The following is a 54,678-nucleotide window of genomic DNA, read 5'->3' as shown; positions in this document are numbered from 1 at the left end:
TCGCGCCTTCTTTCAAGTTGAACAGACAGATGATGCGCATGGCGTGTCTCCCTTCAATATCCGAAGCTCGCGGGGCGGCGGTACGCCCTGAGTTGATCGTCGATGGTGCGCGCGAGGGCGATCAGCCGCAATTCGCTGTGCGCCGGGCCGACCAGCTGGACGCTGACTGGCAGGCCGTCCTCGCTCCACCCCGCCGGAATGGCGATGGCAGGGAGGCCAGCAATATTGGCGATGCCGGTGAAGTCGGCCTGACTGGCTGGGGCGTTGCCGTCGTGGGTGAAAGCCGTCTGCGGCGTGGTGGGGAGCAGCAGCACGCCCGCCGTGCCGAGCGCGGCCGTAAGTTCGGTGCGCACGCGCGTCAAAATATCCGGCCGTTCCGGCGTCTTGGCGCAAATGCCCAGCAAATAGAGCAGATCTTTCGAGAGGCCCGGATTGTCGGGACGATATTCGCTGCCAAGATCGTTGATCAGCCACCGCCCCGCACTCGCCAGCCCCGCCCAGCGGATTTCGGTGGTGTTGAACGGCAGGCTGAAGCCGACGCCGGTGAGCGGCACCGCGTGCAAGGCACGGTCATAGGCTGCGCGAACAGCCGGCTGCACCTCGACGCCGCCCAGATCGTCGAGCAGGAGCATATAGTGGAAATTGCCGCTAGCGCCCGGCCAGTCGGTCATCGCGCGCCATGCCGCCTCCAGCTTGTCGAGCGAGGCTGCGAGCGGGCCAATGCTGTCCAGCGAAGGATCGAGAAAAGCGAGTCCATCGGCGCTGACTGCGCCCGCCGTGGGTTTGAGGCCATAGACGCCGCAGTAAGCCGCCGGAATGCGCACGCTGCCCAATGTATCGGTGCCCAGCGCAATGTCGCACAACCCCGCCGCGACGGCAGCGCCGCTGCCCCCCGACGATCCGCCGGGGGTGAAGCCAAAGCGGTGCGGATTGTGCGTGCGGCCATAGAAGGCGTTGTCGGTGGTCGCGCCCAATGCGGCTTCGTGCATGTTGAGGCTGCCGATAATTGCTGCGCCATTGCCGCGCAGCAATTCGACGACGCGCGCATCGCGGGTCGCAACGCGGCTGCGATAAAGGCCCATGCCGCCGGTCCATGGCAGACCTTTGACCATGATGTTCGATTTGGCCCCGACGGTCAGCCCCGCGAGCGGGCCGTGCTGCGGGAATGCTGCACCCTCGTCGAAATCGACAAAGGCGTTCAGCGGCGCATTGGCCGCGCGTAGGGCGTCGAAATCCTTCACAGTCCCCGCTCGTCGATCAGCCGGATCGGCTTTTGCCGCACATCAATCTGCGTCAGCGCTGACGTACCGCCAGGCGGACAAAGTTCCACCACTACCTCGACATTCAGCCCCTGCCGCAGCAGTGCCGCCAGCTGGCTCGCATCGGTGCCGCCGCGGCTTTCGATCAGCACGGTCATATCATCGCGCTGCGTCACCGGGTCGCGGACCAGCCGGCACACATATTCGCCGGTCAGGTCCGCGCGGTTCTCGATGATCGCGCCGATCGCGTGGGGGAACAGGTTGATGCCACGCAGCTTGACCATGTTGTCGCTGCGCCCCTTGAACCCCGCGATGCGTTTGAACGCCAACTCGCCGCGCCCACCAATTTCGTGCGTGATGTCATGGGTGTTGAAGCGGATGCACGGCGCGATATCGTCCTTGAACAGACAGGTGACGACCATGTCGCCGGTGTCGCCATGCGCGACCGCCCTTCCCGTGTCGACGTCGAGCAGTTCGAGATATTGGGCATCTTCCCACACGTAGAGGCCGTCGCGATCGGGCCCTTCGCCCGCGATTGAGCCGGTGTCGCCGACGCCGTACCAGTCATAAGCCTTCGCGCCATGCCATGCCGCCTCGGTAGCGGCGCGGTCTTCGGTGCCCAGATGGCCGATGATCATTTTCAGCTTGATACGATCAAACATCCCCTCGGCCTCGGCGACCTCCGCCAGTTTGCGGATATAGTCGACGAAGCCGACCATCACGGTAACACCGAAATCGGCGAGGAGATTGACCTGATTAATGCTGCGCGTCTCAATCCCCGTACCCGCACTGAGGAACAGCGCGTTGGTGAAATGCGTCACTGCCTCGCGGATATAATGGCCGCCGTTGATCATGCCGTGGCCATAGACCGACTGGACGACATCGTCGCCGGTCAAGCCCATCCAGCGATACATGCGCCCGACGAGCAGATTGGTGATCTCGCGCCCCTTGGGCCCGAACATCAGCGGTTGAGGACGGCCCGTGGTGCCGCTGGTGGTGTGGAAAACGACCGGGTCGCTGCCCCGCCCGTCAAAATCGCCATAGGGTGGGTGGGCATTTACCGACGCCATCAGGTCGCTTTTGTCATAAACCGGCAGTTTGCTGATGTCGGCGAGCGAGCGAATATCGCCAGGCTCGATGCCCTTCGCACCCCACAGCCGCTGGTAGAAGGGGATTTCCCACCCGCGCGCCATTAGCTTGCGGAAGCGGGCGTCCTGCAACGCGGTCAGCTCGTCACGGCTGATGCTGCGGTAGCGCGCGGTGAAGGCATCGCCGACGGGATAGTCGGCCAGCATCTGCTTTATGTCGAGGCATTCAAAATAGGTGGGGTGGGTCATTTGGGGTCCGTGGCATAGGCAAGGGGGTCGTCGAAGATGCGCGGGTCGGCGTGCGGCGCAAGTTCGCGGCATAAGGCGTATTTGGCGGCATATTGTTCGGGCGCCATGGGGGCGTCGGGGCTGCCCAGGTTGGCACCAATCTGGCGTTCGATGACTGCGCCGTCCTTGAGCCTCACCACGAGTCGCTGCGGCGACAGCGCGTTGGCATCGGGATTGTCGTCGAGCGTCACCGTCACCTTTTCGGCAAGTTTGGCAATCGTATCGGATGTGTGCGGGTTGATATGCCCGTCACGCAGCATCAACGGCGCAAGAAAGGCAAGGCAGAGCCGGTTGTAGCTCATTGGCGCATCGGGCTGGTATGGCCGCCCGACAAGCCGCTGGATTAATGGCGGGGCGAAAAGCTCGATGCTGTCGACTTCGTCAAGCGGCAAGGCCATTTCTTGCAGCGCCCCCAGCGCACCGTGACTCGCCCTACCACTGGGAAAGGGTTTGATGCTGACCTCGCTGATGCGCCAGATTTGGCCCAGCGTCGCGGTGTAGCGCGACAGATCGAGCGGTTCGATCAAGGCAGAGTAGCCGAACGGACCCTCAAGCGCGTCGTGCGGGCCGTTTAGCCCCGCGCTAGCCAGGCCGATTGCCTGCACCGCCGCCTGTGCCGCGCGGCCGATTTGTAGGGGGAGCGCGATGCTCGCCTCCAGATGCGCCTGCATCGTCCCGCCCGCGAAGCTGTAAGCGAGGCCGAGGACGTCGGCCATTTGGTCGCGGGTCAGCCCTTCGAGCCGCGCGACCGCGAGCGCCGCGCCGATCACCCCGGCGGTGGCGGGGCGGAAGAAGCGCATTGGGCCGGTCGCGGCGATACCAAGTCCGCTGGCAACATCGACACCGACGGCCAGCGCGGTGAGAAATTCTTCCGGATCGCATCCGCCGGCGCGGTGCGACGATTCCAGCAACGCGGCGGTGACGACCGACAGCGCATGCACCACCGCGCCCTCGTGCACCGCGTCCCATTCGAGGCAGTGGATCGCGAAGCCGGTGAGGAAGGCCTTGTCCCCGTATCCCAAGCCATTTCCCAACCCCGTCCGCCCTGAGCTTGTCGAAGGGCTGTTCTTTTCTTCAGCAGTGGAAGAAGAAAAGGACGGTCCTTCGACAAGCTCAGGACAGACGGGTTGGGGGGATAGGGCAGCGCGCACCTTTGCCGCCTGATCCGACGCTGCGCCCGCTGCCCCCACCGCCAGCGTATCGGCCAGCACCCGCAACGCATCGGCGCGCACCGCTGGCGGCAGCACATGCGGCGCGGCGGCGAAATCGAGGATGGTGCCAGTAGCTTTTGGGGTGTGGGTCAAGCCAACCACTCCCCCAGCATTGCATGGATCGCGCCCGCATCATCGCCGCGCAGCGCCAACTCAACCGCACGATCGGCTTCTTCGGCTGGCAACCCGCCCCAGCCTGCGAGCATGTGCATTTTGGCAATGATGTCACCCTCGGCCACCGGGCGTTCGGGGTCGCCGCGGCAGGCGGTGAGTTCGAGGCCGTTCACGCGCGCACCGAAATGCGCGGGGTAGCGGGCGGTGATGGCGGGGTCTTCGGCGACGGTCACTTGGGCGCGCAAGGGGGCGAGCGCGGCGATGGCTTCGGGGGTAAAGTCCGCCGGGGTCGCGTTGCGCCCGTCGGCGATGACCGCGATTGCGTGCTGGAGCGAGAATTTGGCGTCAACCTCGGTCACCGGATTTGGCCGGTCGCAAAAGGTGATGGCGTCGGCGTAGGTTTCGACATGGAAAGGCGCATTGAGTTTGCCCGCCGCGCGCAGTTCGAGCGCGCAGTCGATCGCGGGATGCGCATGGCGGCACGCGGCCCAGGGTTTGAAGCTGACCTCAAAAATGCGCCACTGGTCAGTGAAGGTCATCGGCTTGGGGGAGCGGCACGTGGCGGCGTAGAGGCCTTGGGGGCCTTCGAGGACGTCGAGCGGGCCGGTCACCCCATCGCCCGAAAAAATGCAGGCGCGCTGTCCCAAATCGACGGCGTTAGCGACATGCCACTGCTTTCCGTGATTGGAACTGTGCCGCGTTTGCCACAAGCCACCGGCTACCGAAGCGCCCAAAGCCAGCGCGTTCGCCATTTGCCCATTGACCATCCATGAGCGACCAAAGGCAGCGACCACGCCAAAAACTCCGGCTGTGGAAGTCGGGTGGTAGAAAGAATAGTGGTGCTGGTCGAATGTGGTGCCGACTGCAATCATCGCCTCATAGCCGACCACTGCATCGCACAAAGCTTCGTGAAGCGGATTGCCGTCGTAGAAGCTGGAAGCGGCTACTGTCGCCCAAATGACCGGGCCAGGATGAAGCAGCGCAGCGCGATGCACGTCATCCATTTCAAGCACATTCCCCAACATGGCATAGCCGTCATGCTTGATCGGCATCTTTCGAATTGCTTGCGACTTTCCCCATCCCCGCGCCCCCGCCACGCACGCGAGCCAGTCGAGCAAATGCAGCCGCGCTCTTGTCCGGACATCTTCGTTGACGGGACGCTGCAAATGCTGTGCAAGCTGTTCGAGCAACGTCATGGGGAGGGGACCAGTTGGCCGCGACGCCGCGATATAAGGAATTGGCCGACGCGCTGCGCCGCGAGGTGCTGGATGGCGTTTATATCGAAAGCGGCTTTCCGACCGAAAGCGCGCTGTGCCAGCGCTTCAACGTCAGCCGCTTTACCGTGCGCGAGGCGCTGCGCGCGCTGACCGCCGATGGGCTGATCACCCGCAAGCGCGGGTCGGGCACCGTCATCCAGCCTGCGACCGCGCGCGGCGGTGCGCTGCACCAGCCGCTGTCGAATGTCGCCGAAATCATGCAATATGCGCGCAACACGCGCACGACGTTCGAACTGGTCGGCGATGCGCCGTTGCCGCGCGGTATTGCCCAGCACCTCGATCTGCTCGCTGGCGGCCGCTGGACGATGTTCAAGGGGCTGCGCACCGCGCCCGGATCGAGCGAGCCGATCGCCGCAACCGACGCCTATGTCCACGAAAGCCTGCGCGACTATGCGATGCAGATTGCGCCCAATGAGGACACGATTTTCAAACAGCTCGAGCGGCTGGCGGGCATCAAAATCGCCAGCGTGACGCAGGATATCCAGGCGGTCGCCGCAACGAACGAGGTTGCCGCCGCGCTGGGCGTGCCGCGCCGGTCGCCGTGCCTGCTGATCCTGCGCTGCTATCGCAACGCGGCGGGGGAGATTTTGGAGATTTCGGCGAACCACCACCCTGGCGACCGCTTTGCCTATGCGATGCATATCGAGGTCGAGGGGTAATTCAGCCGAGCATGGGTCCACCAGTTCCCCGGCGAAAGCCGGGGTCCGTTTAGGACAGCGAGAGATGAAGTGGGCCCCGGCTTTCGCCGGGGAGCAAGCTGGCGCGGCCTCTGCCACAATCAAATCACCCCCGCCGAGCGGAAGCCCGCGATAGCGTCGGCATCAAAGCCGTGCTCGGCCAAGATCGCCTCGCTGTCAGCGCCCAGCCGGGGGCCGGCGCGCACCGGGGCGCGCTGACCATCGACCTTGATCGGGCTTGCCAGCACGCGCATGCCGGGGCGCGCCGGGTGATCGACCGTTTCAATCATGCCGATGGTGTCGAGCCACGGGTTGTCCATCGCGCCGTCCAGCGTGTGCACCGGTGCAACCGGAACATGGCCCGCGAGCAGCGCCTGCCAATGCGCCATCGGTGCGGTGCCGAAATGGGCATCGAGCACCTCGGTCAGTGCCGCGCGGTTTGCCAGCCGGTCGGGGTTGGTGGCAAACCGCGGGTCGGCGGAAAGATCGGGCCGGCCGATCCGTTCGCACAAGATGGTCCAGAATTTGGGCAGCTGGCACATCACGAACATCCAGCCATCGGCGGCGCGCACCATCTGGCTGGGGGTCGCGGTGGGGTGCGCGCTGCGCGGGGTGCGCTGCGTTACATCGCCTTCGTTCAGATACCAGAGCGCAGGATAGCTGGTCTGGTGCACCGCGCTGGAGAGCAGGTCGACGTCCATGTCGCGCCCCTGCCCCGAGCGTTGCGCGTCGAGCAGCGCGGCGAGGAGCGCGATGGTCATATGGGTGCCGGTCATGAAATCGACCATCGACAGCCCCATCCGCTGCGGCTCGCCATCGGGGTCGCCGGTGAGCGCGCAGAATCCCGCCTCGGCCTGCATCAGATAATCATAGCCCGGCCATTTGGCGCGTTCATTGTCGCGGCCATAGGCGCTGAGGTGAACGCATACGATGGCGGGGTTGAGATGCTGCAAATCGGCATAGGTCAGCCCCAGCTTGGCGGGCAAGTCGCCGCGCAGATTGTTGGCAACAGCGTGGCTGGAGGCGACCAGCCTGTGCAGGATTGCCTGACCTTCGGCGCTGTTCAGATCGAGCGTGAGCGAGCGCTTGTTGAGGTTGAAGGCGTGGAAATACACGCTCTCACCGGCTTCAAGAAAATGCGGCCCGACCGCCCGCGCAGTATCGCCGCCGCCTTTTCCGTCTTTATGCGGCGGTTCGATCTTGATGACCTCTGCCCCCAGCTGCGCCAGAAACTGCGTGCCATAGGGCCCCGCGCCATATTGTTCGGCGCTGAGGATGCGAAAGCCGGATAGAGGGAGCCCTCTTTGGCTCACGCCGGGTTGGCCTTCACCCACTGTTTCGCGATGATGATGCGCTGCATTTCGTTGGTACCCTCACCAATGCACATCAGCATGGAATCGCGGTAGTAGCGTTCGATGTCATATTCCTTCGAATAGCTGTACCCGCCATAGATGCGCATCGCTTCCTGGCTGTTCGCGACGGCGGCTTCAGAAGCGAAATATTTGGCCATGCCCGCTTCCATGTCGCAGCGTTCGCCGCGATCATAGGCTTCGGCGGCGTCGAAAGTGAGCAAGCGCGCGGCGCGGGCGCGGGTGACCATTTCGCCGAGTTTCAGCTGGATCGCTTGATGCTCGGCAATCGGCTTGCCCATGGTTTCCCTGAGCTGCGCATATTCGGTGGCGAGGCGCAGCGAGCCTTCGGCGAGGCCAACCCCGCGCGCGGCGACGTTGATGCGGCCCAGTTCCAGCCCGCCGGTCGCCTGGAAGAACCCTTGCCCTTCGACCCCGCCAATCAGATTGGCGGCAGGGATACGGTAATTGTCGAAAATCAGCTCGGCGCTGTCGATGCATTTATAGCCCAGCTTTTCAAACTTCTTGCCGGTGGTGAAGCCATCCTGCTTGGGCGCGATGAACAGGCTCATCCCCTTGTAGCGCGGCTGTGCCTTCGGGTCGGTTTTGACCAGCAACGCAAAGCAGCTGCCATTCACCCCGTTCGAGATCCACGTCTTGGTACCATTGATGACATAATCATCGCCGTCGCGCACTGCCGTCGTTCGGATGGCTTGCAGATCGGTCCCGGCATTGGGTTCGGTCAGCGCGAGGCCGCCGCGAATTTCGCCGCTGGCGAATTTGGGTAACCACTGCATTTTCTGTTCAAGCGTACCGAAGCGTTCGACCGCGCAGGCCATGATCAGGTGCGAATTGAAAATCCCGGTAATCGCCATCCAGTAGGAGGAAATGAGCGCGACGATTTTGGCATAGGTGGTCGCAGGCAGGCCAAGCCCGCCATATTCCTGGCCGATCGTCGCGCCGAACAGGCCCATTTCGACCATCTGGTCGACCAGCTCCTTGGGCCAGATGTCGTTGTGGTCGTGGTGCAGCACGACGGGCCGCACTTCCTTGTCCACCCATTTCTGGATGGCATCGAGCAGCGCAGCTTCCTCATCGGGATCCATCGCGGGGCGGGCAGTATCCAATACCGGTGCAGTAGCCATGTTGTTTGTCCTCAATCGTCGGCGGGGCCGTGGCCGCGTTTCCACACCAAAACGGTGCGCTTGTAGGTGCTCACCACCGTGCCATCCTGTTTCTTGCCGATGGTCTTGAACGTCACAATGCCCTGGTCGGGGCGTGATTTGCTCTCGCGCTTTTCCAGCACTTCGCTTTCGGCATAGAGGGTGTCGCCGACGAATAGCGGTGCGGTCATCCGCACCTCGTCCCAGCCCAAATTGGCGATGGCCTTGCCGCTGGTATCCGACACACTCATCCCCGTCATCAGCGCGATGGTCAGCGGGCTGACCACCAGCGGCTTGCCGAATTCGGTCTTTTCGGAAAAAGCATAATCGAAATGCGCGGGGTGGGTGTTCATCGTCAGCAGTGTGAACCAGACATTGTCGGCGTCGGTGATGGTGCGACCCGGACGATGTTCATAGATGTGGCCGACGACGAAATCCTCAAAATAGCGGCCCTGCACCTCACGGAAACGCCCGGGGGCGACTTCCTTCACACTGTCACGCATCGATCCGATCCTTCAAAGCCAATATCTGTTCAAAGCGGCGCACCACGGGGGCCTCTAGCATTTTGCCATTGTGGCGAATGGGGCGGTATCCGCCCGCCGCAAAGGCAGCAAGCGCGCTCTCGGCCTCGGCAATGTCGGCGGCCTTGGGGCGGAAGATATCGTGGATGACCGCAATCTGCGCCGGGTGGATTGCCGCTTTGGCAGCAAAGCCCAGTTCCTTGGCGCGGCGACATTCAGCGGCAAGGCCAGCCGGGTCGTCCATATGGATGAAAGGGACGTCGAGTGCGGGTTTGCCGACCCCCGCCGCTGCCATGACGAGCTGCGCACGGGCGAGCGCCAGCGGTTCCCATGCCAAAGGCACACCCAGTTGCGCCGAAAAATCGCCGCCGCCGAACATCAGCATCGCCGTGGAAGGATCGGCGGCAATGGCGTCTGCGGCGCGCAGCCCGGCAACGGTTTCAATCAGCGGCACGAAGCGCACCGCGCCATCGGCCAGCACGCTGCGCAACTGCGCCAGCTCGACCGGCGATTCGACCATCGGGACAAACACCAGCGCCGGACGCATGGCCGCCGCTGCCAGCGCCAGCGCATCAGCCAGCCCCGCGCGGGTCATCATGCCATTGATACGGATGGCAAGGCGCGCATCATCCAGCGCCCTGATTGCGTCGAGCGCCGCCGCCCGTGCAGCATCCTTTTCTCCGGGCGGGACGGCATCCTCCAGATCAATGCACACGCAGTCCGCGCCGCTCGCCAGCGCCTTGGCAAAGCGGTCGGGCTTGGTCCCCGGCACGAACAGCATTGATTGGATCGCCAAAGTCATCGCCGCCTTTAATTTGTCCGGACAAATTTTTAGTCAAGCAGTTTCGCCGCAACCGCGCGCAATTACCAAGCCGGTTTGACCACCCCGAGCCAGCCTGTGACCAGTAGCAACGCGTAAACGCACCAAACCCAGCGGCGCGTGCGGTTCATGGTAGCGAGAAGCGGTCCTTCGGTCGCATCGCTTGACCCTTCGCTGAGCAATTTGCCGAGCTGCGCACCGACCGGCTTGAAGGTCACGTCAATCATGATCGCGGCGACGAAGATCAGCCCAAACAGCAAGGCCTTCGCCGCGAGCCAAGGCTGGTCGATGGGATGTCCGCTGACCAGCGATTCGACGCCGAGCAACAGATAACCAGCCGCCAGTAGCCAACGCAGCCACCCTTCCCATTTGCGGTTGCGCGCGGCGCGCGGCGTCATGTCGTGGGCATGTGCGTCGAGCACCAGCCACAGCCAGAAAAGGCCGATGACCCAGCTGACCGCCACCATGGCAGGCCACACCGGCCACCACCCGCCGAGCAAGGATAGGGTCAGCGATACCGGCACCATCAGCGCCCAAGCGGCGCGAGGCGCGAGGTCGGTAATCACGAGCAGCTTCAGCAGCGCAATGCGCTGGTCGAGGGTATATTGGGTGCGTTTGCGGAAATGTTGGCCCAGCACGAACACGCCGATATCGCCGCCCAGCCAGGCCACGAACAGCAGCACATGGACATAGAGCATTGTCGGATATGCCAGCGCCGCCCAGTCCATACCTGCCCCTCTTTTGTAATCTTGCTGCGCCCGTAGCGCCGATTCTGCAACAGATAGCGCTCGCAAACAGGCCAATACGCAATCCTGCTTGACAAGCCGCATAGTGCATGAAAGTTGTCCGGACAAATAAAAATGTCCGGACAACCGGATGCCGGTACGCTGGGGAAGCAATAGTGGCGGATTACGCCGGTCCAGAGGAGTCAAAGCCCATGTTCAAGCCCATATTGCTCGCCAGTGCGGCGCTGTCTGCCCTCACCGCAATGCCTGCGCTCGCGCAGGATTCAGCGCCCGCCGAAGAGACCAGCGGCATCGCCGACATCGTCGTCACCGCGCAGCGGCGCGCCGAAAATGTTCAGGACGTGCCCATCGCCATTTCGGCATTTTCAGCCGAGCAGCTGGAGGCGCAGGGGGTCAGCAACACGCTGCAGCTGGGCCAATATGTCCCCAATCTGGTGGCCCAGAACAACACCGGCATCGGGTCGGCCAACGCCTATTTCCTGCGCGGGTTGGGTTCGACCGAAACCATTGCCACCTTTGACCCGCCGGTCGGCACCTATGTCGACGATGTCTATCTGTCGCGCCAGAACGCCAACAATCTCGCCTTGTTCGATGTTGAACGGATCGAGGTGCTGCGCGGGCCGCAGGGCACCTTGTTCGGCCGCAACACCACCGGCGGCGCGATCAACGTGATCATGGCGCAGCCGGGAGACAGTTTCGGCGGCTTTGCCGAAATTGGCTACGGCCGGTTCAACAAGACGCTGGCGCGCGGCTCGGTTGACCTGCCGCTCGCCGATACGCTGGCGATCAAGGTCAGCGGCTATTGGCAAAATGACCGCGGCTATGCGCGCAATGTCACCACCGGCGAGCGGCTGAATGACGATGATGGCTGGGGCGCGCGGCTGGGGATTGCCGGCGAGTTGGCCCCTTGGGCGCGCTGGAGCGCGGGCTATATGCACATCGTATCGAAGGGCGACAATATATTGAATTTCAATTGTAATCCGGCCAATCCGGCCGATTGCAACGGGCGCTTCATCACAACCGGGCTCAGCAAGGCTGATGGCCCGCCTTCGCCCTATGCCCCGGTCGTCGTGACGGGACGCAAAGCCAATTACGGCTTGGGCCAGGAAGCGGTCAGCGACATCATTACATCAAACCTGGCGTTCGACTTGAATGACGACACGACGCTCAGCTTCATCACGGGCTATGTCAGCCTGAAGCAGCAATTCGCCTATGATTTCTTTGACGGACGCGGCGGGCCATCGATCACCACGCCCTTCCCGGCGGTGCGCGGGTTTGCGCGCGGCGGTTTTACCATCCTCAATGACGGCACCCACACGCAGTTCACGCAGGAAATCAAACTTAACGGACGGCTCGCGAACGGCTTCATCGATTATGTCGCCGGTGCCTATTACATCAACGAGCGCAACCGCACCGATCTCGCCGACCTGTTCACCCTGTCGCCGACAACAACGCTGGTGCTGGGTGACCGCGTGCTGCGCAACGCCACCACCGCCTATGCCGGGTATGTCCAGGCCGATTTCAACCTGTCCGACCAGTTCAAGCTGACCGCCGGGGTGCGCTATACCGACGAGGAAAAGCGGCTGCGCTTCAACGACAATCGCGCCTCGTGCAACGATGGCACGGTCGAGGCGACGTGTCTGGTCAACGCCAATCTGGTGGTCCCCGCCAACGGCACTACGGTTACCACGCCGCAGGTGATTCCGACGCGGCAAAAGGCAACCGAATGGACGCCTCGCTTTGCCGCCAATTTCACGCCCAACAATGACCTCCTCTTCTTTGTCAGCGCGACGCGCGGGTTCAAATCGGGCGGTTGGAACGCGCGCGCGACCGCGCCGTCGCAGGCACTGCCCTTCGACCCCGAAAAAGTGTGGAGTTATGAGGCGGGGATGAAGGCCGACCTGTTCGACCGCCGCGTGCGCGCGAACATTACCCTGTTCCAACTCGATGTCAGCGATCTGCAGATTCTCGCCGGGCTGCTCAACACCACCACCGGCGCATTGACCTTTATCACGCGTAACTTCGCCGATTATCGCAACCGCGGGGTGGAAGCCGAATTCACCTTCGCGCCGGTCGACGGCCTCAACCTCTATGCCAATATCGGTTATCAGGACGACAAATACCGTGTGCCGCAGAACGCGCCCGCCACAGATCGGTTCGGCATCCAGTCGGTTGCGGCGCAGCAGGCCTCGTGCCTCGCCGCCATTGCGGCGGGCAAGGTGCCGGGCGGCCCCAATGTCCCAGCAACGCAGCCGTCGATCACCGCCTGCGCGGCGGGCATTGTCACCGCCGACGGCAGCATCGCGACGCCGGTGCGCACACCGCGCTGGTCGCTGGCGCTAGGCGGCAGTTATGCGGCCGAGTTGGGCGGCGGCTGGACACTCGTACCGTCGGTCAATGGCACGTACCGGTCCAAACAAGAGGTCGCGATTGCCAACCTCAGCATCTACAACGCGCCAGTCAGCGGCGTGAACCAGCCCGCGACCGGCCCCTTCCCCGGCAACCCATTCGGCAATGGCGATTTCATCACCGGATCACAAAGCGATGCTGCGTGGATCGTCAGCGCCGGACTGACGCTGAATGCCCCCGACAAGCGCTGGTCGCTGGCGGCGGAATGCACCAACTGCCTCGGCGAATCCATCATCCAATCGGCGCTGTCCAATTACAGCTATCTCAATCGCCCGATGGAATGGACGGTGCGGGCGAAGTACCGGTTCTGACGGATGGGCGGTTTCGAACCCTTGCCGTGCCGACGGGGCCGGATCGAATACCGCCATCGCGATAGTGGCGCGGTCTGGGGGCAAGAGGAGCTTCGGATTACCCGCGGTGTCGATGGCCTCCACGTCTTCGCCGCGCATTGTGAAATGCGGTTTGGCGATGACCATGTGGTGCGCGACAGTGTGCTTTCCGTCCACCCAGATTTCCACCCGCATGATGCTTTTGTCCGGATTATGAACCATGGCCGGGTCACCGGCACCGGCTGGTTCCGCTTCACCGACAGCGTGGCGGAGTGCGAAAGCTGGACCGAGGCGGAAGGCCGCATTTCGCAGCGATTCCCGATCATGCGCCCCATTCGGGGCCTTGGCATTCATGCGGTGCAAGGCGATGGTTGGCTGGGTGCAACCTTTCCCTATGAAAAGGGTCCGGGGCATGTGCAGTTCTTCGGCCGCAATCTGTTGCACTCGACGCACCATTTCGGCGCGACCGGCCCGTTCATTACCACCACCGAAAGCGGGCTTCGCTATGTCGCGCGGGAAACGGTGACGGTGCCTGCGGGCACGTTCGATTGTGACCGTATCGCCTTTGTCGGGCTGACCAACAACCATCCCGACTATGACATGTGGCTGACCACCGACGGCGATTTCATCTATGTGAAGGGCGAGGTCGGTGGCTATATGAACTCTGTGTTCGAACTTGCCGAACTGAAGGGAAACCCGCTTTGAAAGCACCGCCGGACCAGTCCGAATTCAAACTTGGCTGGAAAGTGCTGCTGGCGGGCGTTCTGGGGGTGGCGTGCGGGGCGTCGCCCATCCCCTATAATGTCATCGGTTTTACCGTCGATCCGATCATCGCCGAAATGGGTTGGACCCGCGTCCAGATTTTGACGCCGATTACGATATTCGGGGTCATCGCCTCTTGTCTGGCTCCGGTGTTCGGCTGGATGGCCGACCGGTTCGGGGTGCGTCCGGTGGCGCTGGCTTCGCTTTTTGCGTTCGGGGTGGCTTTCGCCGCCATCTCGCTGACGCCGACTGGGTCTGGGCCGACGACGCTCTACACCTATTATGCGCTGTGGGTACTGGTCGGACTGGTGGGCATAGGTTCGACACCGGTCACATGGAGCCGTGCGGTCAATCTATGGTTTTACAGGCATCGCGGCCTGGCGCTCGGCATTTTGCTGTTGGGCACCAGCTTTGCTGCGATGGTGGTGCCAAAACTGGCAGTCTGGGCGATTGCCGAATTAGGCTGGCGCGCAATGTATTTGGTGGTTGCGGCGCTCCCTTTGCTGGTGGCGCTACCCATCGCCTTTCTGTTGTTTCGCGAACCCAGCGCTGCCGAGCGCCCCGCCGCCATTACTAGCGGCGACGGCCGACTGACCGGCGTGCGGCTGGCCAGTGCGCTCAAGGATTTTCGTTTCTGGCTGATCTGGCTGTCGATAGCGTGCATTGCCATGGCCTTTGGCGGCTTTTTCATCAACCTGCCCGCGATGCTGGGCGACCAGCAGATCGGGGCCGAAGATGCTGCGAGCGTGATGGGCATTTTGGGCATCGGCATATTCGCAGGGCGGCTGATTACCGGGGCGCTGCTCGACCGCTTCTGGCAAGGCTGGGTGGCATTCCCACTGCTGTGCCTGCCTGCGATCAGCTGCCTTATCATGCTGGGCGATGCACCGACGCTGCCGCTGGCAATGCTCGCCGGATTTCTGCTCGGCTTTGCCGCTGGGGCGGAGAGCGACCTTATCGCTTATTTGACCGGTCGGTATTTTGGCATGGCGCATTACGGCAAAGTCTATGGCATGCTCTATATGCCCTTCGGCCTGTTTTCCGCCATTTCGCCGATCGTCTACGCGCGCGTGCGCGATGTTTCGGGCAGCTATGATCCGATCTTGCAAGTGGCGCTGTTCGGCTTTCTGGTCGGCGGCGCGCTGCTCCTGCTGCTCGGCCGCTACCCCGAACTGACGGTTCCGGAGAAAGGGTGATGGCCACGCTCGCGCCCGCTGCCAACGGCCTGATAGACGCGCTCGCCGCGAGCGGGGCAGAGGTGCTGACCGACGCCGCGAGCCTCGATTACTTCGCGCATGACGTGTTCGCACGCGGCGCCGATCTGGCCGCTGTCGTCCGCCCCGCCGACACAGCGCAGCTATCCGCCGCCGTCGCCGCCGCCACGCGCGCAGGGCATGCCGTCGTCGCGCGGGGCGGGGGGATGAGCTATACCGGCGGCTACACGCAAAGGCTGCCGGGCGCGGTGTTGATCGATACCGCCGCGATGGACAAGATCCTCGATATCAACGCGACCGACATGAAGGTGACGGTCGAGGCGGGGTGCACCTGGGCCAAGCTGTATAACACCTTGAAGCCATTGGGGCTGCGCACGCCCTTTTGGGGCACATTGTCGGGGCTGAAGGCCACTGTCGGCGGGGGGATGAGCCAGAATTGCCTGTTCTGGGGATCGGCACGGCACGGTAGCGGGCCGCAAAGCTGTTTGGCGCTAACGATAGTGCTGGCCGACGGGACAGTGCTGGACACGGGGAGCCGGGTGGCCCGGCCCTATGGCCCCGACCTGGCCGGGATGTTCCTGGCCGACACCGGCGCGCTGGGGATCAAGGCGACAATCACACTCAAACTGGTGCGCGAGGCGGCGGCGCATGGCTATGCCAGCTTTACGTTCGAGACGCATCGCGAAGCGCTGGGCGCGCTCGCGGAGATCGAACGCGCCGGGGTGGCGACCGAGATATTCGGCTTCGACCCCAATTTGAACGCCATCCGCATGAAGCGCGACAGCCTGGCGTCCGACGCTAAGGCGTTGGTGGGGATGATGAAGGCGCAGGGGTCGGTGCTGAAGGCGCTGAAGGAAGGCGCGAAGGTGGCGCTGGCGGGACGGGATTTCATCAAAGAGGCGAGCTATTCGCTGCATGTGCTGACCGAGGCGCGGCAGCAGTCGGCGGCCGATGCCGACATTGCCGAGGCGCGGCGGATCGCGCTGGCGCACGGCGGAGCGGAAACCGAGAATACCATCCCCAAAATCATCCGCGCCAACCCGTTCGGGCCGCTTAATTCCATGCTCGGACCAGAGGGCGAGCGCTGGGCGCCGGTGCATGGCATCGTCGCGCACAGCCGTGCCGTGGCCTGTTACGAAGCCATAATGGCGTTGTTCGCCGCGCGGCGGACCGAGATGGAGACGCATGGCATCCACACCGGCACGCTGATCACCGCGCTGGGGGGGCAGGGCACGCTGATCGAGCCGTGCCTGTATTGGCCCGATGCGTCGAACCCGCTGATCGATGCGACTGTCGAGGCCGCGCATCTCGCCAAACTGCCCAAACGCCCGCACAACCCCGCCGCATGGGCGCTGGCCAAAGAATTGAAGGCCGCCATTGTCGATATCTTCTTCGATCACGGCGCGGCGCACTTCCAGATCGGGCGCACCTATCGCTATCGTGACAGTTTGGATCCGGCGGCGGACGGGCTGCTGCAGGCGGTCAAGGCGCACCTTGACCCCTACGGCCGGATGAACCCTGGCGTGCTGGGGCTGTGAGGCCCGGTGCGCGATGGAGTTAAACCGCCGCCACGCGCTCGCCGCCGCACTTGCCAGCGGTGCGATCTTGCCCGAAGGATTGGCGGCGATGGAGACGCGTGAATTGTCCGTGAGCGCCCCTGCGCCTTTTGCCGCCGTGGCGATGCAACTGACCGCGCGCTCGGTAGAGCGGCTGAGAACGCGCGCCGAGGTGACGGCGCAGATCAAAGAGCAGGTCGCCGCCATCACTCCGCAGATCCGTGCGGCCACGATCTTTATCCAGCAGTATGGCGGCGCGCCGGTGAAGCTGGCGGTGCTGCCCGAATATCTCTTCACCAGCTATCCCGGGCGTATCGGCATCAGTGAGTTTGCCGAGCTGGCTGCGTTCGACATCGACGGGCCCGAATATGCCGCGATTGCAGCGATGGCGATGGACCTGAAGCTGTTCATCGCGGGCAACGCCTATGAACGCGACAAGAATTTTCCCGGCATCTATTTTCAGGCGAGTTTCGTCATCGCCCCCGATGGCCAGACGGTGCTGCGCTATCGCCGCCTGAATTCGATGTTCGCGCCGACACCGCACGATGTGTGGAGCAAATATCTGGACATTTACGGTCTCGATGGCGTTTTTCCGGTGGCGCGGACCGAGATTGGCAATCTGGCCGCGATTGCGTCCGAAGAAATCCTCTACCCCGAAATTGCGCGGGCGCACGCGCTGCGCGGGGCGGAGATTTTTGTGCATTCGTCAAGCGAGATTGGCTCGCCCATGGCAACGCCCAAAATGATCGCCAAACGTGCGCGAGCGTTCGAGAATTTGACCTATGTCATATCTGCCAACACTGCCGGAATTGTATCAACGGCTTTGCCCGAGGCTTCGGCAGACGGCAATTCGATGGTCGTCGACTGGAAAGGCAATGTTTTGGCGCAGTCCAATTCGGGAGAAACCTTTACGGCCTTCGCGGACATCGATCTGGCCGCGCTGCGCATGGCACGGCGTAAGCCAGGGATGACCAACACCTTGTCGCGGCAACGCAATGCGCTGTTCGCCGAAACCTATGCTGCCGACACGCACCTTCAGGCTGACAATCTGATTGAGAACGGCGTTGTGAAGACGCCTGGCCGTGACCATTTCAAGCGGGTGAGCGAGGAAACCATCACCCGGCTCGCCAAGGATGGATTGATATGAGCAAGACGGACGTGCCCCCGCCTTATACAGCGGTGACGCAGCATGCGATGTTCCCGAAGCCGAACCATGACGAGGCGGCCCGGTTCAATTTCCTCGCAAACCTGAATCGCTATCTTTCAGGTGAAATCGGCGCGGGCAACAGGCTCGCTTATGAGCGCCGCGTGCTGCCCGCTTTCAAGGCAGAGCATGGCCGCGAGCCAGTGGACCGGCATGAAGTGCGGCACGCCATGAACAAGGATGGGTGGCACCGTTTCTGGTCGTCGCTGAAACGCAATTCGATGGAAATGCGCCAGCAAAATGGCCGCGCCATGGTCCTGCGCCAGCTCGACGAACTCGATGCGATGGCCCGGCAGTATAATGAGGGGCGCGACACGCTGAAGCTCGACGCAAGCGTTGCGGTGCCCCGTTACCAGGCGGCGGTCGATATTCACTGCATGCCCGGCAGCTATCATGGCGAGGAACGCCCGGGCGATGTATCGGCTGGTGCCAATTATGATTGCGGCATCTTTGCCACCACTGGCGGCGCGCTAGGGGCGCTGAACGATGGCGGCGGGCAAGCAGTGGCAGCGTGGATCAAAAAAGAACACCCCGATTGGCAGCCGAAACGCATTCTCGATATCGGCGCAACGGTCGGTCACAATGCCGTGCCGATCGCACAGGCCTTTCCCGATGCCGAAGTGATCGCAATCGATACCGCCGCGCCATCGCTGCGCTATGGCCATGCCCGGGCACAGGCGCTGGGGGTGAAGAATATCCGCTTCATCCAAATGAATGCCGAAGAAATGGACGCGTTTGCCGACGAGAGTTTCGACTGGGTGCAGACCACAATGTTCCTGCACGAACTGTCCAACAAGGCGCTGCCGAAGATCATCGGCGAAGGTGCTCGCGTGCTGAAGCCCGGCGGGCTGATGTTCCATATCGAACAGCCGCAATATTCGCCCGAAATGCCGCTGTTCGAACAGTTCATGCGCGATTGGGATGCGTTCAACAACAATGAGCCCTTCTGGTCAGCGATGCACGCGCTCGATTTGAAGCAGATCATGGAAGACAAGGGCCTGCCAAAGGCCGGTCAATTTGTCGTCGGAGTGAAAGCCGTGGTCGATGAGAGCATTTTCCCGCCATCCCCCGAAGGCGGCGAGGAAGATTATGGCCGCGCCGCGATCTGGAATGCCTATGGCGCGTGGAAGCCAGAGGCGGCGCAATGACCGAAGATCTCGACTGGATTTCGCGCTCTGGCTTGAAGGCCAAGGGCAAGCGCCCGCAATTTCTGAATCCGGAGGACGACCGCATCCTGTCCATCCTGATGGCGCTGGTCGGCGAAGTATCGGTCATTCGGGAACGGATGGATACGATCGAACGGCTGCTTGACGCCAAAGGCACAATCAGCCGGGCCGATATTGAACGCTATGCGCCCGATATGGAGACGGGACGCGAGCGCAACCTGATCATCCGCGAATATATTGCCCGCGTCATGCGCGGTGTGCAGCAGGACATGCAGGCGCTTGCCGAGCTGGAGCCGCCGATCGAGGATGTGGTGAAGGAAATGGAGGCGGGGTGAACACCCGCCGCCCATGCCCCGCCTTTCAAAACGGCTTGGTCGCACCCAAGAAGCAAATTCCTGAAATCGTTATCCAATAGACATATGCCGCGATGCGGGCCTGGGCGATCTCTCGATCCAATTTGGCTTGGATTGCTGCATTGGGTCCGGCAGCCAGTTCGCGGAAATAGACCGTCCACTGGCGCATCACGAAACGCAGGAACAAGCCAATGCACAGTGAGAAGGCATATAAGATCATCTTGGTCGGGTACCAGAGGCTTCCCTGCCCCACCTCGATTGGCCCGCTTCCCAAGAATGCCATCACGGACAACAGGATAATGCCGCCGATCAGCGGGTAGCGCAGCAGCTCCTCGGCCCGCGTAATTCGGATCCCAATATCGGTTTCGCGCTTGATGAACGCGGCCCAGGTCATCCCCAGCCAGGCCAGAAAGAAACACCACATGGCCCATAGGCCCGCACCGCCGAGGAGCGGCACGAACCCATAGATATAGCCCATATGCAGACCGAGCGGAAACAACAGCACAATTCCGGTTCGCGCCAATATGTCAATACGATAGGCGGTTTCCATGTGTCGTTTGCGTTCGTCCAGCGGCAACGCCGAATTGGTGACATGATAGCTGGTCTGGAACACGCCCCATTCACCGCCCAGCCAATAAACCATCGCCAAGATATGCACCCAACGCAGCAGATCGACCTGTTGAAAATCCACCGTCACCCTCCCCCATTGTCAAATAGAATTTGTCCGGACAACTTTCGCTTGGCAAGCAAAAACTGGGGGCTATGAACGAGGGGCAGGAGACTATCCCATGAAACACCGCGTCATCGAGGGGCGTTTGGCCTATAGTTCGAAAAAGCCGGAGCGGTTGAACCAGCCGCGCGGGTTCGAAAGCTTCATGTTCACCCATCATGCCGACGGAAAGGTCGTATTGCGGGCGCATTGCGAGATTGACGAGCCAGAACCAACGGTAATGCGCGACATCATCTATGGCATTGACGAACATGGACAGCCGATGGACCTGCATGTCCGTCTGACCGTTGGTGACGCCTTCATGGGGACGGGCTGGTTGCGGTTCGATGGGCGGACCATCGAGTGCGAAAGCTATGGCCCGTCGATCGGCCGCCTGTCGCAGCGGGTTGAAGCGGAATTGCCTCTGGACGGATTCGGAACCCATCCGATCGTTGCCGACGGCTATATGCTAGGCTCGCACAAGTGGGAGCACGAAGGCGCAAGGCACAAATTCAACTGTTATCTGCCCAGCCCCGACCATCGCGGCGCGACGCCTCCGATGATCGCGCAGGTGAAGATCGATGGCATTTTTGTTGGCAGAGAAGAAGTCACCGTTGCAGCTGGGACCTTTCCGGCGCGGCATTTCCAGTTTGTCGATGACGGCAGCGCGGGCATGGCTGGTGCCCATCCACCCTACGACTTATGGATTACCGATGACGCGGACTCCATCTTTCTAAAGGGCGGCGTGGGCGGTTATATGATGACCTGGTACGAACTGGTCGAGCTACAGCGCTAGCGAAGGTCGCTGCATTTTTCGAAAAACCGGCTGGGGCGTGGCAAGTCATCCGGAAAAGCCCTTTGCACCGGTCCCAAAGCGCGTTAGCTTTCCAACTCTGGGGGCGCAAAAGGAGTAAGTCCATGATCAAAGCCCGCTTTGCCGCCATCACCTTCGCCGCCGTCCTACTGGCGGTTCCGACCATTGCTGCCGCTCCCGACACGATCAAAGCGCGGCAGGATAATTTCAAGGCCATGGGCCGGTCGATGAAGCTGATCAGTGACGAGCTGAAAAAGGATGCGCCCGCCTTTGCTGTCATCCGGCGTGAGGCCGCTGCGCTGGAACGCGCAGGCAAACGCATTCCCGGGTTCTTCCCGCGCGGAACCGGCCCCGAGACAGGGGTGAAGACCGAAGCTTTGCCCGCCATCTGGCAAAAGCCGGTCGAATTCCGTGCCGCCGCCACCAAGCTGGATGGCGCCACCAAAGGGCTGCGCACCGCCGCCGCCGGAACCGACGCAGCGAAGGTGCGCGCCGCGCTGGGTGCGACCGGCGCCACGTGCAAAGGCTGTCACGACCAGTTCCGGCTGGATAAATGATACCGCCCTATCGGGCCGTACATCTGTGGGACTTGCCGGTGCGGCTGGCGCACTGGGGATTTGTCGTGCTGCTCCCGCTGCTGTGGTGGACCGCCGAGGAAGGCGACATTGAAACCCACCGGCGCCTCGGGATAGCGATGCTGTTCCTTGTGGTGCTCCGTTTGATCTGGGGCGTCATGGGCAGCGATCCGGCGCGCTTTGCCCGTTTCATCAAAGGGCCCGGCGCGGTACTCGCCTATTTGCGCGGCAAGCAAGCCGCACCGCTGGGCCACAACCCGCTGGGCGGCTGGAGCGTGGCGGCGCTGCTCGCCGTCCTATCGGTCCAGCTTGGCATGGGCCTCTTCGCGCAGGACGAATATGGGCTCGTCGCGGGGCCGCTCAACCATCTCGTCAGCTATGAAACGGCGGAGATGGTAACCGAATGGCATGAGACCTTTTTCAATGTCATCGTGACACTGGTGGGTCTGCATTTGGCGGCGATAGCGTTTTACTCGGTCGTGCGGCAGGACAATCTGATCGGCCCCATGTTGACCGGGCAAAAAGAGGTTGAGGATGATACCGCACAGCCGCGCATGGCCAATTGGCAAACGGTAATGCTGGTCGTGGTTGCCGCCGCCGCCCTGACGGCATGGATAGGGACGGGCGCGCCGCCTAGCTAATCCTTCGCCACCTGTTCCACACCCTTTGCATCAAATGCCGTGCGGTACGCGGCGTCGCCAACCTTGCCCACCATGTCTGCGCGCACCGGGATTTGGGCATAGACCGTGACCGTATAGTCGCCCGCCGAAGGGTTCAGCCGCAGCGGTTTGATTTTTTCCTGATACTCCTTGGAAAACCAGAAGGCCTGCGCGTTGGCGAGGCAGGGGAAGCGCACGATCAGTGTCGCCTGATTGGGCGGCACATCGCCTTCAAATACCGCGACCGGCACCGGGGCGTTGATGTAATAGCCGCCGAGCTGCTGATACAATCCGCTGTCAAAAATGGCCTTGGCATATGCCTGCATCCGCGCGCGGTCGTGCGTGGGGCCGGCCACCACCATATAAACGGGCGTGTCGCATGGCACCGAAGCCGCGGGTTCGCTGCCCACCATGGCCAGCATCAAAAACAAGCTCATCTGATCCTCCGCTCGTCGCACAGCGTCCGCTTCCACGGTTGCCCGTCCTGATACCAGTGCCAGGTGCGCATCCGGCTGAGCCCATCGCGGGCCATGTCGATGATTTCGACATAATGGCTGTCCGGTACGTCGCGGCGGTCAAGCCGCAGCATGATGAGATCGTCCTCCGTTTGCCAGCCGTGCCCCGTAAAACGGTCGGTGTCCCACATCAGCCGGTGACCAACAAGCGCACCGCCAAAATGAAATTCAGCCACACGTCCGTCGGCCCATCGCATCCGGTTGTGCTGAACATAGGCGTATGGGCCGGTGTCGGGCAGTTCGCATTGCGTCCAGACACGATATTCGTCGATCAGCGCGCCATCGACGCCAATGTGGCGATAGCTGCCCTCCCACACACCTTCATGCCGGAACATGGCCGGCATGACGGCTTGCAAGGCAGCACGCAGCCCGCTCATCCGATCAGCTGGTTCATTTCGATGAGCGTCCCGTCGGGATCAAAGAAATTGCAGCCGCGCACCTTGATTGGCGGCGCGCCATTGCGGCCCGGATAGCTCTGGTCGCGCGCTTGGGCAGTCATTGTCACGCCGGGCACCTTGGCGGCTTCGGCGCAGCGGCGATCAACATCATCCGTCTGGGTAATGATAACATGGCTGCCGATACCCATGCGCGTCGCATAGGGCCCGGGATCAGGCAGCTTTGGGTCAATCCATTCCATCAGGCCGATCCAGCCGATGAAGGGATCATTGCCGTTAAGGAGCACCAGCCGCGCCTTCGCCCCCGGTGGCCCGGCGGGCAGCGCGACGCCCGACATGGTGACCATAGTGTCGTAGTTGATCTTCATGCCCAGCACGTCGCGATACAGCCGCAGGCTGTTTTCCATGTCGCGCACGATCAGCGTCGTGCGGCGGATGTCGGTCGGCAACCGTTCGGCGCTGCGCTCAACGCCCGGCGAGCTGGTAACGGGCGCGCTGGCAGGGGCAGTTTCGGTCACATTGATGCTGCACCCGCCAATCAAAAATGCTGCGCACAATAATCCGGCTCTCATCCCTCCATCCCCTCTTCCGAATAGGCGGCCAATGGCAGCGGTTTGCCGAACTGGCGCAGCAGACTTTGCTTACGGAAGAAGCGCAGCAGACCGGTATCGCCCATCCGCGACGGCCCCAATCCCGACAGGCCAAAGCTGGATTTTTCCGCGTCCCATACCATCGACGTCAGTGCACCGTCATTGACCGACACCGCGCCGACGTTCAGCCAGCGCCCTACCGCCGACGCTTCGCCATCGGTTCCCGCCAGCACCGCACCCGACAAGCCGAAAACCCCGCTGTTGGCCAGCGTCAACGCTTCTTCGACCGTGTCAAACATCGTGACCGGAATAACTGGACCGAAAGTTTCCTCGGTCATCACCGCCATATCTGGCGTAACGTCGGCAAGCACCGTCGGGCGCAAATATAGCCCGCCGCCCAGTTGCTCGATTTGGCCGCCGCACAGCAGCCGCGCACCCTTGGCCAGCGCATCCTTGATTTGCGCATCGACGATCTCGGCCTGCCGCGCAAAGATAAACGGGCCGATATCGCCCTGCTCGATGTCGGGATAGTTGAGCCGCACTGCTTGCGCCGCCGCGACCAATTCCGTCAGAAACGCCTCGCCAATGCTGCGATCGACATAGACGCGTTCGATCGACTGGCACGCCTGTCCCGCGTTGACAACGCTGGCGCGCAATGCGGTTTGCGCGGCAGTGGCCACATGCGCGCTGGCAAGCACAATCATCGGATCCTTGCCGCCCAGTTCCAGGCTGGCGGGAATGAAGGCGCGCGCGGCGGCTTCGGCGACCTTGCGACCGGTCGCGACCGAACCGGTAAAGGCGATATAGTCGGCGCGCTCCACCAACGCTGCGCCCGTCGCACCATCGCCTTCGATAATCGCCAGCACGCTGGCAACTTCAGGCACAGCAGCCACCGCCGCGAGCAGGGGGCGGATGAAGCGCGGCGTGACCTCCGACGGTTTGACAATGACCGCGCTGCCCGCCGCGAGCGCAGGGATGGCGTCAATCAGCGCTAGCGTTAGCGGAAAATTCCACGGACTGATGACGCCGACCAGCGGATAGGCAACCAGCCGCGTGTCGATGGCAATGCCAGGAGTGGCGCTGTCCTGCCCCACCACCGTCGCATTTCGGATGATGGTTGGCGCGATCCCGGCCCAGCGGCGCAGTGATTGCGGAATGCCCGCTACCTCCAGAAAGGAAATCGCCTTGCGCCCAGTGTCCATCACCAAAGCATCGGCAATTGCGCTGGCATGCGCCGCGACGGCGTTGGCGAGCTTGAGCAGCAGGGCGCCGCGCTCTTCGGGTGTGCGCGACGCCCAAGCGGGCTGCGCGCTGCGCAGGCGCAGTTCGAGCGCATCGAGCGCGCTGTCGCGCAGCGGTGCGATGGCATAATCGAACTGGCCGGTGCGCGGATTGCGAACCTTCACTGCTGCCCCTTCTCCACCATATGCTCCCAGGTGGTGACGATATCCCCGCCGATGGCATTCCAGCATTCGGGACGCGTGGCAAGGTCCGTCAGCAAGGCTTCGAGTGCCCCAATCCGGTACGGCAGCGCCATGATATAGGGGGTGAGGTGCAGCGGCAGCATCCGCCCGCCGCCCTGCGCTGCCGCTTCGCGCGCCAGCCAGTCGAACGCATCGCGCATTTGCTGCGCATAGCTGTCGGCCGACTGCTGCTGCACGGTGATGATCTGGCGGTCGCTGAGTTCGTGATTGAGCGGCAGGTTGATGAGGCCGTTGCTGAAGCGATAGGGCAGTTCATCATTTACCCAGTCACAGCAAAATTTGACCCCGGCTTCGCGCAGCAGATCCGGCGTATTCCAGCTTTGCGAGCGCGCGATGGAGAGCCAGCCAGCGGGGCGCGTGCCGGTCGCCTGTTCGAGCGTATCGAGCGATTCGGTGATCAAGCCGCGTTCGTCGGCGATGGGCAGACCGCTTGCAATGGTGCCGTTCATGTCGGTCGAGTGCGCGATAATCTCGTGCCCGCCCTTGACGATATCGGCAATCAGTTCGGGGTATCGCCCGGCAATGGCGCTGTTGGTGGCAAAGCTTGCACGCAGCCCCGCGTTCGCAAAGGCGTCAAGCAGCCGGTAAACGCCCACCCGGTTGCCATAATCACGCGCGGTATAGTGGCGATAATCGGGATAGGCCGTTTGCATATGCCCCGGCGCGCGGAACGGCGCATCGCTGGGGGTGATAGGAAACCATTCGAGGCTGACGCAAAGCCACAGGGCAACCGATTTCCCATCGGGCCAGCGTACTGGCGCGCGTTCGTGCAGAGCAGACCAGGGGTAAAGACCATGGTCATATCCATGGCGGCGACGGGGATAGTGGAGGTAGGCGGGGTCAAGGGTCATGGCTCTCTCCCCTTCAGGGGAGACGGCTTTTGCTGCCCCCGCCACACGTCCACAATCTCCCCTGCGCGCGCAATCCAGGCGCGGCCATCCTCGGCGATGTACCGCAGCGCTTGCTCGAACGGACCAATGCGGTGCGGCTGGCCGATCAGATAGGCATGCAGCGGGATGCACATCACGGTGCCGCTCGCCTCACCCTCCGCTGCCAGCCGTTCATATTGGCGGATCAACGTGTCGGCATAGTCGCGTGGGCTCATATTATAGACGAAGAAGCCATAATGGTCGTTGACCTCTAGGCTGTAGGGGATCGACACGAGCCGCCCCCCCGCCGTCTTCACCGGCTGCACCTGGTCATCGTGATAGAGGTCGCAGGTGTAATCGAGCCCCATATCCTCGATCAGATCGAGCGTGCGCGGCGTATGGGTGAGCGCGGGGGCAAGCCACCCACGGATCGTCTGCCCCGTCGCCTCGCGCACAGTTTTGATGCTGTCGGCGATGATGGCGCGTTCCTGCGCCTCGTCCATGTCATAGGCGTAGCGGGTGTTGTAGATGCCGTGGCTGAAAAACTCCCACCCGCGCGCACCCGCATCGGCGACCACCTCGGGATGATGCTGGCACAGCGCGACCGACAGGCTGACCGAGCCAGGAAAACCATGCTTGGTCATTACCTCGGCCATGCGCCAATGCGAGACGCGGTTGCTGTGGTCGCGGTGGCTGTAGCCGACAACATCGGGGTGCGGGCGCGCCCACGCCTTGCGCTGCGGGTGCGCGGGCGGGTCGATTTCATAATATTCGAGGTTGGGCGCGACCCACACCGCGACGCTCTTGCCGCCGGGCCAGCTGATTTTGGGCCGGGCGCGGTAGGGCAAATAGTCATAAAGATTGGGGTCGGGGTTCATCTCCCCTCCCCTTCAGGGGAGGGGCCGGGGGTGGGGGCTGTCGGCATGGCGCAAGGGAGACAGTCCCCACCCCAACCCCTCCGCTGACGGGGAGGGGCTTTTTGCGGGCGGGGCGCACGCACCGTCACTGCCCCTCCAGCCAATCTACCACCGCCTGCACCGGTTCGACATCGGCATATTTGAGCTGCAGGTCAGTGAGATTGGCGAAGTGATAGCTTTCATGCTTGTCGGCGCAGGTTTCCATGGGAACGATGGTGCGATAGCCGTGGCTGAGCGCATCGACGGCGGTCGCACGCACACAGCCACTGGTTGAACCGCCGGTGACCACCACCGTGTCCACCTTGTGCCACACCAGATAGCTGGCGAGCGGCGTTTCAAAAAAGGCCGACGGCATACGCTTGGTGAACTGCATGTCGCCCGCGTCAATCTGGCATCGCGGGTCGAACGCGTGGCGTTCGCTGGCATATTTGATGTTTTGCAGGCTGTCGGGCGTGTTGGTGCGCGTGCCCCACACCCCTGCGTCGCCGGCATTATCCATATAGGCAACGCGCGACCAGATGACGGGCATGCCGCGCGCGCGGGCAAGGGCGGAAATGCGGTTCACATGCGCAATCTGGTCGGGGTCGGTTTCATAGGCGGTGGCGAACATATCAGTGCGCGTATAGGCCTGCTGAAAATCGACGTTGATGATAGCGAGCTTGCTTCCGAAACCGAACTTCTTGCGCGCGGGATTGGCCATGACCTCTTCAAAAATCTGGCGCGCGGTGCGCCCGTCGCTGACCATCTTGGTGCCGATTAATGTCATAGACCCTCCGCCGACCTTGCGCACTTGTGGACCAGCGACTATGCGCTTGTCGAGAGCAATTTGTCCGGACAACTTTTGATGCGGATTACGCGGCATTATCTGACCATTGGCGGCCGCCGCGTCCATTATCGCCGGGCGGGCAAGGGGCCGCCGCTGCTGATGGTGCACCAAAGCCCGCGCAGCAGCGCCGAATATGAAGATTTGATGCGCCGCTGGGGCTCAGAGTTCACTTGCATCGCCCCAGACACACCGGGATTTGGCCAGTCGGACCCGCTGGGCAAGGCGGATCCCGATATCAATGATTATGCCGATGCTGTGGTCGAATTCGCCCGCGCGCTCGGGCTGGCTCACACGGCCGCCTATGGCTTTCATTCGGGCGGGATCATCCTTGTTACCGCACTGAAGCGCCACCCTGAATTGTTCAGCGGACTGGCGGTCGGCGGCTATGCCATTTGGACGCCGCAGGAAATGGCGATCTTTGGCGAGGCCTATCTGCCGCCGTTCCGCCCGTCGCTCTATGGCGAGCATCTGCCCTGGCTGTGGCACCGCATCATGGAGCAAAGCTGGTTCTTTCCCTGGTTCGCCGTGCGCGATGGTGCGCGGCTGCCCGGCGCGCACGACGATCCCGCGCGGGTGCACGCCATCGTCATGGAGATGCTGGACGCGGGCGATGCCTATCGCGCGGGCTATGGCGCGGTGCTGCGCGCGCCGCGCGACATTCCGTCTGCCGATGCCGCGACGCCGCCGGTCCTGATTTCGGCCTATGACGGTGATCCGTTGCAGGCGCATATCGACCGGCTGGGGGACATGCCCCAAGGGTGGTCGGCGCGGAAGGTGGCGACAGCGGCGGAGCATCAAGCGATCAGTCTGGATTTTCTGCGCGCCAATGCGGGACCGGTCGTCGACCATTATGCCGAGGATGGCGATGCCGGATTTCTTCCAGTCGCGACCGACAGCTTTGATGGACTTATCCATTGGCAAGGTCGCGGCGATTTTGTTGCGGCGCATGCGCCAGGCAGCGAAGGGGCGCTGTTAGACGCCGGTAATGGAATTCGCATCGATCTGCCGGGCCACGGACTATCCTCTGACTGGCCGGACGGAGCGCCCACGACTTTCTCCGCTTGGCAGGGTTTGGGCAGTGCGGTCGCTGGCGCACTGACGGGCAAAGCCGCCTTTTCCTTGCCGGCATCGCCCGTCGGCGATCCCCAGCGCCTGTTTCCCGACCTGACCCCCGACCGGCACGGCAAACACCTTACCACGGCGTGGAGCATTGTCCGCGCGCGACACTTTTTCAGCCCATGGTATGAAGCCAAAGCGGCCAATGCGTCTGCCTTTGATTCCGCCACCATAACGCCCGAGCGGCTCGCGCGCGAACACCGCGCCCTATTGCGCGCAACATCCGCGCAAGCCCTCGCCCAAGCATTGCAACAGCAGGATGACTGACATGAATATTCGCGAAGCCATGCCGCTGCTCGCGCGCCACGAGGGCGTGTGGGACGGCACCTACACCTATTTCAACGCCGCCAATGAAAAGGTGGACGAACACAAAAGCCGGCTGTTCTGCCGCTTTCCCGATAGCGGACCCTTTCCTTATCACCAGACCAACCATTATACATGGGCCGACGGCCGCACCGAGGTGCGCGATTTCCCGGCCGAGTATCGCGATAGCCGCGTGTGGTGGGACAATGAACTGATCAAAGGTTGGGCCGCTGAAGTGGGGCTCGATGAATATAACCGCTCGGTGATGCTTTATTGGCAGCGACAGGGCGATCCTTCGCTCTATCTGTATGAGATGATCCAGATTTCGGACGACGGACTGAATCGCTGCCGCACCTGGCACTGGATTCGGGGTGGCATGCTCGAAACGCGGACGGCGATTCAGGAGACGTTTGTGACCCGGGACTGGCGGAGCTTGGAAGGGCAATAGTGCGGACGCTGTTCGCCAAAATCTGGGACGCACATGTCGTCGCCGATCTCGGCGGCGATGTGGCGCTGATCGCCATCGACCGCATTTTCCTGCACGAACGCACTGGCGCGGCGGCGCTGAAATCGCTTGCCGAAGCGGGGCGCAAGATCATCGACCCGGCGCGAATTTTCGCGGTGATGGACCATATTGTCGACACGCGGCCGGGACGCGGGGATGGGACTTTGATGGCGGGCGGCGCGGGCTTCATCACCGAAACGCGCGCCGCATGCCGCGACGCGGGCATCACGCTCTTTGACGTGAATGACCCCGATCAGGGCATCACCCATGTGATTTCGCCCGAGCTGGGTATCGTCCTGCCCGGCTGCACGCTGATCGCACCCGACAGCCATACGTGCACGCAGGGCGCTTTCGGCGCGCTTGCTTGGGGCATCGGGTCAAGCGAGGCGGAGCATGCCATGGCCACCGGCACGCTGCGCGTCGCGCGGCCAAGGACGATGCGCGTCACTTTTTCAGGGGAGCTTGCACCCGGAGTTACCGCCAAAGATATGATCCTGACTTTGCTGGCGCAGCATGGCGCGGGTGGCGGTGCGGGACATGTGGTCGAATTTGCGGGAGACGCGGTTGCCGCGCTCGACATGGAAGGCCGCATGACCCTCTGCAATATGGCGACCGAATTTGCAGCGTTCAGCGGAATTATCGCACCAGATGATACCACGCGCGCCTATCTGGCCGGGCGGCGCTATGCTCCCGACCCCCTGCCCGACTGGAGTGAATTGCAATCAGACCCGGATGCCATGTTCGACCGTGAAATCCGTATTGACGCTAGCGCCCTTCGCCCAATGGTCAGCTGGGGCACCTCGCCCGGGCAGACCATACCCATCGACGCCGTCATTCCGACGGATGCCGAGCCGCGTGCGCTGGCCTATATCGGGCTAGCGGCGGGGCAGCCGATTGCGGGCACGCCGGTCGACGCCGCCTTTATCGGCAGTTGCACCAATGCGCGGTTGTCCGACCTGCGCCGTGCCGCAGCGATTGTCGCGGGAAAGCGGATAGCGCCCGGTATCGCCAAGGCGCTGGTCGTGCCGGGATCGAGCGCGGTCAAGCGCGCCGCCGAGGCCGAGGGGATCGACCGCATCTTTAGCGATGCCGGGTTCGAGTGGCGCGAGAGCGGCTGCTCGCTGTGTTTCTACGCCGGGGGAGAGAGTTTTCCGGCTGGCAGCCGCGTCATTTCATCCACCAACCGCAATTTTGAAGGTCGCCAGGGCCCCGGCATTCGCACGCACATCGCCAGCCCAGAGGTCGTTGCGGCGAGTGCATTGGCGGGGATGATTGCGGCCCCATGACGCCCTTTCCCCAGCCACTTGTATCGGTCGCAGCGCCGCTGATTGTCGACAATATCGACACGGACACAATCATCCCGTCGCGCGAGATGAAGTCGACCGGCAAGACCGGCCTAGCCGACGGATTGTTCGCGCCCTGGCGCTACGCCGATGCCGATGCGCGGGTCAATGATCCCAAGTTCATACTCAACCAGCGCGACTTTATCGGCACCCGGTTGCTGCTGGCGGGGCGCAATTTCGGCTGCGGCTCAAGCCGCGAACATGCGGTGTGGGCGCTCAAAGAATTCGGCATCGATTGCATCATCGCGGTCAGCTTTGCACCCATCTTTTACAATAACTGCATTCGCAACGGACTGCTTCCCGTGATGCTCGATTTGCCGGCTATCAGAGGCATGATCGGACATATTGTCACCGTCGATCTGGCGGCGCAGACGGTGGGCGAGCATCACTTCGACATCGGTACAGAGGAAAAGGCGATGCTGCTGGAAGGGCTGGATGCGATCGATCTGACGCTGAAGCACCGCGATGCCATCGCCGCCTGGCAGGCGCGGGATAAGGCGAAGCGGCCATGGATTTACCTGGAGAAGCCCTCATGAGCTCAATCCTCATCTCTGAAGTCGGGCCGCGCGACGGGTTGCAGTCGATTGACCGGGTGATGCCGCTCGAAGCCAAAAAGGCATGGATCGCTGCCGAGGCCGCCGCCGGGGTGCGCGAGATTGAAGTGGGCAGCTTCGTACCGCCATCATTGTTACCGCAAATGGCCGATACCGCCGAGGTTGTCGCTTTCGCCAAAACCATCCCCGGTCTGAATGTGGTCGCACTGGTGCCCAACGCCAAGGGCGCCGCGCGCGCGGCCGAGGCCGGGGTGGACGCCATGTCCATCCCGTTCAGCATGTCTGAATCCCACAGCCTGAAAAATGTTCGCAAATCGCATGCCGAGATGATCGCAGAGATTGGCGCGGTGGCAACGATTGCGCGTGCGGCGAACATCCACTTCGCGGTCGGGCTTTCCACCGCCTTTGGCTGCACGATGGAGGGGGCAATCCCTGAGGATCAAGTCGTGCACCTCGCCGAAGCCGCCGCAGAGGCCGGAGCCATGGAATTCAGCCTGTCCGACACGACGGGTTATGCTGATCCGGCGCAGGTCAAACGGCTGGTGCGCAAGGTGCGCGCGGCGGTGGGGGCCGACAAGATGACGACGCTGCACCTCCACAACACGCGCGGGCTGGGCCTCGCCAATGCGCTCGCGGGATTGGAGGAGGGCATCACCACGCTGGATAGCTCGCTCGGCGGGATCGGCGGTTGTCCCTTCGCGCCGGGCGCATCGGGAAATATTGTGACCGAGGATCTGGCGTTCATGCTGGCGGCCATGGGGGTGGAAACGGGGATCGATCTCAACGCGCTGCTGAAAGTTCGCGACATTGTCGCGGCGGCGCTGCCGGGTGAGCCGCTCTATGGCTTTACCCCCGATGCCGGGCTGCCGCTGGGGTGGGAGGCGCGCGCATGAGTGGACCGACGCCGCTGTCCGGCCTGAAGGTCATCGAATTCACGCACATGGTGATGGGCCCCACCGTGGGCCATATCCTCGCCAGCCTGGGCGCGGAGGTCATCCGCGTCGAGCCCGTTGGCGGTGACCAGACGCGGCGTTTGCTCGGGTCGGGCGCGGGCTATTTCCCGATGTACAACCGGCATAAGGCGAGCATCTGTCTTGATCTGAAATCCGCCAACGGCCTGAAAATCGCCCGCGAACTCAGCGAACGCGCCGACATTTTGGTCGAAAATTTCCGCCCCGGGGCGCTCGACCGGCTGGGGCTGGGGTACGACGCACTACGCGAAGCCAACCCCCGCCTTATCTATTGCAGCGAAAAGGGGTTTCTGCCCGGTCCCTATGAGCAGCGCACCGCGCTTGACGAGGTTGCGCAGATGATGGGCGGTCTTGCCTATATGACCGGCCCGCCCGGCAAGCCACTGCGCGCGGGCGCGAGCGTGATCGACGTAACGGGCGGGATGTTCGGCGTGATTGGCATATTGGCCGCGCTGGAGGAACGCCACCGCACCGGCGCGGGCCAAATGGTCATGGCCAGCCTGTTCGAAACCACTGTCTATCTGGTCGGCCAGCACATGGCACAATATGCCGTGACCGGAAAACCGGCCGCCCCGATGCCGGCGCGCGTGTCGGCCTGGGCGATTTATGATGTGTTTGAGACGAAAGACGACCCGGTATTCATCGGCGTCGTCACCGACGCGCTGTGGCAGAAATTTTGTGCCCTGTTCGCGCTCGAAGCGCTGTGGGCGGACGAGAGTTTGCGCCGCAACAATGACCGGGTGTTGGCGCGCGAGCGCATCATGCCGGAAATTCGGGCGCTAATCGCGGGCTTCACCCGCGCCGAAATCATCGCGCGACTGGACGGCAGCGGATTGCCCTTTGCCCCTATCGGCAAGCCCGAAGAGCTGTTTGACGATCCGCATCTTGCAGCATCGGCCGGGCTTGAGCCGGTTAGGCTGAATAATGGCGAGGTTACGCGATTGCCCACTCTGCCGCTCATGATGGGGGGGCAGCGCCCTGCTGCCGCGGTAGAATTGCCAGCGCCAGGGGCCGACAGCGCGGCCGTGCTATCGGCGCTGGGATATGACGAAGCAGCAATAGCCGCGTTAATTGCGTCGGGTGCGGTTAGCGCGGATTAGAGCGGACGGCGACGGCGGTCGGCCAGCGCGCGGCGATCTTCACCCGAGCGGCGATCGGGGCCCTCATAGTCTTGATCTTCGACCGTGCGGCGATCTGTCGTACGGCGGCCGCTGCGATGACGACCTTCGGCTTTGCGATCCATCGTTCGTGCTCCGGTAAGCGGAAAAGGACGATATCGATTATCTGTTAGCTAACCCGGCCAAGGAAATTAGCCGCAAATGGTTTCCGACGGGTAAATTCGGAATCATCCGGTGGGATCGGCGTTGACCGCTGATGACGGCGCACCACCGGGGCGCGAGAGATGCCAATAAGCACCCAGCAACAGCGCGACTGAAATCGCCTCGGCAATCATCGCCTGCGTGATTGATGCTGTAAGCGAATCGCCAAATGCGATCAGCCCCAGCAAGCGGCCCAGCAACGCCGTGCCAAACAGCGCGGCCGGCACCAGCAGCGCATGCGTCCAGCCCGATCGCAGCACCCCCATCACGGCAAAGACCGCCGCAACCAGAAAGAAAGAGGACAGATCGGCGCGAATGGTGTTGCGCCCGGTAGGATCAAGCTGCGGCCCTGCGAGGTCGAAATAGGGGGCTGCCGCGGTCAGGCCCTGGAACCCTGTAAGCAAAAATAGCGCCGCCCACAACAACACGACCCCGCGTACCACCCAGTTGATCATAGCATCCTCCCCTGCCCCCACGCTGGGGCTTTGTTCGGCAAAGTCAAGCGGCAGGCACGGCCCCTTCCGTTGCTGCGATCCAGCCGCCGCCGAGCACGCGGTCGGGGTTGGCGGCATCATAAAGCACCGCCGCCTGCCCCGGCGCGACGCCGAATTCGGGCGTGGCAAAGCGCAGCATATTTCCTTCCAGCCGCGCTGGGACGGGCTTGGCCAGACTGCGCACCTTGGCGAGCACAGCGCGGCCGTCGACCTCGGCGAGCCAATTGGCGTCGTCGATCACCGCCGCCGATACCGCCAGCGCCGCGCGCGGGCCGACGACCACCTGCTTCGTCACGGCATCGAGCCGGATTACATAGAGCGGTTCAGCCTGACCGCCGATTTCGATGCCGCGACGCTGGCCGACCGTATAGTGGATAAGGCCCTTGTGCGGGCCCAGCACGCGGCCATCGAGGTGCACAATGTCGCCCGCGTCGTCGGCGTCGGGGCGAACCTTGCGCACGATCGCGGCATAATCTCCATCAGGCACAAAACAGATATCTTGGCTGTCGGGCTTGGCAGCGACGCCCAGTCCCAGTTCGGCAGCAATGGCGCGCACCGCGCTTTTGGGCATGCCGCCCAGCGGAAAGCGCAAGAAATCCAGTTGCTCACGCGTGGTCGCGAACAGGAAATAGCTCTGGTCGCGGGCAGGGTCGACCGCACGGTGCAGTTCGGGACCATTCTTTCCCATCACGCGCCGCACATAGTGACCGGTCGCGAGGCAGTCGGCGCCCAATTCTTTAGCCAGCGCGAACAGGTCGGTAAACTTCACCCCCATGTTGCAGCGCACGCAGGGGATGGGTGTACGTCCGGCGAGATATTCGTCGGCAAACTGGTCGATCACCGAATCGCGAAACCGGCTTTCATGATCATGGACATAGTGCGCAAAACCCAGCCGGTCGGCGACCGCGCGCGCATCGCGAATATCTTGCCCCGCGCAGCAGGCACCGGGACGACGCGCTTTGGCACCGCTGTCGTACAGCTGGAGGGTAACACCAATCACCTCCGCCCCCGAGCGTGCTGCCAGCGCAGCGACCACGCTGGAATCGACGCCGCCCGACATAGCAACAACAATGCGCTTGCCCGCCAACGGGGCGGCAAGCTGAAAATCGCCGGCAAGGGCGTCAAGGGTGGTGGCAGCGGACATGATTGCCGCGCCCATAGCGCCGCAGCAGCAGCAACGCCAGCTTGCCGCCTGCCGCGCCATCACCAGCGACCGCATTAACCATCGCTAATGAGGGATGAAGACCGCTTTTACCGGCGCTTAGGTGGTTGCCGTTATTGGGGAGGCTATGAAGTTCGACTTTCCCCCCCGTGCGGCAAAGCGCGACGCGGCGATTCGTCCCGGTTTCGACGTGCTTATGGCCGTTACCAGCGCGCGTCAGGCCGCATCGCCGACGGCCCGACTCGTCGCGGCGCGGCGTGGACGCGGCGAAGGCAAAAGCAACGAAACCGGGTGCGCCATGCTGCTGGCGCACGGACGCATCACGGGTGAGGCAGCATCCAAGGCCGTGCGCTTTGCCGATTTGGCGATACGCACTGTCCCGGAACAGGACAGCGATACGGCGGTAAAGGCAGAAATGAAGACCCCGTTTACCAAGGCGTTTCAGCCGATGGTCAAACATGTTGATTTAGAAGGACCTCTCAACGCCGAACGCTCCGTTGGCAACGGTCCGGGAATGGAATGAATATGATCGAGAACCAGAAAATCAGGCCGGCTCAAGTCATTGGCCCTTTGGGTGAGCCGCTGACGCTCGACACGCTGCCGCCGCCCTCGACGACCCGCTGGGTCGTGCGCCGCAAGGCCGAAGTAGTGGCTGCGGTGAACGGCGGGCTGTTGACCGTGGACGAGGCGTGCGAACGCTACGGCCTGACGCTGGAAGAGTTTGCCGGGTGGCAGCGTTCGATCGACCGCAGCGGTATGGCCGGTTTGCGCGTAACCCGCCTGCAACATTATCGTGACCTGTACGAGCGCCAACAGCGCTTCTAATCACGCATTCCCACAAACGGGAACCGCCGCCCCGCCGCTCCTGCCCGAGCGCGCGGGGCGGATGCGTTTAGACACCGTTCCTCTTATGTGGCTGTCGCTCTGGCGGTATCAATCCAGCGGAAACAGAGCTCGATAACACCCGTTAAAAACTGAAGCGTGGCAGTCCGTCAATAGCGGCGCGCAGCGAGTGGCTCCACTGGTCACTAATGGCGCGGAAATAAGGGTCGGTCGCCTCAAACCGCCGCGTCGCGCCGATGGTAAACTGGTCGCGTTCGTGGATGACCAGGTCCAGCGGCGGCGCGACCGCCAGATTGGCGCGGATGGTGCTGTCGAACGACACCATCAGCAGTCGCACCGCATCCTCGAAGGTCATCCCCGGATCAAAAGCGCGGACCAATATGGGGCGTCCATATTTGGTCTCGCCGCTTTGGAAAAACGGCGTGTCATTGCCGGCCTCGATAAAATTGCCCTGCGGATAAATCAGGAACAGGCGCGGCTCGCTGCCCTTGATTTGCCCGCCAACGATTAAGGTGGCCGAAAAGGGTGATTGCGCCGTGGGCGACCCTTCACCGGCGCGCCCGCGCACGACTTCGCGCAAAGTTTCGCCGACGATGGTCGCGATCTGGAACATTGAAGGCGCGGCCATAATCGAAGGGTTGCGGTCTTTGGGCGCTTTTGACCGTTCGTCGAGCAAGCTGACCACTGCCTGCGTCGTTGCCAGATTTCCTGCGCTCATCAACGTGATCACGCGCTCGCCTGTTTTTTCCCAGCTGGTGATTTTCTTGACCATGCTAATGTCATCGACACCCGCGTTGGTGCGGGTGTCGGCCATGAAGGCCAGACCCCGGTTCAGCCGCAATCCAACGCAATAGGTCATGCCGTGACTCGCTCCCCTGCCCGTGTGAAAGCTTATTGCTGCTGCACGTTCACCGTGACAAGCATCTCTTCGCCCATCCCGCCGAAATGCATGCCGGTTACCGGCGCGGCGTCGCGATAGTCCAGACCCGTTGCCACGCGGACATAGCGCGCGTCGGGCGAAATTCCGTTTGAAACATCAAAGCCAATCCAGCCGATGGCGTCGACATAGGCCTCGGCCCAGCCGTGCGTCGCATCCTGATCGACGCGATCATTCATCAGCAAATAGCCCGAGGCATAGCGCGCCGGAAAGCCAAGCAACCGCGCCGCAACGCAAAAAGCGTGGGCATGGTCCTGACACACGCCATAACCCAGCGCCAACGCCTGTTCGGCACTGGTTTCGGAATGGGTGTGTCCGGGTGCATAGGTAATGGCGCCGCGCACCAGCGCCGACAGGGCATGGAGCCGTGCCACCGGGTCGGCATCGGGCGCCACGGCCCTGGCCACCGCCCGCGTGGCTTTGCCCGCGCGGGTCAGCTGGGTTTCGCACGTAAAATACCATAGCGGCAGATGCCCACCATGCGCGCCGACAATGCCGTGCCGATCTTCGGTTTCGACGGTGCCGGTGCAGCTCAATGTAATTTCGCTGCCGCCACGCGCGATGCTGACCAGGTCGACATGGTTGGCGTGCTGGTCGTTGAAGCACAATTGGGTTTGGCCGCCGGTAACTGCCAGCTGCCAGTCGATGACGCGCTGACCCGGACGATCCTTGGGCGTCAGCCGCAACTGTTGCAGCGCGTAGGAGACCGGGCCCGAATAGCGATAGGTGGTGTGGTGCCGGATGGCGAGACGCATTTTGTTCAACTTAACCCCGTTCAGTCCGCCACAAAGCGATAATCAAGCGCGATCTGGTTCGCGAGCAGGTTGTTGGCGACCAGATATTTGATGATGAATTCGTGCAGCCCGCTGTCGAAGATGGCGTCGATCGACTGGCTGAGCAATTTGGCGCCAATGTCGGCGCAGACATGATGCGCCGGGCTGGCTTCGCCATATTCATGTGCCAGATGCGCCAGGTTGTCGCACAGCTTGGCATGACAAAAGGCCAGGCTGCGCGGCATTTGCGGGTTGAGGATCAAAAATTCGGCGATCCCGCGCGCGGTCGAATCGGGGCCGTTCAGCCAGTGATAGGCGCGCTGCGCCGACACCGAGCGCAGGATGGTTTCCCATTGCACCATATCGAGCGTCGAACCGACCGCCGCGACGCTGGGAAGCAGCAGATAATACTTGACGTCCAGGATGCGCGCTGTGTTGTCGGCGCGTTCGATAAAGGTGCCGAGGCGCAGGAAATTATAGGTGTCATGGCGCAGCTGCGTTCCTGCCATAGCGCCGCGCACCAGCGCGTTCTGGCGCCGGATCAGCGCAAGCAAATCGGGCAGGTCGGCGGCGCGGATGCGGCCACGCAGGCGAGCGTCGAGTACGATCCAGGTTTCGTTGATCGCTTCCCACACTTCGCGTGTCAGCGATACACGCACCAGCCGGGCGTTGTCGCGCGCGGCCTTCACCAAATTAATGACACTTGCGGGATTGCCCCGGTCGCTAAGCAAAAAGGCCACCACCCGCGGCGAGTCGAGCTCGCCGTGCACCGCGCGATAGGCGGCGAGCTGGCCCACCGTCGAAAGCAGGCTTTCCCACTCGCCCACCGCCGCCGATGCCCGTGTCAGCGCGATACGGAAGCCCGCCTCTACCAACCGCGCCTGCGCCTCGGCACGCTCGAGATAACGGCTCATCCAGAACAGACCGGAAGCGTTCTTGCCTAGCATCGTGGCACGCCCCTAATCATCCAGCACCCACGTGTCCTTGGTGCCGCCGCCCTGGCTGCTGTTGACCACCAGCGAGCCTTCGGTCATCGCCACCCGCGTCAGCCCGCCCGGCACAATTTCAATGCCCCCTGGCGACACCAAGACGAACGGCCGCAGGTCGACATGGCGCGGCGCGAGGCCTTTCTTCGTGAAAATAGGTACGGTCGACAGCGCCAACGTCGGCTGAGCGATATATTTGGCGGGGTTGGCGATCAATTTGGCCCTGAACGCTGCCACCTCGCGCTTGGAAGCCGCCGGGCCGACCAGCATACCATAACCGCCCGACCCGTGGACCTCCTTCACCACCAGCTGCTCCAGCTGGTCGAGCACTTCGGCGAGCTGGTCGGGCTCGCTGCATCGCCAGGTCGGCACATTGGGCAAGAGCGGTTTCTCGCCGGTATAAAATTCCACGATTTCCGGCATATAACTGTAGAGCGCTTTGTCGTCGGCAATGCCCGTTCCGGGGGCGTTGGCGATCGTAATCCCGCCGGCGCGATAGACATCCAAAATGCCCGGCACGCCCAGCATCGATTCGGGTTTGAAATTGAGCGGGTCGAGATAATCATCGTCGATGCGTCGATAGATGACATCGACGGACTTGTAGCCCTGCGTCGTGCGCATCGCGATCCGCCCGTCGACCACGCGCAAATCATGCCCTTCGACCAATTCGACCCCCATCTGGTCGGCAAGGAAGCTGTGTTCAAAATAGGCCGAATTGAAAATGCCGGGCGTCAATACCGCAATCGTCGGCGTGCCCGAACAGGCGGGCGGCGCGCACGCGGCCAGCGAGCGGCGTAGGCGGGTGGGATAGTCGCTGACCTCGCGTACCGGAATTCGACTGAACAGTTCGGGAAACATCTGCAGCATGGTTTCCCGGTTTTCGAGCATATAGCTGACCCCTGAAGGGGTGCGGGCGTTATCCTCCAGCACGTAAAATTCATCCGGCCCCGTGCGAACAATGTCGGTGCCGATAATATGTGTGTAGATGCCCCCAGGCGGGTCGACCCCGACCATCTTCGGCAGAAAAGCTTCGTTCTGCGCGATCATCGCGGTGGGGATGCGGCCTGCGCGCAATATTTCCTGCCGATGATAAATGTCGTGCAGAAAGGCGTTGATCGCGCGCACGCGCTGTTCGATGCCGCGCGATAGCCGGCGCCATTCGCGCGCCGACACGATGCGCGGCACAATGTCAAAGGGGATCAGCCGTTCGTCGGCATCGTCGCTGCCATAGACGTTGAAGGTGATGCCGGTCTTACGGAAAAAAGCCTCGGCCTCCTGCGCCTTGCTGCGCAGATGGTCCGGCTGGGTCGCAGCAAACCAATCGGCAAAATCGCCATAGGGGCCGCGCGCCGCGCCGTCCGGGCCCAGCATTTCGTCAAAGGCTGCCCTTTGCTCTGCCATGACTTGTTGCCCCTGTCCGATACCGCCCCCTCTCCACTCGGCTTTGAAGCTATCGGAGCGGTGCGAAAAGGCAAGGGGATGAAAAGCAGGGCCGCAGATGATAGCAAGCAAGCCATGATCCGCACTTCGCTCGACGCCCTGCTGGTTGGCACGCCGCAGCCCTTTCACCCCAGCCGCGGGATGAGCAGCATGGCGCGGACGCCGGTCAGCGCGCCGGTCGCGGTGGGCCCAACGGGGTTTGCGGGCGATCAGGTCGCCGACCCGACGGTTCATGGCGGACCCGACAAAGCGGTGCATTTCTACCCCGCCGAACATTATGCGGCTTGGCGCGCCGAATTGGGCGACCATCCGCGCCTCGTCGCACCGGGCGGCTTCGGCGAAAATCTGTCCGCACGCGGGCTGACCGAGGAGCGCGTGCATATCGGCGACCGGTTCCGCATCGGCACCGCGCTGTTCGAAGTCGCACAAGGCCGCCAGCCGTGCTGGAAGCTTGATCATCATTTTGGCCTGAAAAGCATGGCCGCAGATGTTATCCGCAGCGGGCGCGGCGGTTTCTATTTTCGGGTGATCGAGGGGGGCTGCGTCGCGCCGGGCGATGCGATCGAGCAAGTGGCCCGCGGTGCCGCGCATTGGTCTGTCGCGCGCGCTTTTCATGTGCTTATCGGCGGTGGCCACAAGAGCACCGAGGGGCAAGCGGCGCTCGCCGAACTGGCCGGGCTGGACGTGCTGGCGGCGAACTGGCGCGCGCGGGCGGCCAAACTTCGCGTCGCCAATGCTGATTGACGTTTACGTAAACGGACGGTAACTTGAATTCACCCGTTTCGCGCGTCACACTGACGATGAGGAGAGCCGCCATGGACATGCAATTCAGCCCCGAAGATCTGGCCTTCCAGCAGGAAGTGCGCGCCTTCATCGCCGAAAATTATCCCAAGGAACTGCGCGGCAAGCAGGATGAAGGCGACGAGCTGGGCAAAGAGGATTTTCTGTCCTGGCATCGCGTGCTGCACAAAAAGGGTTGGGTCGCCCCCGCCTGGCCGGTCGAATATGGCGGCACTGGCTGGACCCCGACGCAGCGCTTCATCTGGTCCGAAGAAACCGCGCGCGCCGATTGTATCCGCCTGATGCCCTTTGGCCTCGCGATGGTCGGCCCCGTCATCTACACCTTTGGCACGCCGGCGCAGAAGGCGCATTTCCTGCCGCGGATCCTGTCGGGCGAGGATTGGTGGTGCCAGGGCTATTCGGAACCCGGCTCGGGCAGCGACCTTGCCTCGCTGCGCACCACGGCGGTCCGCGATGGCGACCATTATGTTGTCAACGGCCAGAAAACCTGGACCACCATGGCGCAGCACGCCGACTGGGGCTTTTTCCTGGTCCGCACCGACAAGGACGCGAAACAGCAGGAAGGCATCAGTTTCCTCCTGATCGACATGAAATCGCCTGGCGTCACCGTGCGCCCGATCATCACATTGGGCGGCGAGCATGAGGTCAATGAAGTGTGGCTGGAGGATGTGCGCGTCCCTGTCGACCAGCGCGTGTTTGAGGAAAATAAGGGCTGGACCTGCGCGAAGTTCCTCCTCGCGCACGAACGCACCGGCATTGCCGGGGTGGCGGCGTCGAAGCGCGGCGTCGAGAAAATCAAATCGATCGCCACCGCCGAAATGGACGGTGACCGCCCGCTGCTGCAAAACCCCTTCTTCAAGCGCAAGGTCGCCGAGCTGGAGATGGACCTGACCGCACTGGAGTTTACTGAACTGCGCAGCCTCGCCGGCGAAGCCGCAGGGCGCGGACCGGGGCCGGAGTCGAGCCTGCTCAAAATCAAGGGGTCGGAAATCCAGCAGCGCATCACCGAGCTCGCGCTGGAAGCGGCGGGCCATTATGGCGCGCCCTATTTCCGCTCGTTCGGTGAAGGCGACAATGCGCACCCTATCGGCCCCGATTTCGCCCAGCGCGTCGCCCCGCATTACTACAATATGCGCAAGACGACGATCTACGGCGGGTCGAACGAAATTCAGCGCAACATCATCGCGAAGATGGTTTTGGGATTATAGGATAATTCCAAAACCATCCCGGACCTGATCCGGGATCCAGGGCGGCAAGGTACCGTCCATTGCCCAACACTGGACCCCGGCTCTTGCCGGGGAGCCGATCAAGACCGAGGACACCCATGGATTTCACCTACACCGAAACGCAGGACATGATCCGCGACACGCTGGCGCGCTTCCTGGCCGACACCTATGATTTCGACAAACGCCGCGCGATGATCAGCAGCGAGGCAGGCCGCGACCCCGGCATCTGGTCGGCGCTCGCGACCGAACTTGGCATGCTCTCTGCGCCCTTTGCGGAAGACGTCGGCGGGCTGGGCGGCGGTGCGCTGGAAAACGCCATCGTCATGGAGGAAATGGGCAAGGCCATTGCCATCGAGCCCTATCTTCAGACTGTTGTCATCGGTGGCGGAGCGCTGAAAGCCGCGCCCGGCCCGCTCGCCGACGCGCTGATCCCCGCAATCATCGGCGGCGAGGCAATCATCGCCTTTGCCTATGCCGAGCCGCAGGGGCGGTATGACCCCGCCAATATCCGCACCAGCGCGAAAGCTGACGGCGGCGGGTTCGTCCTGAACGGCCACAAGGCGGTGGTTTATGCCGCGCCGTGGGCGACGCACCTGCTCGTCACCGCGCGCACGGGCGGCAGCCAGCGCGAACGCGCGGGCGTCGAGCTGTTTCTGATCGAGGCGGGCCTTTCGGGTATTACCCGGCGTGACTATGCGACGGTCGACGGCTTCCGTGCGTCCGAGGTTTATTTCGAAAATGTCGCCATTCCGGGCGACGCGCATCTCGCCGGCGGGATCGACCTTGTCGAACGCATTATCGACGAAGCAACCATGGCGGTGTGTGCAGAGGGCGTCGGAACTTTGCGCAAACTGCACGACGGCACGCTCGAATATTCGAAGCAACGCAAGCAGTTTGGCCAGCCGATCGGCAAGTTCCAGGTGCTGCAGCACCGCATGGCCGACATGTTCATCGAGGTCGAACAGGCCGCCTCCATGACGCTGATGGGCACGCTGAAAATCGACCTGCCCGCGGGCGAACGCATGGCCGCCGTCAGCCTCGCCAAAGCCAAAGTCGCGCGCAGCGCCAAATTTGTGGGGCAAAACGCCATCCAGACCCACGGCGGCATCGGTATCACCGACGAACTCGCCATCGGCCATTATTTCAAACGCTCAACGATGATCGAGAACCAGTTCGGCACGCCCGACTGGCATCTGGAACGCTATGAGCGGTTGACGATGGGCGGCTAATCCTGCAGCCGCGCCGTCGCGGTCTGCACGCCTTTCAGCCAGCGGTCAGACGCAGCAGCATCGGGCAGCACGCGCGCGATGATCAGCGCGCCGACCAGCGCGCTGACCGCCAGCATGGCATCATCATCGTCGGCAACATGCGGTCGCAGGCCATCTGCAAAGGCGGCAATATGCCGTGCCATTGCTGCCCGACTGTCCGTATCTGCGCGCGCGGTTTCGCCCGCCATCGCCGCGATACCGCATCCCTCACTAGGCGTGTCGCGGTGGCGGCGGCTGAGATAGCTGCGCGCAATGTCGGCAATAGTGTCAGCCGAGCGGGCGTGGGCTTTGGTGGATCCGTCGGCCAAAGCACGCTCGATTGCGGCCGTCACCAGCGCATCGCGCGAGGCGAAATGCCCGTAAAAACCGCCATGGGTCAGCTGCGCTGCCTCCATCAACGGACCGATGGCCAATGCATCTATTCCATCCTCGCGAATTTTTGCGGCTGCCAGCGCCAGGATGCGTTCCCGGTTTTCGGCTTTCTGCGCCTGCGAATATCCCATGGGCCCAATTCCCTTCGACAAGTGACTTGACGTTCTGCATGATCTGCATCATGCAGAAGCATGATAGTCATCATGCTGATGGCAGCTTGCGCGCTACAGCGCAAGCCGACGCTGGGGAGCAAAGATCATGGGGTCCGCCCGCAACTTATTCGATCTCGACGGCAAGACCGCCCTCATCACTGGCGGCTCGCGCGGGCTGGGCATCCAGATTGCCGAGGCGCTGGGTGATTATGGCGCGCGGCTGGTCATTTCCTCGCGCAAGGAGGCCGATCTGGTCGAGGCGCAGGCACACCTCGCAGGCCGCAGCATCGACGTCAGCTATGTTGTCGCCGACAATGGTCGTGACGAGGATATTTTTGCGCTCGCCGAAACCGCCATCGAAAGGCTCGGCAAGGTCGATATTCTGGTCAACAATGCCGGCGCGAGTTGGGGCGCACCGACCGAAGACCATCCGATCGATGCTTTTGACAAAATCATGAACCTCAACATCCGCGCGCTCTTCGTGCTGTCGCAGCGCATCGCGAAACAGTCGATGATCCCCAATCGCTATGGCCGGATCATCAACATGTCGTCGATGGCAGGCATGCGCGGCGCCGATGGGCTGGTCGCGTATAACACCAGCAAAGGCGCGGTCATCAACTTCACCCGCGCGCTCGCCGCTTCCTGGGGCAAATATGGCATCACCGCCAACGCCATTGCGCCCGGCATGTTCCCGTCGAAAATGACCAAGGGAACATTTGAAAAACACGGCGTCGAACGCTTCGCCAACGCCGCGCCGCTGCGCCGCATCGGTGATGATCAGGATTTGAAGGGCACGGTGCTGTTGTTCGCCAGCGAGGCTGGAAAGCACATTACCGGCCAGACTCTGGCGGTGGACGGCGGTGTCACCGCCGTTTGATTGCGCGCCCAACCCGAAAGGATGTCTGCATGACCGAAATATCCGTCAATGAATATCGCGCTTTGGTGGGTCAGGAACTGGGCGTGTCGCGCTGGTTCATGGTGGATCAGGCGCGCATCGATGCCTTTGCCGATGTGACCGAAGATCATCAGTTCATCCATGTCGATCCCGACCGCGCTGCGGCATCACCTTTTGGCGGCACGGTCGCGCATGGGTTCCTCAGCCTGTCGATGCTGGCGGCCATGGCCTTTGACGCCCAGCCGAAAATTGCGGGCCGCGCAATGGCGGTCAACTACGGTTTCGACAAGGTGCGGATGCTCACCCCGGTGCGCGCGGGCAGCCAGATTCGCGGCCGCTTTGTCCTCAAAGAAATTGTCGACCGCGGCCCTAAGGAATTTTTGTCGAAAAGCGAGGTGACAGTCGAAATCGATGGCGCACCAAAGCCCGCGCTGATCGCCGAATGGCTCGGCATTTCCTACTTCGCTTAATCCCTGCCCCTAACCCTGAAGGACCACATCATGACCGAAGCCAGCGAAGGCCGCGTGATTACCGAGCGCCACGATCATGTCCTGAAAATCATCATCGACAACCCCGCGAAGAAGAACGCTTTCATTCCCGAAATGATGCAGCAACTGAGCGCCGCGCTGACCGAGCTCGACGCCGATTCCGATCTGTGGGTTGGCGTGCTCTGCGCGGCGGGTGACCATTTCACCGCCGGCCTCGACATGCCCAAATTTTTCGGTCCCGGCGCGACCGCCAAGCCCGTGCCGCCGGGCAATGTCGATCCCTTTGGGCTGGTCAGCCAGGCCAAGAAGCCCATCGTCACGGCGGTTCAGGGCATCTGCTTCACCATCGGCATCGAATTGGCGCTAGCCGGTGACATCGTGATTGCAGCCGACGATGCGCGGTTCTGCCAGATGGAATCGAAACGCGGCATCGCCCCGCTGGGCGGCGCGCATTTCCGCTACATCACCCGCGCCGGATGGGGCAACGCCATGTATCATCTGTTCCTGTGCGACGAATTCGGGGCCGCCGAGGCGCACCGTATCGGGCTGGTGCAAGAAGTGGTGCCGGCGGGCCAGCAGGTGGAGCGCGCCATGGCGGTGGCGGCGGCCATTGCCGCCAACGCGCCGTTGGGCATCCAGGTGACCAAGGAAGCCGGCCGAAAATATATCGAGGCTGGCGAGCAGGCCGCGATTGCCGCCGTTGCCACTGTCCGCGACCGGGTGATGAACAGCGCCGACGCAGCCGAGGGCATTATGTCCTTTGTCGAGCGCCGCGCGGCGGTGTTCAAGGGCAAGTAAGCACCGACGTGGCCAAGGCCAAAGTCGCGCGCAGCTCCAGATTCGTCGGCCAGCGCGCGATCCAGTCCCACGGCGGCATCGGCATCACCGACGAGCTTAGGACCGGCCATAATTTCAACCGCTAGGCGATGATCGAAAAGCAATTCGGCACGCCCGGATCACAGCTGGAGCGCTATGAGCGGTTGACGATGCGGTGACTGGTCAGCGCGTTCGAATCGCGTATTCTCCGCAGCGCAATGTGAGGAGTATCGGCGATGCTGAGTCGCGCGCGGATTATTGCGGCAATCGAGGAAATCTACGTCCGGCGTGTCGGCGGCGACAAAGCCGAGTTTGCCGAAATCTGGGCCGGGGGTGCAACCTATCAGCTGGCAGGCAATGAAGAAATCATGGGGGCGGCACTAACCCGGCAGCGCGATGCCCGGCAGGCGGTTGGCGAACTGATCGATCAGTTCCGTTTCCACCGCGCTGAGCTGATGGACGCGGTGATTGATGGGAATCGGGCGGCCGCAGTCGTTAGCCTGGATGTGTCGACCGGCGGTGGCCCGCAACATCAAACGCAGGTTTTCACGCTGTGGGAGTTCGACGAAGATGGGAAGGCCACATCGCTGGTTGAATTTGCCGACACTGCCTTGATTGGCGCCATGGTGTCACAGCAACAGTCGGCTGAATCGCGCTGAATTTCGATCCGCAATAAACGGCTGTAAAAAAACGCTGTCCTACATGCGCGCAATCTGCCTTAACCTAGGCCATGCCGACGCTTCTGCTCCTGACCCTGCTTCTGATGCGACCTGAAGGGCTGCGGCGTGCCGACAACGGGCGCGACGCTGTCCACTTTCGCCAGCGGTGGAACAAGGTGAAAGGTTCAGGCTGTTCGCCCCCCGAATATCAGAACAGGAGGGGGTAGGGGTTGGCGTCTACTTTCTGAGATTTCCGCCATTTTTTCGCGGGAAAAGTCTGGCTGGGGCGGGAGGATTCGAACCTCCGCATGGCGGTACCAAAAACCGCTGCCTTACCGCTTGGCTACGCCCCATCGGCCGGACTGGGCTGCGCTATAGCGCGGGGCGCAGGGATGGCAAGCGCTCGCTAAACGCGTTGCACCCAGCCATATGGGTCGGCGGCGCGGCCGCGCTGGATGGCGACGAGTTTGTCCTTCAGCATCGCGGTCACCTGCCCCGGCCCGCCTGCGCCGATGGTGAAACTGGCATCGCCGCGCGTCACCTTGCCCACCGGCGTCACCACCGCGGCGGTGCCGCACGCAAAGGTTTCGGTCAGCCGCCCGCTCTCGCTATCCGCCTGCCACTGATCGATGGCATAGGGCCGTTCCTCGACCGTCAGCCCCGCATCGCGCGCCAGCACCATCAGCGCGTCGCGGGTGATGCCGGGCAGGATCGTCCCGGTCAGCGGCGGCGTGACGATACGCCCGTCGGCGAACACGAAAAACAGGTTCATGCCCCCCAGTTCCTCGATCCAGCGGCGCTCGGCGGCGTCGAGGAACACCACCTGGTCAAAGCCCTTGGCGATGGCCTCGCTCTGCGCGGCCAGGCTAGCCGCATAATTGCCGCCGCATTTGGCTGCCCCGGTCCCCCCCGGCGCAGCGCGGGTGAAATCTTCGGACACCCACAGCGACACCGCCGGCGCGCCCGATTTGAAATAATTGCCCACCGGCGAGGCGATAACCAGGAAATGATATTCGGCCGAAGGCTTGACCCCCAGAAAGGCCTCGCTGGCATACATGAAGGGGCGCAGGTAAAGCGACCCGCCCTCGGCGGCCGGGAACCAGTCGGCGTCGGCGCGGATCAGTTCCTTGCACGCATCGACGAACAAGCCTTCGGGCAATTCGGCCATCGCCATGCGGCGCGCGCTGGCGTTGAAGCGCGCGGCGTTGGCGTCGGCGCGGAACAGCGCCATTTCGCCGCCGTCGAGCTTATAGGCTTTCAATCCTTCGAAAATTTCCTGCGCATAATGCAGCACCGCCGTTGCAGGATCGAGCGTCAGCGGACCGCGCGGCATCAACCGCGCATCGTGCCAGCCCTGTCCTTCTTTATAGCGCACGCTGACCATATGGTCGGTGAACACGCGCCCAAATTGCGGATCGGCCACCAGCGCCGCGCGCCGCTCAGCAGGCGTCGGATTGGGATGCGGATCATGGGCAAAGGCGGTCATGGTTTGGCTTTCGGAGGCAGGGAAGCGCGCTCTTGCCAAAGGAAGGCGGGCCGCGCAACTTTAGCAGCAATGAGCGACGAAAATTATCTTGCGCAAACACCCGCGGCCTCTGCCCTTTTCTTACGCGAAGCGGAGGTGCGCCGCGGAATCGAGCTGCTGTTCTTTGGTCATGGTCATTTTTGGCGCGCCATCGACGCGGCGCTTGCCGAAGCGGGGCTTGGCCGTGCCGAGTATCGCGCGCTTTATTTCATCGCGCGCCAGCCGGGGTTGACGGTCAGCGAGCTTTTGGCGCTGCTGGGCATCACCAAACAATCGCTGGGCCGCGCGCTGAAACCATTGGAAGCCCGCGGGCTGGTCGTCACCCGCCCCGGCAATCGCGACCGGCGGCAAAAGGAGCTGCGCCTCACAGATGCGGGCAAGGCTTTGGAGGCCGCGCTGTTCGCGCCGCTGCGCGATACCATGGGCCGCGCCTATTCCGCCGCCGGGCAAGAGGCGGTGACGGGTTTCTGGCGGGTGAGCGAGGCGCTGATCCCGGCGCGCGAGCGGGACCGGGTGAAGGGGCTGGGGGAAGCTTAGCCCCGCGCGATATCGGCCAGTTCGCGGCCCCGATCGCGTGCAGCGCGGAGCACTTCGGTCATCAGTGCAACCAATCGCCCGTCGGCGTCGAGCACGTCGAGCCCCGCCTGCGTCGTGCCACCTTTGCTGGCGACCTGGGCGACCAGAGTCGCAGGGATTTCACCGCTGCTGGCGAGCCAAGCCGTCGCGCCGCCAAAAGTCGCCGACGCGAGGGCAAGCGCCTCGTGAGAGGTGAATCCCAGTCGCTCGCCCGCCGCCGCATAGGCCTCGATCAGCCGCAAGATGAAGGCCGGGCCGCTGCCGGTGAAGGCAGTGACGAGGTCCATCTGGCTGTCGTCGGCGAGCCGCAGCACGCTGCCCAACGGCGTGAGCAGCGCATCGAGCACACCATCATCGCTGGCATCGGTGCCGGTCGCCGCGACCGCCGTCACCCCTGCGCCGATGCGCGCAGGCAGGTTGGGCAGAATGCGGACATGCGCCTTGGCCGCCGGAAACCGCACCGCCAGATCGGCGAGGGAAACGCCCGCAAGGATCGACACCAGCCGCGAGTCAGTACCGACAAATGGTTCAACCTGCGCGGCAATATCTCCCAGCTGTTGCGGTTTGACCCCCAGCATCACCCATTGCACGCGCGCGCCGCTTGCCGCCCAGTCGGCCATGCTGGCATGTGCGGTGACGCCAGCCGGCAGCGCCGTCGGAGCCGGATCGACCACCTGCACCCGCGCTGGGTTGAGTCCGGCTGCGATCCAGCGCGCCAGCATCGCCCCCGCCATATTGCCGCAACCGACCAGCAGCAGCCCGCCGGTAAATGTCCCCAAAGATGTCGCCATAGCGCGCTCCGCTAGACGATGATGTCGTCAGGGGCAACTGGTTGTCGGGCCGCTAACCAGATCAAGACAGCGCCCATCGATTTGGGCCGAATCGATCGGCAACCCTATCAAGGCGGCCAGCGTCGGCAGGATATCGACCGTCATCACCGGGTTGGGCTGTTCGAACCCCGCCAGCCCCTTTCGCCAGAACAGCATCGGCACGCGCCGGTCATAGTCCCATACCGACCCGTGCGTGGCGACATAACGGCCTGGCGTCGCCGCATCCGTGTCGGTGATCGGCGTGACATTGGGCCGCAGCGCGAACAATAAGTCGCCCGACCGTTGCGGGTGGAAAGAAGCACGCAGGCGCTGTTCGACACTCCAGTTCAGCGGATTGCCGGTCGGCAGCGGCATGGCCATCATTTGCGCGCGAGTGACCACGGCCGCAATTTGGCGGTGGGCCATCAGCCGTGCGGCCATTGCCGCTTCGGCGCGCGCACGCTGCGCCGGGGTAAGCGCTCGGTTCAGGTAGAGGTCGCTGCCTTCGGCCAAAAACAGCGGTTTGGGCAGCGCGAGTTCGTCCGCCACGGCATCACCCAGAGCAGCCAGTGAAAAGGTGCCGTCGATCCGTTCTGCACCAGGCAGCGCATTCTGGCGGTTGCGTTCGGGGATGTCGTGGCCGCCATGATCGGCGGTCAGCACAACGGCATAGTCGATCCCGGTCGCGTCCAGCCGCGTGAAGAAATCACCCAGATCGCGATCGAGCGACAGCATTTGCAGGCACATTTCACTGCCGCCGGTGCCATAGCTGTGGCCAACATAATCGGTCGCCGACAACCCGAGAATCAGCAGGTCGGTTCCGCTGCCCTCGCCCATCCGGTTGGCCGCACGCAACGCCGCTCCGGCAGCGAGCACCGCGCCATCGGCTTCTGGAGTCGCCAAAAAGCTGCGCAGATTGCCGCCCGTGCGGGCCATGCGGCCGGTCCCGACCTGCTTGGCCGTGCCAATCGGAATCGGAACGTCATGCGCGGCGCAAGCCACGGGCAGATCAAGTGGCGGGCGAGCAGTGTTGATCGCGCTGGCGATTGCGGCACCCGCGGCCTGTGCTGTGGGCGACAGCGCTGTGCCGCGGTAACTGGTTAGCCCGCTGGCATCGAGCCACAGCACTTCATCGGCAGACTTTCCCGCCATCATGATCGCCGCGCGATCCTTGCCAGCGACCGCGATGACACGCGCCGAAGGGCTGCGCGCCTTCATCAGATCGCCCAGTGTCGGCACGAGCAGATGGGCAACCGACGGCGCGTAATTGCTCGACGTGGATCCGGGCACTGACGGGTCTTCAGCGCAATAGACCCGCTTGTCGTCGCGTTGGAGCGCGGGGTCGGCCCAGTGATTCGCCACAATGCCGGTTCGCGCAGGGTGGCTACCGGTCAGAATCGTCGAATGGCCTGGGCAGGTTTCGGTTGCCGCGTGGGCCTGATATCCTGATGGAAACACCGCGCCCTGCGCCAAGCGCGCGAGCCCGCCGGTAACCAACCCGCGATACTCGGCGAACAGGTCGGCGGAGAACTGATCGACGGCGATGACCACTATCAGCTTGGGTGCAGGTTGCGACTGGGCAACAGCAATTGCTGACGAGAATAAGGCGGCGCAGGCTGCCATTACCCTCGTCGTCCACGCAAAGGTGGGGATCCATCGCCGACGTGTTGCTGATGAAATTGGCCGATGTACCATGCCGTACGCTCCGGTGATGATTTCCCGCCTGCGCGGGAGTGACAAAGAGGGTGGCTATGCTCTGCTGCAAACTGGACTATAGGGCAAGAACTGCACGATGATGACCAATCCCCACTTCCCCCTGCTGCGTCTGATCCTGCTGTGGTTTGCCGCGATTTTCGCTGCACCAGCCATCGCGCAGGCGCCGCTCCCGACCAACATTAGTCCGCAGCTGATCGCCGAACACAGCACTCCCGGGCCCGGCGGCACGACGACCCTCGCGCTGCTGATGACGCCCAAACCGGGGTGGCACGGCTATTGGAAGAACGGCGGCGATGCCGGGTTTGGGTTAAAAATCGAATGGGATTTGCCCGACGGCGTGACGGTAGGGGCTTTCGATTATCCAGTGCCCGAGCCACTCGTATTGTTCGGGCTGATGAACCATGTCTACAAACAACCCTATGCCCTGCTGGCGCGGGTGCAAGTGGCGGACAATGTTGCGCCAGGGACCGATCTCAGCTTCAGTGGCAAGGCACTCTGGCTGGCATGCACCGACGAGGTGTGCGTGCCGGAAGAAGCCGTCATCGCGGTCAAGTTGACCGCAGGGCAGCCGGGTGCAGCGGTCAAGGCCGATGGGCGCTTCGACGCCTGGCGCGCGGCGCTGCCGCCGTTGCTCGACCGCAGCGGACGGTGGGAGCGCCGGGGTGATACGCTGCGAATTGGCCTGCCAATCCCAGAAGACGTGGCGATCAGCGACCCGCATCTGTTCGTCGCAACGACCAAGCTGATCGACTATGGCGCGCCGCAAAGCTTCAGCCGCAACGGCGACTGGCTGATTATCGAAGCACCGTTGAAAGGGGATGCGGCTGGACCCGCCGAAGCGCTGCTGCGGTTGCAAGGTGCACGCGGACTCGAAGTTAAACTCACCCCCGGTGCGGTGCCAGCGGCGGGCCAGCCGCTGATGATGGCGTCAGGCGGCATTGACTGGAGCCTGTTCGGCTGGGCGCTCAGCGGGGCAGTGCTGGGCGGCTTGCTGCTCAATCTGATGCCCTGCGTGTTTCCAATCCTGAGCCTGAAAGCACTGAGTCTGGCCCGCGCTGGCGGCGATGCGCGCGAGGCAAAAGTCGAGGCGTTGGCCTATGCGGCGGGTGCGGTCGCAGTCGCGCTGCTGCTCGGCGGACTGCTACTCGCGCTGCGCGCAGGCGGGGCCGAGATTGGCTGGGCATTCCAGTTGCAAAATCCGTGGAGTGTGGGCGCATTGTTGCTGCTGACGCTGGCCATCACGGCTAATTTGCTCGGGCTTTTTGAACTGCCGAGCTTCGGCGGAGGTGATGCGCTGACGCGCGCAGGCGGAGCAAAAGGCGGCTTTGCCACCGGCGCGCTCGCTGCCTTTGTCGCGACGCCGTGCAGCGGACCTTTTATGGGTGCGGCGCTGGGCGCGACGCTCGCGCTGCCCGCCGCCGCCGCGCTGCCGATTTTCGGCGGCTTGGGGCTGGGCCTCGCCCTCCCCTTCGTCGCCATCGCTTACTCGCCCGCGCTGCGCCGCCGTCTGCCAAAGCCCGGCGCATGGATGGCGACTTTCCGCAAGTGGCTGGCGCTGCCGATGGCAATTACTGCGTTGGGACTGGCGTGGCTGCTCTGGCAGCAGGTCGGGACTACACGTCATGACCCCGCTGCCATCGCCGCCAAGGCATCATCGGCGTGGTCCCCAGAGGCATTCGCCGCTGCCCGCGCGTCGGGCAAACCGGTTTTTGTCAATTTCACCGCCGACTGGTGCATCACCTGCAAGGTCAACGAACAAACCAGCATCGGCCGTGCCGAGGTGCAGGCGGCGTTCGACAAGGCGGGGGTAGTGCAGCTGACCGGCGACTGGACGAACGGCGACCCCGCCATCACCCGGGCGCTGGCTGCGCAGGGACGCAACAGCCTACCGCTGTATTTGTGGTATGCGCCCGGTAAAGACGCTCCTGAGGTGCTACCGCAGATCTTGACGCCGGGATTGTTGGTGGAAAGGGCTGAGGGTCGATGAACAACGTCATTGCAAGCGTAGCGAGGCAATTCAGGGCTGGCGTAAACCGATCTGGATTGCCTCGCTACGCTTGCAATGACGAAATTTAGCTGTGGCCAAAGTTCGCGCCGACCAGTTGCTAGTCGAGCAGGGCCATGCCGAAAGCCGGGCGCGGGCTCAGGCATTGATCCTCGCGGGGCTGGTCTTCGTCGACGACCGCAAGGTCGACAAGGCGGGGCAGCAATTGCCTCCAGATACGGTCCTGACCCTGAAAGGACGCGATCACCCGTGGGTGTCGCGCGGCGGGTTGAAGCTGGATCATGCGCTTGCCGAACTGGGATGGGATGTCACCGATGCTGTGGCCATCGACGTCGGCAGCTCGACCGGCGGCTTTACCGATGTGCTGCTGTCGCGCGGCGCTGCAAGGGTTTATGCGGTTGATTCGGGCACCAACCAGCTGGCTTGGAAATTGCGGCAGGACGCGCGCGTCGTTGTGCTCGAGCAAATCAGCGCACGCATCCTCACGCCCATCCATATTCCCGAACCCGTTGACCTGATTGTGTGTGACGCCAGCTTCATCAGCCTCGCCAAGGTGCTGCCCGTCCCGCTGGGGTTTGCCAAAGCGGGCGCGCGGCTGATCGCGCTGATCAAGCCGCAGTTCGAGGCCGAGCGGCACGAAATCGGCAAGAAGGGCGTGGTCCGCGACACCGCTGTGCATGCGCGCGTCTGCGCCGAAGTGCAGGCGTGGCTGGGCAGCATCGGCTGGCGGATAGATGCATTGATGACCAGCCCTATCACCGGGCC

Annotated in this window: 59 protein-coding genes and 1 tRNA gene (2 of these 60 running past the window's edge); 30 read left to right on the top strand and 30 right to left on the bottom strand. The window is 63.0% G+C overall.

Annotation, left to right across the window (positions count from 1 at the left end; all coding sequences use genetic code 11):
• The 5 genes in view from AC2TC0_RS04870 to AC2TC0_RS04850 are tightly spaced (at most 13 nt apart) and all read right to left on the bottom strand, a layout consistent with a single transcriptional unit that may run on beyond the window.
• Positions 1-40, bottom strand: partial view of an REDY-like protein HapK gene (locus tag AC2TC0_RS04870; protein ID WP_484716353.1) — the beginning only. 266 nt of this gene lie to the left of the window's left edge; only the first 40 of its 306 coding nucleotides appear in the window; it begins with the start codon at positions 38-40; the stop codon falls past the left edge of the window.
• A 13-nt stretch (positions 41-53) separates the two neighbouring features.
• Positions 54-1,241 carry an amidase gene (locus tag AC2TC0_RS04865; protein WP_484716352.1) on the bottom strand — a complete coding sequence of 396 codons (1,188 nt, stop codon included), beginning with the start codon at positions 1,239-1,241 and terminating at the stop codon, positions 54-56.
• Positions 1,238-2,596 carry a phenylacetate--CoA ligase family protein gene (locus AC2TC0_RS04860; protein WP_484716351.1) on the bottom strand — a complete coding sequence of 453 codons (1,359 nt, stop codon included), beginning with the start codon at positions 2,594-2,596 and terminating at the stop codon, positions 1,238-1,240. The genes AC2TC0_RS04865 and AC2TC0_RS04860 overlap by 4 nt, the downstream gene beginning before the upstream one ends.
• Positions 2,593-3,939, bottom strand: coding sequence for an MmgE/PrpD family protein (locus AC2TC0_RS04855; protein WP_484716350.1), 1,347 nt, complete (start codon positions 3,937-3,939; stop codon positions 2,593-2,595). The genes AC2TC0_RS04860 and AC2TC0_RS04855 overlap by 4 nt, the downstream gene beginning before the upstream one ends.
• On the bottom strand, positions 3,936-5,156 hold the full coding sequence (locus tag AC2TC0_RS04850; protein WP_484716349.1) for an MmgE/PrpD family protein: 1,221 nt from the start codon (positions 5,154-5,156) through the stop codon (positions 3,936-3,938). The genes AC2TC0_RS04855 and AC2TC0_RS04850 overlap by 4 nt, the downstream gene beginning before the upstream one ends.
• Before the next feature lie 14 nt (positions 5,157-5,170).
• Here AC2TC0_RS04850 and AC2TC0_RS04845 point away from each other — a divergent pair, with 14 nt between their 5' ends.
• On the top strand, positions 5,171-5,896 hold the full coding sequence (locus AC2TC0_RS04845; RefSeq protein ID WP_484716348.1) for a GntR family transcriptional regulator: 726 nt from the start codon (positions 5,171-5,173) through the stop codon (positions 5,894-5,896).
• Positions 5,897-6,015: 119 nt separating this feature from the next.
• On the opposite strand, the gene AC2TC0_RS04840 is transcribed toward AC2TC0_RS04845, so the two are convergent.
• The 5 genes from AC2TC0_RS04840 to AC2TC0_RS04820 all read right to left on the bottom strand — a co-directional run bounded on the left by AC2TC0_RS04840 (position 6,016) and on the right by AC2TC0_RS04820 (position 10,495).
• Entirely contained in the window at positions 6,016-7,227 is a 1,212-nt protein-coding gene (locus AC2TC0_RS04840) for a CaiB/BaiF CoA transferase family protein (RefSeq protein WP_484716347.1), read from the bottom strand.
• On the bottom strand, positions 7,224-8,408 hold the full coding sequence (locus tag AC2TC0_RS04835; RefSeq protein WP_484716346.1) for an acyl-CoA dehydrogenase family protein: 1,185 nt from the start codon (positions 8,406-8,408) through the stop codon (positions 7,224-7,226). The genes AC2TC0_RS04840 and AC2TC0_RS04835 overlap by 4 nt, the downstream gene beginning before the upstream one ends.
• A gap of 11 nt (positions 8,409-8,419) precedes the next feature.
• Positions 8,420-8,929, bottom strand: coding sequence for a MaoC family dehydratase (locus AC2TC0_RS04830; RefSeq protein ID WP_484716345.1), 510 nt, complete (start codon positions 8,927-8,929; stop codon positions 8,420-8,422).
• Positions 8,922-9,749, bottom strand: a complete 828-nt coding sequence (locus tag AC2TC0_RS04825) for an HpcH/HpaI aldolase/citrate lyase family protein (protein WP_484716344.1) — start codon at positions 9,747-9,749, stop codon at positions 8,922-8,924. Before AC2TC0_RS04825 ends, AC2TC0_RS04830 begins: the two co-directional genes overlap by 8 nt.
• A 62-nt stretch (positions 9,750-9,811) precedes the next feature.
• Positions 9,812-10,495, bottom strand: coding sequence for a hypothetical protein (locus AC2TC0_RS04820; RefSeq protein ID WP_484716343.1), 684 nt, complete (start codon positions 10,493-10,495; stop codon positions 9,812-9,814).
• A gap of 209 nt (positions 10,496-10,704) precedes the next feature.
• On the opposite strand from AC2TC0_RS04820, the gene AC2TC0_RS04815 reads away from it, so the two are divergent.
• The 7 genes from AC2TC0_RS04815 to AC2TC0_RS04785 all read left to right on the top strand — a co-directional run bounded on the left by AC2TC0_RS04815 (position 10,705) and on the right by AC2TC0_RS04785 (position 19,488).
• Positions 10,705-13,233, top strand: a complete 2,529-nt coding sequence (locus AC2TC0_RS04815) for a TonB-dependent receptor (RefSeq protein ID WP_484716342.1) — start codon at positions 10,705-10,707, stop codon at positions 13,231-13,233.
• A 144-nt stretch (positions 13,234-13,377) separates the two neighbouring features.
• Entirely contained in the window at positions 13,378-13,956 is a 579-nt protein-coding gene (locus AC2TC0_RS04810; RefSeq protein WP_484716341.1) for a hypothetical protein, read from the top strand.
• Positions 13,953-15,209, top strand: a complete 1,257-nt coding sequence (locus tag AC2TC0_RS04805) for an MFS transporter (RefSeq protein WP_484716340.1) — start codon at positions 13,953-13,955, stop codon at positions 15,207-15,209. The genes AC2TC0_RS04810 and AC2TC0_RS04805 overlap by 4 nt, the downstream gene beginning before the upstream one ends.
• A complete protein-coding gene (locus AC2TC0_RS04800; RefSeq protein ID WP_484716339.1) occupies positions 15,209-16,765 on the top strand; it encodes an FAD-binding oxidoreductase in 1,557 nt (518 codons plus the stop codon). Before AC2TC0_RS04805 ends, AC2TC0_RS04800 begins: the two co-directional genes overlap by 1 nt.
• Positions 16,766-16,778: 13 nt before the next feature.
• On the top strand, positions 16,779-17,930 hold the full coding sequence (locus tag AC2TC0_RS04795; protein ID WP_484716338.1) for a nitrilase-related carbon-nitrogen hydrolase: 1,152 nt from the start codon (positions 16,779-16,781) through the stop codon (positions 17,928-17,930).
• Positions 17,927-19,135 (top strand): class I SAM-dependent methyltransferase, encoded by a 1,209-nt coding sequence (locus AC2TC0_RS04790; protein ID WP_484716337.1) that lies wholly within the window; start codon positions 17,927-17,929, stop codon positions 19,133-19,135. Before AC2TC0_RS04795 ends, AC2TC0_RS04790 begins: the two co-directional genes overlap by 4 nt.
• Positions 19,132-19,488, top strand: a complete 357-nt coding sequence (locus AC2TC0_RS04785; RefSeq protein ID WP_484716336.1) for a hypothetical protein — start codon at positions 19,132-19,134, stop codon at positions 19,486-19,488. The genes AC2TC0_RS04790 and AC2TC0_RS04785 overlap by 4 nt, the downstream gene beginning before the upstream one ends.
• Before the next feature lie 25 nt (positions 19,489-19,513).
• On the opposite strand, the gene AC2TC0_RS04780 is transcribed toward AC2TC0_RS04785, so the two are convergent.
• On the bottom strand, positions 19,514-20,119 hold the full coding sequence (locus AC2TC0_RS04780) for a hypothetical protein (protein ID WP_484716335.1): 606 nt from the start codon (positions 20,117-20,119) through the stop codon (positions 19,514-19,516).
• A 175-nt stretch (positions 20,120-20,294) separates the two neighbouring features.
• Between AC2TC0_RS04780 and AC2TC0_RS04775 the strand changes: the two genes are divergently transcribed.
• From AC2TC0_RS04775 to AC2TC0_RS04765, 3 genes are all read left to right on the top strand, one after another.
• Positions 20,295-21,011, top strand: coding sequence for a hypothetical protein (locus AC2TC0_RS04775; protein WP_484716334.1), 717 nt, complete (start codon positions 20,295-20,297; stop codon positions 21,009-21,011).
• 122 nt (positions 21,012-21,133) lie between these two features.
• Positions 21,134-21,586: a c-type cytochrome gene (locus AC2TC0_RS04770; RefSeq protein WP_484716333.1), complete on the top strand. Its 453-nt coding sequence runs from the start codon at positions 21,134-21,136 to the stop codon at positions 21,584-21,586.
• Complete coding sequence (locus tag AC2TC0_RS04765; RefSeq protein ID WP_484716332.1) at positions 21,583-22,245, top strand: cytochrome b/b6 domain-containing protein; 663 nt, start codon at positions 21,583-21,585, stop codon at positions 22,243-22,245. The genes AC2TC0_RS04770 and AC2TC0_RS04765 overlap by 4 nt, the downstream gene beginning before the upstream one ends.
• On the opposite strand, the gene AC2TC0_RS04760 is transcribed toward AC2TC0_RS04765, so the two are convergent.
• The 7 genes from AC2TC0_RS04760 to AC2TC0_RS04730 all read right to left on the bottom strand — a co-directional run bounded on the left by AC2TC0_RS04760 (position 22,242) and on the right by AC2TC0_RS04730 (position 27,799).
• Positions 22,242-22,700 (bottom strand): DUF1330 domain-containing protein, encoded by a 459-nt coding sequence (locus tag AC2TC0_RS04760; protein WP_484716331.1) that lies wholly within the window; start codon positions 22,698-22,700, stop codon positions 22,242-22,244. The two genes, AC2TC0_RS04765 and AC2TC0_RS04760, sit on opposite strands and share 4 nt — an antisense overlap.
• Positions 22,697-23,122 carry a hypothetical protein gene (locus tag AC2TC0_RS04755; protein ID WP_484716330.1) on the bottom strand — a complete coding sequence of 142 codons (426 nt, stop codon included), beginning with the start codon at positions 23,120-23,122 and terminating at the stop codon, positions 22,697-22,699. Before AC2TC0_RS04755 ends, AC2TC0_RS04760 begins: the two co-directional genes overlap by 4 nt.
• A gap of 29 nt (positions 23,123-23,151) precedes the next feature.
• Positions 23,152-23,691, bottom strand: coding sequence for a VOC family protein (locus AC2TC0_RS04750; protein WP_484716329.1), 540 nt, complete (start codon positions 23,689-23,691; stop codon positions 23,152-23,154).
• A 50-nt stretch (positions 23,692-23,741) separates the two neighbouring features.
• Positions 23,742-25,169, bottom strand: a complete 1,428-nt coding sequence (locus tag AC2TC0_RS04745; protein ID WP_484716328.1) for an aldehyde dehydrogenase family protein — start codon at positions 25,167-25,169, stop codon at positions 23,742-23,744.
• Positions 25,166-26,098, bottom strand: a complete 933-nt coding sequence (locus AC2TC0_RS04740) for a polysaccharide deacetylase family protein (protein WP_484716327.1) — start codon at positions 26,096-26,098, stop codon at positions 25,166-25,168. The genes AC2TC0_RS04745 and AC2TC0_RS04740 overlap by 4 nt, the downstream gene beginning before the upstream one ends.
• Positions 26,095-26,994, bottom strand: coding sequence for a polysaccharide deacetylase family protein (locus tag AC2TC0_RS04735; RefSeq protein ID WP_484716326.1), 900 nt, complete (start codon positions 26,992-26,994; stop codon positions 26,095-26,097). Before AC2TC0_RS04735 ends, AC2TC0_RS04740 begins: the two co-directional genes overlap by 4 nt.
• Before the next feature lie 124 nt (positions 26,995-27,118).
• On the bottom strand, positions 27,119-27,799 hold the full coding sequence (locus tag AC2TC0_RS04730) for an isochorismatase family protein (protein ID WP_484716325.1): 681 nt from the start codon (positions 27,797-27,799) through the stop codon (positions 27,119-27,121).
• Between the two features lie 78 nt (positions 27,800-27,877).
• On the opposite strand from AC2TC0_RS04730, the gene AC2TC0_RS04725 reads away from it, so the two are divergent.
• The 6 genes from AC2TC0_RS04725 to AC2TC0_RS04700 are packed head-to-tail and all read left to right on the top strand — an operon-like array spanning position 27,878 to position 33,751.
• Complete coding sequence (locus AC2TC0_RS04725) at positions 27,878-29,242, top strand: alpha/beta hydrolase (protein ID WP_484716324.1); 1,365 nt, start codon at positions 27,878-27,880, stop codon at positions 29,240-29,242.
• Between the two features lies 1 nt (position 29,243).
• Complete coding sequence (locus tag AC2TC0_RS04720) at positions 29,244-29,726, top strand: DUF3598 domain-containing protein (protein WP_484716323.1); 483 nt, start codon at positions 29,244-29,246, stop codon at positions 29,724-29,726.
• Positions 29,723-31,069 (top strand): 3-isopropylmalate dehydratase large subunit, encoded by a 1,347-nt coding sequence (locus AC2TC0_RS04715; protein WP_484716482.1) that lies wholly within the window; start codon positions 29,723-29,725, stop codon positions 31,067-31,069. Before AC2TC0_RS04720 ends, AC2TC0_RS04715 begins: the two co-directional genes overlap by 4 nt.
• Positions 31,066-31,662 (top strand): 3-isopropylmalate dehydratase small subunit, encoded by a 597-nt coding sequence (leuD, locus tag AC2TC0_RS04710; RefSeq protein ID WP_484716322.1) that lies wholly within the window; start codon positions 31,066-31,068, stop codon positions 31,660-31,662. Before AC2TC0_RS04715 ends, leuD begins: the two co-directional genes overlap by 4 nt.
• The gene (locus AC2TC0_RS04705; protein ID WP_484716321.1) at positions 31,659-32,573 is read left to right on the top strand and encodes a hydroxymethylglutaryl-CoA lyase; all 915 of its coding nucleotides are present in this window, start codon (positions 31,659-31,661) and stop codon (positions 32,571-32,573) included. The genes leuD and AC2TC0_RS04705 overlap by 4 nt, the downstream gene beginning before the upstream one ends.
• Complete coding sequence (locus AC2TC0_RS04700) at positions 32,570-33,751, top strand: CaiB/BaiF CoA transferase family protein (RefSeq protein ID WP_484716320.1); 1,182 nt, start codon at positions 32,570-32,572, stop codon at positions 33,749-33,751. Before AC2TC0_RS04705 ends, AC2TC0_RS04700 begins: the two co-directional genes overlap by 4 nt.
• Here AC2TC0_RS04700 and AC2TC0_RS04695 read toward each other — a convergent pair.
• The 3 genes from AC2TC0_RS04695 to mnmA form a co-directional block, all read right to left on the bottom strand.
• Positions 33,748-33,894: a hypothetical protein gene (locus AC2TC0_RS04695; protein ID WP_484716319.1), complete on the bottom strand. Its 147-nt coding sequence runs from the start codon at positions 33,892-33,894 to the stop codon at positions 33,748-33,750. The genes AC2TC0_RS04700 and AC2TC0_RS04695 overlap by 4 nt on opposite strands.
• Before the next feature lie 102 nt (positions 33,895-33,996).
• On the bottom strand, positions 33,997-34,425 hold the full coding sequence (locus tag AC2TC0_RS04690; RefSeq protein ID WP_484716318.1) for a hypothetical protein: 429 nt from the start codon (positions 34,423-34,425) through the stop codon (positions 33,997-33,999).
• 43 nt (positions 34,426-34,468) lie between these two features.
• Positions 34,469-35,608 (bottom strand): tRNA 2-thiouridine(34) synthase MnmA, encoded by a 1,140-nt coding sequence (gene mnmA / locus AC2TC0_RS04685; RefSeq protein WP_484716317.1) that lies wholly within the window; start codon positions 35,606-35,608, stop codon positions 34,469-34,471.
• Positions 35,609-35,753: 145 nt separating this feature from the next.
• Here mnmA and AC2TC0_RS04680 point away from each other — a divergent pair, with 145 nt between their 5' ends.
• Together AC2TC0_RS04680 and sciP are read left to right on the top strand one after the other, a co-directional pair.
• Positions 35,754-36,149, top strand: coding sequence for a hypothetical protein (locus AC2TC0_RS04680; RefSeq protein ID WP_484716316.1), 396 nt, complete (start codon positions 35,754-35,756; stop codon positions 36,147-36,149).
• Positions 36,150-36,151: 2 nt separating this feature from the next.
• Entirely contained in the window at positions 36,152-36,451 is a 300-nt protein-coding gene (sciP, locus tag AC2TC0_RS04675; protein ID WP_484716315.1) for a CtrA inhibitor SciP, read from the top strand.
• A gap of 142 nt (positions 36,452-36,593) precedes the next feature.
• On the opposite strand, the gene AC2TC0_RS04670 is transcribed toward sciP, so the two are convergent.
• Genes AC2TC0_RS04670 through AC2TC0_RS04655 form a run of 4 tightly spaced genes read right to left on the bottom strand, consistent with a single transcriptional unit; the run spans position 36,594 to position 40,566 of the window.
• Positions 36,594-37,328 carry a proteasome-type protease gene (locus tag AC2TC0_RS04670; protein ID WP_484716314.1) on the bottom strand — a complete coding sequence of 245 codons (735 nt, stop codon included), beginning with the start codon at positions 37,326-37,328 and terminating at the stop codon, positions 36,594-36,596.
• Positions 37,329-37,360: 32 nt separating this feature from the next.
• A complete protein-coding gene (locus AC2TC0_RS04665; RefSeq protein ID WP_484716313.1) occupies positions 37,361-38,161 on the bottom strand; it encodes a transglutaminase family protein in 801 nt (266 codons plus the stop codon).
• 20 nt (positions 38,162-38,181) lie between these two features.
• Positions 38,182-39,126 carry an alpha-E domain-containing protein gene (locus AC2TC0_RS04660; RefSeq protein WP_484716312.1) on the bottom strand — a complete coding sequence of 315 codons (945 nt, stop codon included), beginning with the start codon at positions 39,124-39,126 and terminating at the stop codon, positions 38,182-38,184.
• 12 nt (positions 39,127-39,138) lie between these two features.
• The gene (locus AC2TC0_RS04655) at positions 39,139-40,566 is read right to left on the bottom strand and encodes a circularly permuted type 2 ATP-grasp protein (protein WP_484716311.1); all 1,428 of its coding nucleotides are present in this window, start codon (positions 40,564-40,566) and stop codon (positions 39,139-39,141) included.
• Between the two features lie 114 nt (positions 40,567-40,680).
• Here AC2TC0_RS04655 and AC2TC0_RS04650 point away from each other — a divergent pair, with 114 nt between their 5' ends.
• The 3 genes from AC2TC0_RS04650 (at position 40,681) to AC2TC0_RS04640 (ending at position 43,861) form a co-directional block, all read left to right on the top strand.
• Positions 40,681-41,349: an MOSC domain-containing protein gene (locus tag AC2TC0_RS04650; RefSeq protein WP_484716310.1), complete on the top strand. Its 669-nt coding sequence runs from the start codon at positions 40,681-40,683 to the stop codon at positions 41,347-41,349.
• Positions 41,350-41,420: 71 nt separating this feature from the next.
• On the top strand, positions 41,421-42,614 hold the full coding sequence (locus tag AC2TC0_RS04645) for an acyl-CoA dehydrogenase family protein (RefSeq protein ID WP_484716309.1): 1,194 nt from the start codon (positions 41,421-41,423) through the stop codon (positions 42,612-42,614).
• 116 nt (positions 42,615-42,730) lie between these two features.
• The gene (locus tag AC2TC0_RS04640) at positions 42,731-43,861 is read left to right on the top strand and encodes an acyl-CoA dehydrogenase family protein (RefSeq protein ID WP_484716308.1); all 1,131 of its coding nucleotides are present in this window, start codon (positions 42,731-42,733) and stop codon (positions 43,859-43,861) included.
• Here AC2TC0_RS04640 and AC2TC0_RS04635 read toward each other — a convergent pair.
• Positions 43,858-44,403, bottom strand: coding sequence for a TetR/AcrR family transcriptional regulator (locus AC2TC0_RS04635; RefSeq protein WP_484716307.1), 546 nt, complete (start codon positions 44,401-44,403; stop codon positions 43,858-43,860). The two genes, AC2TC0_RS04640 and AC2TC0_RS04635, sit on opposite strands and share 4 nt — an antisense overlap.
• 127 nt (positions 44,404-44,530) lie before the next feature.
• Between AC2TC0_RS04635 and AC2TC0_RS04630 the strand changes: the two genes are divergently transcribed.
• The 4 genes from AC2TC0_RS04630 (at position 44,531) to AC2TC0_RS04615 (ending at position 47,282) form a co-directional block, all read left to right on the top strand.
• A complete protein-coding gene (locus AC2TC0_RS04630) occupies positions 44,531-45,301 on the top strand; it encodes an SDR family oxidoreductase (protein WP_484716306.1) in 771 nt (256 codons plus the stop codon).
• Positions 45,302-45,330: 29 nt separating this feature from the next.
• A complete protein-coding gene (locus AC2TC0_RS04625) occupies positions 45,331-45,789 on the top strand; it encodes a MaoC family dehydratase (protein ID WP_484716305.1) in 459 nt (152 codons plus the stop codon).
• 30 nt (positions 45,790-45,819) lie between these two features.
• Positions 45,820-46,605 (top strand): crotonase/enoyl-CoA hydratase family protein, encoded by a 786-nt coding sequence (locus AC2TC0_RS04620; RefSeq protein ID WP_484716304.1) that lies wholly within the window; start codon positions 45,820-45,822, stop codon positions 46,603-46,605.
• Between the two features lie 254 nt (positions 46,606-46,859).
• Entirely contained in the window at positions 46,860-47,282 is a 423-nt protein-coding gene (locus tag AC2TC0_RS04615) for a nuclear transport factor 2-like protein (RefSeq protein WP_484716303.1), read from the top strand.
• A 278-nt stretch (positions 47,283-47,560) separates the two neighbouring features.
• Here AC2TC0_RS04615 and AC2TC0_RS04610 read toward each other — a convergent pair.
• Together AC2TC0_RS04610 and AC2TC0_RS04605 are read right to left on the bottom strand one after the other, a co-directional pair.
• Positions 47,561-47,635: transfer RNA gene (locus tag AC2TC0_RS04610), tRNA-Gln, on the bottom strand.
• A 53-nt stretch (positions 47,636-47,688) separates the two neighbouring features.
• Entirely contained in the window at positions 47,689-48,768 is a 1,080-nt protein-coding gene (locus AC2TC0_RS04605) for a branched-chain amino acid aminotransferase (RefSeq protein ID WP_484716302.1), read from the bottom strand.
• 69 nt (positions 48,769-48,837) lie between these two features.
• On the opposite strand from AC2TC0_RS04605, the gene AC2TC0_RS04600 reads away from it, so the two are divergent.
• Positions 48,838-49,344 carry a MarR family winged helix-turn-helix transcriptional regulator gene (locus AC2TC0_RS04600; RefSeq protein ID WP_484716301.1) on the top strand — a complete coding sequence of 169 codons (507 nt, stop codon included), beginning with the start codon at positions 48,838-48,840 and terminating at the stop codon, positions 49,342-49,344.
• Here the strand turns inward: AC2TC0_RS04600 and AC2TC0_RS04595 are convergent.
• Together AC2TC0_RS04595 and AC2TC0_RS04590 are read right to left on the bottom strand one after the other, a co-directional pair.
• Positions 49,341-50,174 (bottom strand): pyrroline-5-carboxylate reductase family protein, encoded by an 834-nt coding sequence (locus tag AC2TC0_RS04595; protein ID WP_484716300.1) that lies wholly within the window; start codon positions 50,172-50,174, stop codon positions 49,341-49,343. The genes AC2TC0_RS04600 and AC2TC0_RS04595 overlap by 4 nt on opposite strands.
• 27 nt (positions 50,175-50,201) lie before the next feature.
• The gene (locus AC2TC0_RS04590; protein ID WP_484716299.1) at positions 50,202-51,815 is read right to left on the bottom strand and encodes an alkaline phosphatase family protein; all 1,614 of its coding nucleotides are present in this window, start codon (positions 51,813-51,815) and stop codon (positions 50,202-50,204) included.
• Here AC2TC0_RS04590 and AC2TC0_RS04585 point away from each other — a divergent pair.
• From AC2TC0_RS04585 to AC2TC0_RS04575, 3 genes are all read left to right on the top strand, one after another.
• Positions 51,736-51,969: a hypothetical protein gene (locus AC2TC0_RS04585; protein ID WP_484716483.1), complete on the top strand. Its 234-nt coding sequence runs from the start codon at positions 51,736-51,738 to the stop codon at positions 51,967-51,969. The two genes, AC2TC0_RS04590 and AC2TC0_RS04585, sit on opposite strands and share 80 nt — an antisense overlap.
• An 18-nt stretch (positions 51,970-51,987) precedes the next feature.
• Positions 51,988-53,895 (top strand): protein-disulfide reductase DsbD family protein, encoded by a 1,908-nt coding sequence (locus AC2TC0_RS04580; protein WP_484716481.1) that lies wholly within the window; start codon positions 51,988-51,990, stop codon positions 53,893-53,895.
• Positions 53,896-53,986: 91 nt separating this feature from the next.
• Positions 53,987-54,678: the 5' portion of a TlyA family RNA methyltransferase gene (locus tag AC2TC0_RS04575; protein ID WP_484716298.1), read on the top strand. It continues 49 nt past the right edge of the window; the window shows 692 of its 741 coding nt (coding positions 1-692); it begins with the start codon at positions 53,987-53,989; the stop codon falls past the right edge of the window.

The organism is Sphingopyxis sp. sgz302558, assembly GCF_057220455.1.
This window is presented reverse-complemented; position numbering and strand designations above follow the sequence as displayed.

Bases quoted from the DNA above. Each gene is read 5' to 3' on its own strand.
- AC2TC0_RS04790 (WP_484716337.1), top strand. From the start codon at position 17,927: ATGAGCAAGACGGACGTGCCCCCGCCTTATACAGCGGTGACGCAGCAT.
- AC2TC0_RS04720 (WP_484716323.1), top strand. From the start codon at position 29,244: ATGAATATTCGCGAAGCCATGCCGCTGCTCGCGCGCCACGAGGGCGTG.
- AC2TC0_RS04625 (WP_484716305.1), top strand. From the start codon at position 45,331: ATGACCGAAATATCCGTCAATGAATATCGCGCTTTGGTGGGTCAGGAA.
- AC2TC0_RS04615 (WP_484716303.1), top strand. From the start codon at position 46,860: ATGCTGAGTCGCGCGCGGATTATTGCGGCAATCGAGGAAATCTACGTC.
- AC2TC0_RS04585 (WP_484716483.1), top strand. From the start codon at position 51,736: ATGACCACTATCAGCTTGGGTGCAGGTTGCGACTGGGCAACAGCAATT.
- AC2TC0_RS04850 (WP_484716349.1), bottom strand. From the start codon at position 5,156: ATGACGTTGCTCGAACAGCTTGCACAGCATTTGCAGCGTCCCGTCAAC.
- AC2TC0_RS04635 (WP_484716307.1), bottom strand. From the start codon at position 44,403: ATGGGATATTCGCAGGCGCAGAAAGCCGAAAACCGGGAACGCATCCTG.
- AC2TC0_RS04670 (WP_484716314.1), bottom strand. From the start codon at position 37,328: ATGACCTATTGCGTTGGATTGCGGCTGAACCGGGGTCTGGCCTTCATG.
- AC2TC0_RS04735 (WP_484716326.1), bottom strand. From the start codon at position 26,994: ATGAACCCCGACCCCAATCTTTATGACTATTTGCCCTACCGCGCCCGG.
- AC2TC0_RS04595 (WP_484716300.1), bottom strand. From the start codon at position 50,174: ATGGCGACATCTTTGGGGACATTTACCGGCGGGCTGCTGCTGGTCGGT.
- AC2TC0_RS04775 (WP_484716334.1), top strand. From the start codon at position 20,295: ATGAAACACCGCGTCATCGAGGGGCGTTTGGCCTATAGTTCGAAAAAG.
- AC2TC0_RS04640 (WP_484716308.1), top strand. From the start codon at position 42,731: ATGGATTTCACCTACACCGAAACGCAGGACATGATCCGCGACACGCTG.
- AC2TC0_RS04665 (WP_484716313.1), bottom strand. From the start codon at position 38,161: ATGCGTCTCGCCATCCGGCACCACACCACCTATCGCTATTCGGGCCCG.
- AC2TC0_RS04820 (WP_484716343.1), bottom strand. From the start codon at position 10,495: ATGGACTGGGCGGCGCTGGCATATCCGACAATGCTCTATGTCCATGTG.
- AC2TC0_RS04645 (WP_484716309.1), top strand. From the start codon at position 41,421: ATGGACATGCAATTCAGCCCCGAAGATCTGGCCTTCCAGCAGGAAGTG.
- AC2TC0_RS04760 (WP_484716331.1), bottom strand. From the start codon at position 22,700: ATGAGCTTGTTTTTGATGCTGGCCATGGTGGGCAGCGAACCCGCGGCT.
- AC2TC0_RS04690 (WP_484716318.1), bottom strand. From the start codon at position 34,425: ATGATCAACTGGGTGGTACGCGGGGTCGTGTTGTTGTGGGCGGCGCTA.
- AC2TC0_RS04815 (WP_484716342.1), top strand. From the start codon at position 10,705: ATGTTCAAGCCCATATTGCTCGCCAGTGCGGCGCTGTCTGCCCTCACC.
- AC2TC0_RS04800 (WP_484716339.1), top strand. From the start codon at position 15,209: ATGGCCACGCTCGCGCCCGCTGCCAACGGCCTGATAGACGCGCTCGCC.
- AC2TC0_RS04600 (WP_484716301.1), top strand. From the start codon at position 48,838: ATGAGCGACGAAAATTATCTTGCGCAAACACCCGCGGCCTCTGCCCTT.
- AC2TC0_RS04765 (WP_484716332.1), top strand. From the start codon at position 21,583: ATGATACCGCCCTATCGGGCCGTACATCTGTGGGACTTGCCGGTGCGG.
- AC2TC0_RS04830 (WP_484716345.1), bottom strand. From the start codon at position 8,929: ATGCGTGACAGTGTGAAGGAAGTCGCCCCCGGGCGTTTCCGTGAGGTG.
- AC2TC0_RS04605 (WP_484716302.1), bottom strand. From the start codon at position 48,768: ATGACCGCCTTTGCCCATGATCCGCATCCCAATCCGACGCCTGCTGAG.
- AC2TC0_RS04650 (WP_484716310.1), top strand. From the start codon at position 40,681: ATGATCCGCACTTCGCTCGACGCCCTGCTGGTTGGCACGCCGCAGCCC.
- AC2TC0_RS04660 (WP_484716312.1), bottom strand. From the start codon at position 39,126: ATGCTAGGCAAGAACGCTTCCGGTCTGTTCTGGATGAGCCGTTATCTC.
- AC2TC0_RS04860 (WP_484716351.1), bottom strand. From the start codon at position 2,596: ATGACCCACCCCACCTATTTTGAATGCCTCGACATAAAGCAGATGCTG.
- AC2TC0_RS04620 (WP_484716304.1), top strand. From the start codon at position 45,820: ATGACCGAAGCCAGCGAAGGCCGCGTGATTACCGAGCGCCACGATCAT.
- AC2TC0_RS04730 (WP_484716325.1), bottom strand. From the start codon at position 27,799: ATGACATTAATCGGCACCAAGATGGTCAGCGACGGGCGCACCGCGCGC.
- leuD (WP_484716322.1), top strand. From the start codon at position 31,066: ATGACGCCCTTTCCCCAGCCACTTGTATCGGTCGCAGCGCCGCTGATT.
- AC2TC0_RS04655 (WP_484716311.1), bottom strand. From the start codon at position 40,566: ATGGCAGAGCAAAGGGCAGCCTTTGACGAAATGCTGGGCCCGGACGGC.
- AC2TC0_RS04785 (WP_484716336.1), top strand. From the start codon at position 19,132: ATGACCGAAGATCTCGACTGGATTTCGCGCTCTGGCTTGAAGGCCAAG.
- AC2TC0_RS04700 (WP_484716320.1), top strand. From the start codon at position 32,570: ATGAGTGGACCGACGCCGCTGTCCGGCCTGAAGGTCATCGAATTCACG.
- AC2TC0_RS04590 (WP_484716299.1), bottom strand. From the start codon at position 51,815: ATGGCAGCCTGCGCCGCCTTATTCTCGTCAGCAATTGCTGTTGCCCAG.
- AC2TC0_RS04795 (WP_484716338.1), top strand. From the start codon at position 16,779: ATGGAGTTAAACCGCCGCCACGCGCTCGCCGCCGCACTTGCCAGCGGT.
- AC2TC0_RS04630 (WP_484716306.1), top strand. From the start codon at position 44,531: ATGGGGTCCGCCCGCAACTTATTCGATCTCGACGGCAAGACCGCCCTC.
- AC2TC0_RS04695 (WP_484716319.1), bottom strand. From the start codon at position 33,894: ATGGATCGCAAAGCCGAAGGTCGTCATCGCAGCGGCCGCCGTACGACA.
- AC2TC0_RS04810 (WP_484716341.1), top strand. From the start codon at position 13,378: ATGCGGTTTGGCGATGACCATGTGGTGCGCGACAGTGTGCTTTCCGTC.
- AC2TC0_RS04580 (WP_484716481.1), top strand. From the start codon at position 51,988: ATGACCAATCCCCACTTCCCCCTGCTGCGTCTGATCCTGCTGTGGTTT.
- AC2TC0_RS04770 (WP_484716333.1), top strand. From the start codon at position 21,134: ATGATCAAAGCCCGCTTTGCCGCCATCACCTTCGCCGCCGTCCTACTG.
- AC2TC0_RS04835 (WP_484716346.1), bottom strand. From the start codon at position 8,408: ATGGCTACTGCACCGGTATTGGATACTGCCCGCCCCGCGATGGATCCC.
- AC2TC0_RS04825 (WP_484716344.1), bottom strand. From the start codon at position 9,749: ATGACTTTGGCGATCCAATCAATGCTGTTCGTGCCGGGGACCAAGCCC.
- AC2TC0_RS04705 (WP_484716321.1), top strand. From the start codon at position 31,659: ATGAGCTCAATCCTCATCTCTGAAGTCGGGCCGCGCGACGGGTTGCAG.
- sciP (WP_484716315.1), top strand. From the start codon at position 36,152: ATGATCGAGAACCAGAAAATCAGGCCGGCTCAAGTCATTGGCCCTTTG.
- AC2TC0_RS04725 (WP_484716324.1), top strand. From the start codon at position 27,878: ATGCGGATTACGCGGCATTATCTGACCATTGGCGGCCGCCGCGTCCAT.
- AC2TC0_RS04755 (WP_484716330.1), bottom strand. From the start codon at position 23,122: ATGCCGGCCATGTTCCGGCATGAAGGTGTGTGGGAGGGCAGCTATCGC.
- mnmA (WP_484716317.1), bottom strand. From the start codon at position 35,608: ATGTCCGCTGCCACCACCCTTGACGCCCTTGCCGGCGATTTTCAGCTT.
- AC2TC0_RS04680 (WP_484716316.1), top strand. From the start codon at position 35,754: ATGAAGTTCGACTTTCCCCCCCGTGCGGCAAAGCGCGACGCGGCGATT.
- AC2TC0_RS04740 (WP_484716327.1), bottom strand. From the start codon at position 26,098: ATGACCCTTGACCCCGCCTACCTCCACTATCCCCGTCGCCGCCATGGA.